This window comes from Mycobacterium sp. IS-836, assembly GCF_001954275.1.
Lineage (GTDB): Bacteria > Actinomycetota > Actinomycetes > Mycobacteriales > Mycobacteriaceae > Mycobacterium.
On sequence record NZ_MBEU01000036.1, the window covers coordinates 1 to 49,341 of the forward strand.

Genomic DNA, 49,341 nt, shown 5'->3' on the forward strand with positions numbered 1-49,341 from the left:
CGGGCGCGTCGGCGGCATCCACGCCCGCGCCCACCATCGCGGCCTGGTGGCAGACCAGGTCGACACCGCGCAGGAGCATTACGCGCTGGCGTGGTCGGAGTCGACGGGCGGCTCGGTCGTCGCATTGCGCTACCACAACGTCTACGGCCCCGGCATGCCGCGCGACACCCCCTACTCCGGAGTGGCGGCGATCTTTCGTTCATCGCTGGAAAAGGGTGAGCCCCCAAGGGTTTTCGAGGACGGTGGCCAGATGCGCGACTTCGTCCACGTCGACGACGTGGCCGCCGCCAACGTGGCGGCGGCGTCGGTTTCGGCCGGCGGCTCCGGCTTCACCGCGGTGAATGTCTGCTCGGGACAGCCGATTTCGATCCTGGAGGTCGCCACGGCACTGTGCGATGCGCGCAGGGATTCTGGTGGTTCGGTCAACCCGGTGATCACCGGGCAGTACCGCAGCGGCGACGTGCGCCACATCGTCGCGGATCCCAGCCGGGCCGCCGAGGTGCTGGGATTCCGTGCGGCCGTCCACCCGCGCGACGGGCTGCGCGAATTCGCGTTCGCTCCACTGCGCTAGCGACCGGCCGGCGGCCGGAAGATCTTGGGTTTCGGGACGGGGATCTGGCGGGTGCCGGAGTCGTCGCCGCGGAAGATCCGGGGCGCGTCGGACCCGCCGCCCACCCGCACGCGCGTCGTCGGTGCGGCCGATGGCGGCGGCGCGCCGGCCGGGATGCGGGTGGTCGCCGCGGCCGGAATGCGGGTGGTCCCCGCCTCCTCCTGCGGACCCGGCTGAGCCCCGGCGGCACGCGTGTGCGCCGCGCGGGGCTTCTTGCGTCGCAGTCGCCGGCCGGTGAGCTGACCCGTGACGATCGCGGCGGCCAGGATGCACAGGGCCAGCCCGCACAGCGCCACGTCGAAGGTGCTGGTGATCTGCTGGGCGAGATTATTTCCGTAGACCGGGTTTTGCGCGGCGGAGTTCGGAATCTCCTCGAACCGCGGGGCCAGCACGACGCCGACCACCACCCGCGAAATGCTCAGCGCGGCAACGAGTCCGCACAGCGACGAGATCAGCCGCGCGGACACTGCGTCATTGGCCAGGTTGACGCGCAGCCAGATCGCGAGGGCGGCGGTGGCCAGATCGAACCCCGCCAGCACGATGCTGTCGTATCGCGAGTACGGGTAGTTCAGCGCCACCCCGACGAACAGGTCGGTGAACCGCATCGCCATGGATCCCACGCACCACACGACGATCAGCAGCAAGCCATTTCGGGCCGCCGCGCGCCAGGCGTTTTCCTGGGTCGTCGACAGCGTGCGGTCGCCGAACAGCGCCCGAGGCGCAAAGATCGCGGCGGCCGCCGCCCACGCAAGGTAGCCCTCGAACCCAACCCCGGCCGTCGACGTGTTCTGCGCGATGCCGTGGAACGCGTCGATGTCGCGACCGACGGGGAGGCTCCACACAACGAGCCCGGCGACGAGTGTCGACGCGCCGAGCGCGACGGTGGCCAGCCGGGAAGCCTTGGTGCTGCGAAGAAGCCACCGCGACGCGACGAGCACGGCGACCAGCGCCACCACGCCGTACACCACCGCCGTCGCGATGACCGAGATGTTCTGCTTGCCGAAGCCGCCCGATCCACCGGTCACGGCGTACTTGATCCGCCAGTACAGGTTGAACGCAAAACTCAGCACCGCCAGTACCAGGGACGCATAACCGATGATCCGCGCGGAGCGCTGCCACCCGGCGAACTTCTCGTCGTCGGCGGCGGCACCGGTGATCGCCGGTTGCGCGCACAGCAACGAGCCGGCGATGCCGAACCATGCGCCCGGTCCGACGCCGCCGGGCACGGTGACGGTGCCGCCGAATCGGACGGTCTCGACCGCGTCGAAGGCGACGAAGGCGAGCACCAGCAGCACGTAGGGGACGTTGAGCCAGAGACGGATTCGGTTGGCCGCCGCGGCTTTGAATTGCGGGCTGGCCGACCGCCAGGCGCCGGCCGCGACGAGCGAGATCAGGGACAGCAACGTCACCGCGAACAGCACCGCGAACGGGATCCGGCTGCTGCCGGGGATCGCCAGGCCGGAGTACAGATTCCACGGCAGCACCAGCGCGATGACCAACAAGGCGGCGGTGATCAGGTCGGCGACGACGTTTCGGCGCCGCCTCGGCCGCTGCGCCGCGCGTGGAGCCTGACCGGGTGGGTCGACGGCGGCCAGTCGCTGCGTTTGGTCGCTGATCGGGCCGGTGGGCGCGTCGTCGCTGCTCTGGCTCACGGTTCCCCCCGGGTATCGAGGACGGTTGCTGGCGGCGCCGCTTCGGTTGGGTGGCGAGGGAACCACCTGCCCGGCCGACTGCGTTGCTTACTTGGAAACATAATCCCCGTTCGGACGACGCGGCAGTGGCTGCGATGAGAACGTGCGATTCCGCGGATGTTGTTCCGCGGAGACGTTCCCGCGGTTTGGGAACGGTTACGCTGCGCTCATAGGCGGACGCTGTCGCCCGAATGACTGTTACTGCCGACGGTATCGCAGTGTAGTGATGCAGGGACATGCTGGTTGCGGGGTGGCCAGCCGAAGGAGAGTCGGGATGGACGTCGTTTTGGGGGTCGCGGTCACCGGCCCTGTTGCCCACTTGGCGCTTGTCGGGCAGGGCGCCCAGGGTGCCGACGTGATCGACCAATCCGAGGTCGAGCTGGCTGGCAACCCGGTCGGGACGCTGACCGAGACCGTGGTCGGTACGAATCGGCTGTTGGCCGAACAGAACCACCGGCTGACCGCCACGCGGCTTTGCTGGACGGACCACCCCCAGGCTGACCGGTTGCGGCAGGCGCTCGAAGATTCCGGGGTCCACGACGTCGCGGTGCTGTCCGAATCGCAGGCGGTCACCGCGCTGATGCGCGCGGCGGGACGGTTCGGTCCCGCGCTGGTGGTCGGCGACGAGGCGGCGACCCTATTGGGCCCCGCGGTGGGAGACGAGAGTGCGCCGCCCACCCTGCTGGCCAGCGCACCGCTGGCCGGCGACTCGGGCGATCAAGCCACGGGCACACTCGACACGTTGATGGCCAGGCTCGCCGACCAGCCGGGCGCCGCGGGCGACCTCTACCTCGTGGGCGCGTCGTCCGACCTCAACACCGTCGCAAACCAGATTCGCGAGACGTCGACGATGCGGGTGCAGATCCCAGACGACCCCACCTTCGCGCTTGCCCGCGGCGCGGCATTGGCCGCCGTGCCGGGGGCGCTGTTGGCGGCCGGAGACGCAACCGCGATGGCGCCGGCGGCGGGGCTGACGGGAGACGAGACGGCCTATTCGCCCGTGACCGGGCGCACCGGAGACGAGACCGCCTTCGCGCCCGCGGCCGAGCCGGCCGCCGAGGATCAACAGCTGGCGTATTCGATGGCCGACGAGGGCGAGCCGCTCGCGGCCGACGACTTCGGCGACGAGTACGGCGAGTTCGACGGTGACGAGGCCGAGACGGGGCCATTGCCGTTGAGCAGGCGGTCGGTGGTGCTCGGCAATGCGGTCATCGCGTTCGCCGTCGTCGGATTCGCGTCGTTGGCGGTCGCGGTGGCGGTCGCCGTCCGGCCGACCGCGAGCGCGCAGCCGGTGGTCGGGCACCAGAACGCCGCCCCGGGCAAGTTCATGCCGCTGCTGCCGACGCAACAGCAGGCGCCGGTTCCGCCGCCCCCGCCCGATCAGCCCAATGCCGGATTCCAGGGCGGCGTCGTTCCGGACTCCAACGGCTACATTCCCCCGCAGTTGATGTCCGGCGGGGCGCCGGCCGCCCCGGTCAATCCCGCGCCGGGCGTTCCGGGTTTCGTGCCGAACCCGAACCCGTATGTGCCGATCCCGATCCCGATCATCGTTCCGTACCCGCCGTTGGGGCCGACTACGACGACGACCACGACGACGCTGACGACGACCACCACGACAACCACGTCGCTGGGTCCCTCGACCACGACCACGACGCCGACGACGACTACGACGCAGCCGACGACGACCACCACGCAGCCGACGACAACTACGACGCAGCCGACCACGACCACCACGCCGCCGACGACGACGAAGCAGCAGCAGGTTGTGACGACGACACCGCCGACCTCGACGGTGCAGCAGACAGTTCCGACTCAGACAATTCCGACGCAGACCATTCCGACTCAGACAATTCCGACGCAGACCATTCCGAAGCAGCCGCTCACCCCGCAGCAGCCGGTCACCCCACAGCAACCGGTGACCCCGAAGGCGCCCATTTTCACGCCCCACCACTGACACGTGGTCCTGGCGGTTTGCTGCGGTTGGTGGCGTCTCGAGCGGTTCGCTGACCCGGCTGCGCAGCCCGGCAAATATTCTTTGCCCAAATGACTGTTCTTGCCGGCAATAACGCAGTGTAATGATCCCAGGACATGCTGGTTGAAGGTTAGCCAGCCGAAGGAGCGTCGGGATGGACGTCGTCTTGGGGGTCGCGGTCGCAGGTCCCGTCGCCCGCATGGCCCTTGTCGGGTCGGGCGCACCGGGATCTGCCGTGCTCGACCAATCCGTCTTCGACATCGCCGACCACCCGATCGACACCCTGACCCGGAGCGTGGTCGGAACGGATCGGCTGCTGGCCGACGAGGACCACCGCCTGGTCGCGACCCGGGTGTGCTGGCCGGACGCCCCGAAGGCCGACGATCTGCGCCGGGCACTCGAAGACTCGGGTCTCCACAACGTTGCCGTGCTGTCGGAGTCGGAGGCGGTGACGGCGTTGATGCGGGCGGCCGGGCGGGCCGGCGGTGTGCTCGTCGTTGACGACGACACGGCGACGCTGTCGCTGGTGGGTGCGGACGGCGACGGTGCAGAGCCGACCATGCTGGCCAGGCAGCCCCTCGGCGGTGCTGATGCCACCGCCGCGTTGAACACGATGATGGACACCCTCGGCGGCCAGCCCGGGACGCCGCAGGACGTCTACCTCGTCGGCGCGTCGTCGAACCTCATCGGGGTTGCCGACCAGCTTCGCGACGCCTCAACCGTGCGAGTGGAGATTCCCGAAGACCCCACATTCGCACTCGCCCGCGGCGCGGCGCTGGCAGCCGGGTTGGCGCCCACGACGCCGGTCACACCGGGAGCGGCGACCTCGATAGCTCCCGTGACCGGGCTCGGTGGAGACGAGACCGCCTTCGCGCCCGCGGCCGAGCCGGCGGCCGCGGACCAGCAGCTGGCTTACTCGATGTCCGACGAGGGCGACGCCCTCGGGGCCGACGAGTTCGACGACGAGTACGACGACGAGTACGACGACTTTGACGACGACCCCGCCGCGACCGTCCGGATACCGCTGAGCGGACGGTCGGTGCTGCTCGGCAATGCGGTCATCGCGTTCGCCGTCATCGGATTCGCGTCGCTGGCCGTCGCGGTTGCGGTCGCCGTTCGGCCGACCGCGAGTGCGGCGCCGCTGGTGGGGATCCAGAATGCTGCCCCCGGGAAGTTCATGCCACTGTTACCGACGCAGCAGCAGGCGCCGGTTCCGCCACCCCCGCCCGATCAGCCCAACGCGGGTTTCCAGGGTGGCGTCGTTCCGGACTCCAAGGGCTACATTCCGCCGCAGTTGGTGTCGCGCGGCGGCGACAGTCCCGCTCGGGTAGTCCAGGTCAACCCGGCACCGATTGCTCCGGTCAACCCGGCGCCGGTAGCGCCCGTCAACCCGGCGCCGGCAGCACCGGGCCTTCCAGGCTTTGTGCCCAACCCGAACCCGCTTATTCCCATTCCGATCATCATTCCGTTGCCGGTGCAACAGGCACCGCCAAACTTGCCGCCGGGGGTGCCGCCGCCGGTGGTGGTGCCACTGCCGCCGGTAGCTCCGCAGCCGCCCGTGGTGCCGCAGCAGCCCGTGGTGCCGAAACCGGTTGTGCCACAGCAGCCCGTGGTGCCGCAACAGCCGGTGGTCCCGCAGCAACCGGTGGTGCCACAGCAGCCGGTGGTCCCGAAGCCGGTGGTGCCGCAGCAGCCGGTGGTCCCGAAACCGGTTGTGCCGCAGCAACCTGTGGTCCCGCAGCAGCCGGTGGTCCCGCAGCAGCCGGTCGTCCCGAAACCGGTTGTGCCACAGCAGCCCGTGGTCCCACAGCAGCCGGTAGTCCCACAGCAGCCGGTGGTCCCGAAGCCGGTGCTGCCGCAGCAGCCACTGGTGCCGCAGCAGCCATTGGTGCCGCAGCAGCCGCTGGTGCCGCAGCAGCCACGCCGCTACTAAGGGCCCGCCGCGGCATACCGAATCCCGCCGTCGGGCTATTGTCGGCAGCCATGCCCGAGGCTGTGACGGTGGTGCTGCCCTGCCTGAACGAGGAGGAGTCGCTGCCGGCGGTGCTGGCGGCGATCCCCGCCGGCTATCGGGCGCTGGTGGTCGACAACAACAGCACCGATGACACCGCCGCGGTCGCGGGCCGGCACGGCGCCGAGGTGGTCGTCGAGCCGCGGCCCGGGTACGGCTCGGCGGTGCACGCGGGCGTCGTCGCCGCGACCACGCCGATCGTGGCGGTCATCGACGCCGACGGCTCCATGGATCCCGGTGACTTGCCGCGGCTCGTCGCCGCGCTCGAAGACGGTGCCGACCTGGTGATAGGCCGGCGCCGACCCGTGCCGGGGTTGCATTGGCCGTGGGTCGCCCGGGTGGGCACCGTGGTGATGAGCTGGCGGCTGCGCACCCGGCACGGCCTGCCGGTGCACGACATCGCGCCGATGCGGGTCGCGCGGCGGGAGGCGCTGCTGAACCTGGGCGTCGCCGACCGGCGCTCGGGGTATCCGCTCGAACTGCTGGTGCGAGCGGCGGCCGCCGGCTGGCGGGTGGTGGAACTCGACGTCAGCTATGGCCCCCGGACGGGCGGCAAGTCGAAGGTCAGTGGTTCGCTGCGGGGCAGCATCACCGCGATCGTGGACTTCTGGAAGGTGATTTCGTGAGCGGCTTGCCGGTGACCTTGCTGGTGGTCGCCAAGGCTCCGGAACCCGGCCGGGCCAAGACCCGGCTGGCCGCGACCGTCGGCGACGAGGTCGCCGCCGACATAGCCGCCGCCGCGCTGCTGGACACACTGGACGCAGTGGCCGCCGCGCCCGTGGCGGCGCGGGTGGTGGCGCTCACCGGCGATCTGGGCGACGCCGTCGGCGCCGCCGACATCCGGCAACGGCTCGCGTCGTTCACGGTGATCGGGCAGCGCGGCGACGGCTTCGCCGACCGGCTTGCCAACGCACACGCCGACGCGGGCCTCGAGGGATATCCGGTGCTGCAGATCGGGATGGACACCCCGCAAGTAACCGCCGACCTGTTGACCGGCTGCGCGCAGCAGCTGGTCGAGTCGCCGGCCGTGCTCGGGCCGGCGCGCGACGGGGGATGGTGGGTGCTGGGTGTGCGCGCGCCGGCGATGGCCGAATGCCTGCGCGACGTCCCGATGTCTCAACCCGACACCGGAGAGCTCACGGCGAAAGCTTTGCGGGACAACGGTATTGACGTCACATTGCTGCAACGGCTGGCCGACTTCGACGTCGTCGCCGACATCGCCGCGGTCCGGGATGGGTGCGGGCCGGCCAGTCGGTTCGCCCGCGTCACCCGCGCAGCCGGACTCTAGGACCGGTCGGGTGTGCGCCCTGGGCGGCCAGTGTGCGTCCAGGACGCCATCGACGTACACGCGGCAAGCGAGTTCAGGCCCGCAACCGCAACACCACGAACCGCCCGACGATCCCGACGGCGAATACGGCCAGCCCCGAAATCACCGCCTGCCACGGCAGGGTGGCGACCAGCAGCAGGCAACCCGCCACGCCGCACACGTTCAGGATCCGACGGCCGCGCCCTACATCCGGCAGCGTGTAGGCCGAGGCGTTGGCGATCGCGTAGTAGATCAACACCCCGAACGACGAGAAGCCGATCACCCCGCGCAGGTCGACGGTGGCGACCAGGACGCAGACGACCACCCCGAGTGCGACCTCGGCGTGGTGCGGTACCCGGTAGCGCGGGTGAACGGCCGCCAGCCACGCGGGCAGATCACGATGACGGCCCATCGCCAGCACAGTGCGGCCGAGCCCGGCGATCAACGCGAGCAGCGCGCCCAGGCTGGCCAGCGCGGCGCCGACGGTGATCACCGGCACCAGCGCCGGGACCCCGGCGGCCCGGACGGCGTCCGCCAGCGGAGCGGCGGCATGTGCGAGGCGGTCGGGTCCCGCGGCGAGCAGGGCCGCCACGCCGACCACGAAATAGATCGCGACCGCGATCGCCAGGGCGAGGGTTATCGCGCGGGGGATGGTGCGGGCCGGGTCGCGAACCTCCTCGCCCATCGTCGCGATCCGCGCGTAACCGGCGAACGCGAAAAACAGCAACCCCGCCGACTGCAGGACGCCGTAGACCGTTCCGGCCGGCCAGTGCATCAACTGCGACGGTGCCGGCCTGGTCACCGCGATCCCGACGACCACCGCGGCAAGCGCAATCACCGTGCAGGCCAACAGTATTCGGGCCAGCAGCGCGGTCTTGGTGACGCCCCGGTAGTTCAGCGCGATCAGCAGGACTACGGCTCCCACCCCGATGATTCGCTGCGCCCAGGCGGGCCCCGGAATCGCATAGCTGGCGACCGTCAGCGCCATGGCCGCGCACGACGCGCTCTTGCCGATCACGAATCCCCAGCCGGCGACGAAGCCCCACCACGGGCCTAGGCGTTCACGCCCGTAGATGTATGTCCCGCCGGACGTCGGATAGACCGCGGCCAGTTGCGCCGACGCGGTGGCGTTGCAGTACGCGATGGCGGCGGCCACCGCCAGCCCGATCAGCAGGCCCGCGCCGGCCGCCCGCGCGGCCGGGCCGAACGCCGAGAACACACCGGCGCCGATCATCGAACCCAGCCCGATCACCACCGCGTCGGTCGTGCCGAGCCGTCGGGCCAGTCGTTGCTGTTCTTCCATGGCCGCCTACCAGTTCGTGAAGATCACGGAGTTGATCACCAGGGCGCCGGTAGCATTGAGCGCCAACCACATTCGGTGTGAGCGTACCGGCAGCAGCGCGGCGGCCGCGGTGAGCCAGACGGTGAACGGCAGCCAGATCCGCTCAACCTCGGCCTTGCTCAGCATGCTCAGGTCGGCGACGACGATGGCCGCCAGCATCGCCAGTAGCACCAGGTGAAAACCGGAGCGGCCACGGATCGCGGCCCGGTCGAACAGCCGGGCGATCCCCGCGACGCTGCCCAGCCCGATCGCGCACACCACGCTCGCCAGGTTGGCCCAGCTCCAGTACGCAAACGGCCGGTCCTTGGCCACTCCCTGCCAATAGCGTTGCTGCACAAGGTTATAGCCGTCGAACCAGTAGAACCCGGCCACGGCGAAGGTCACCGCCACCGCCAGCGCGGCCAAAAACGCCGGGCCGAGCGCCCGCAGGACCGCTCGCCATCCGGGCGCCGACACCAACACCGCCAACGCCGGAATGCCCATCAGCGCCAGGCCGTAGTTGACGAACACCCCCCAGCCGAGCAGCAGACCCGCGGCGGCGGCAACCAGCGCGGGAAAACGGACCGGCCGGTGCACCGCCACCGCCAGTAGCGCGATGCCCCACGCCGCGACCCCCGCGAAGTAGGCATCCGCGGAGACCGCCACCCAGATCGCCGTCGGTGCCACCGCGACGAACGGCGCGGCCCGCCGCGCGGTCGGCTCGTCGGCCAACGCGCGAACGCCGATCAGTACCGCCGCCGCCGCGCTGGACCCGGCCAGCAGGCAGAGCAGGGCGGCCCAAGCACCGCCGTGCAGGCCGATCCGGTCCAGCCACACGAACGTCAACAGCGCGCCCGGCGGATGCCCCGAGACGTGGGTGATCCACGAGTTCGGCTGGAAGTCGAGGATCCGGCTGGAGAACGTGCGCACCGCCGCTGGAATATCGGTGATGCTTCCCACCTGCGACAGGTACTCGTCGCGGGTCGTCAGCCGGCCGGCGAAGCCGCGTTGCCAGCCGTCGATCATCGAAAGCGCAAACGCCCACCCGCACGCGGTGGCCCAGCTGACCAGCAATAGGGCCCGCCACGAAAGACGTTGCGTCACAGCCGGTCCCCACAACACGGCGGCGACCGCGATGAGAATCGCCGGGCCGGTTCCCCAGCCGACATGGGCGTCCCAATAGCCGAAGATCGGCGCGGCGCCCGACCGCATGGCGAAATGTTCCAGCCCGGTATCCGAACGGGGTTTGACGCCCCAGTTCAGGCGCGGCAGCACGAACGCCGCCGCCAGCAGGACGACAGCGAAGGCGACGGCCAACCACTCCCGGCGAGCAATCCTCACGGTCGCCCAGCCTATTGATCGGCTTGATCGCCCGCGCCGGCGAACCGGCGCACCAACGCCGCCCGGTCCACCTTGCCGATCCCGCGACGCGGCAGCGCCGTGACGATGTGCAGCTCGCGCGGTGCGGCGGTCGCGTCGAGCGTGCGCGACACGTGCGCCCGCACCGCCTCCAGCGTCGGGGGCACGCAACCGTCGCTCACCACGACCGCAGCGACCACGCGCTGGCCCAACGTCGGGTCGGCGAGCCCGAAGACCGCGCAGTCGCTGACGGCGGGATGGGTGCACAGCGCCGCCTCCACGGGTTGCGGCAGCACGGTCAACCCGCCGGTGCTGATCGCGTCGTCGGCGCGGCCGAGCACGGTCAGCACGCCCGCGTCGTCGATGGCACCGAGGTCGTCGGTGCGAAACCAGCCCGGCTCGGCGAAGGGATCGGGATCGACCGGGTTGCGATAGCCCTTGGCCAGCGTCGCCCCGCCGATCACGATGCGCCCGTCGGTCACCCGCAGCCGGACCCCGTCCAGCGGGACGCCGTCGTAGACGCAGCCCCCGGCGGTCTCGCTCATCCCGTACGTGCGCACCACCGCGATGCCGGCCGCGGCGGCGGCGTCGAGAACCGGCCGCGGAGCCGGCCCGCCGCCGATCAGCACGGCGTCCAGGCCGGCCAGCGCCGCCGTCGCCGCCGGATCGGTCAGGGCCTTGGCCAGCTGCGCGGCCACCAGCGACGTGTACCGCCGGCCCGAGCCCAATCGCCTTACGGCGCCGGGCAATTGGGTGACATCGAAGCCGGCGGAAACATCGAGCTCGACGGGCGGGCAACCTGCGAGCACGCTGCGTACCAAGACTTGTACGCCGGCGATGTGATGGGGCGGCAACGCCAGCAGCCAGTTCCCCGGGCCGCCGAGACGGTCGTGGGTCGCCGACGCGCTGGCGACCAAGGCGGCCGCGGTCAGCAAGGCGCCTTTGGGCGCGCCGGTGGTTCCCGACGTCGTCGCCACGAGGGCGACGTCGTCGTCTATGGCTTCGCCGACGCGCAACGCCCGCAGCTCGGAATCGCTCCCACCCGCGGGGGCGACGACCAGAGCGGGATCACCGTCATCCAGGACTCCGGCCAGCGCGGGCAACAGCGCCTCGGTGGCGGAGCCCGGCGCGACGCGCAGCGCCCGCAGAACGGCTATGCGTGGGCCCCGCCGTCATGCTCTTCGTCGAGCGGCCAGCCCTTGGCGGCCAACCGGGCGCGCACCCGGTCGATGTCGTCCTCGGACGGCAGTTCGTCGGTGAGCTTGCTGATCGCCACGCCGATGTCGATCTTGTCGAATTCGCCGTGCGCCATCAGGTCACCGGCCACGGCTTTGACTTCGTCGTTGGTCAGCCGCCGGGACAGCAGCGCGAGCACCGCAAAGGTGTCGGTCGCGGGAACGCCTTCCGGATATCCCGCGCGCAACCACGAGACAACGGAACTCAGGAATCGGTTCACTTGCTATCTCTCCGCGCGGGGGATCGGCAGGTCGGTGGACAACGATTCAATGCTACTTGTGCGGCGGCTTTGCTCCCAGGAAGGACTGGCCTATCTGGTGCGCGATGAAGTCGCGGGAGATGTACAGGAGAGCGAAGGCGATCACCGCAATCACCACCGCGTAGATCACCCAAGCGATCGCCAGCAGCATCGGATTCCTGTGTGGCGAGGTGCCGTCCGTGGTCACCTGCCCGGCCCCGACGGCGTGGAACCGCAGCCCGAGGGCGAACAGCCCCGGCAGCGCGGCGCCGGCCAGCATCGCGAAGACCAGGATCTTCAGGGACGCCTGGTAGTTGAACCAATCGCTGAAGTGGCTCATGAAGGCTTCCCCGCGCTCACGGTGTCCTGCGAGCCGGTACCGGCCGCGCGCGACCTGGCGCCGGTATCGGACGGCGGTTTTTCGTCCGACCCCTCGAGGCCGGCGGTGAGGCTGCCCTCCCATTCGGCGTTGACGTTCTTGTGGTCGACCTTGACCCTGCGCGACCGCAGGTAGATCGCCGTAGAGGTGGCGATCAGCAGGCCGAAGCCGATGATCGCGCCGGGGAATCCCCCGATGAGGTGCACGATCCAATAGGTGATCGCCCCGACCAAACCGGCCAGCGGAAGCGTCACCAGCCACGCGACCGCCATCCGCCCGGCCACGCCCCAGCGCACCTCGCCGCCCGGCTTGCCCAGCCCGCTGCCCAACACCGAACCGGTGCAGACCTGCGTCGTCGACAGCGCGTAGCCGAAGTGGGTGGACAGCAGAATGACTGCGGCCGAGGAAGATTCGGCGGCCATGCCCTGCGGTGACTTGATCTCGACCAGTCCCTTGCCCAGGGTGCGGATGATCCGCCAGCCGCCCAGGTAGGTACCCGCTGCCATCGCCAGGGCGCAACAGACGATGACCCACAGCGGCGGTGCCGCGTCGGTCTTGCTGACCGCGCCGTAGGACATCAGCGCCAGGAAGATGATGCCCATCGTCTTCTGCGCGTCGCCGGTGCCGTGCGCCAGGGAGACCAGCGACGCCGAGCCCCACTGGCCGTACCGGAAGCCCGCCTCGGTGCGGTTGGTCGCAATGCCCCGGGTGATCCGGTAGACCAGCCAGGTCGCTATCGCGCCGACAACGATGGCCAGGATCGCGGCGACGACGGCCGGGATCAGCACCTTGGACACCAGGCCCTTCCAGATCACCCCGTGCGCGCCGACGGCGGCGATCGTCGCGCCGACGATGCCGCCGATCAGCGCGTGCGAGGAGCTGGAGGGGATGCCGAGCAGCCAGGTCAGCAGGTTCCAGACGATGCCGCCGACCAGGCCGGCGAACACCAGTTGCAGCGTCACGATGTGCCCGTCGATCAGGCCCTTGGCGATGGTGGCCGCGACCGCGGTGGACATGAATGCGCCCACCAGGTTGAGCACAGCGGACAGCGCGACGGCGGCCTTGGGCGCCAGGGCGCCGCTGGCGATGGAGGTCGCCATCGCGTTGCCGGTGTCATGGAAGCCGTTGGTGAAATCGAAAGCGAGTGCCGTGATTACGACGATGATGAGGAGGAACAAATCGATGTTCACAGCGCCTGATTCTGGTAGTTGGAGGATTAAATTGTCGAACGCTGAGATGGCGGAAACGCAGGTGTACCTCGACTCGTCGTTGAATATTAGCGCTTAGTTAACCTTACGTTCCCCACGGTCGCCGCGCGTGTCGCGGCGCAGTGGGTGGTCGGGCGGGACCTCGACGAAAATCAGGGTGATTCCGTCTGGATCGGTGACGTGCATCTCGCGCAGGCCCCACGGTTCCTGTCGCGCCTCGCGGGCGATCGCCACCCCGCGGCCCTCCAGCTCGGCCTGGGTCGCCACGACGTCACGGACCTGTAGCCACAGCGCGCCGGGAAAGGGGCCCCGGGAGTGGTCGGGGCTGCCGTAGCCCGCCAGCTCCAGCAGGGATTGGCCGGCGAAAAACACTGTGCCCGCGCCGTAATCGCGCGCGATGGCCAGGCCGATCTTGTCGCGGTAGAAGCTCAACGATTGCTGATAGTCCGCCGGCCGGAGCAGCATCCGGCTGCCCAGGATCTCCATAGCGTCGTGTCTATCACGTGCACCTGCTGCGCAGGTTTTCGACGCCCGGACCGGCGAGATCGTCGCACCCGGCGGCACGGCCGGTCATCGCGAGGAGCAACGACAGCAGCGGACCCTCAACCGCCTCGCCCTCTCCGTGCTGCCAGTCGTCGTCGGTGGCCTTCAGGGCGAGCCCGGCGACGCGCTTCTTGGATCCAATCAGCATGTTGGAGCCCTTGAAGAAGTCGATCACCTCGCGAACCGCGTCGGGCGGGTAGGCGTGCGCGATGCCCAGCGGACGCCGCAGGTCCTCGCCATGCACCACCACCTCACCGAGCCAGGAAGTCTTGGGGCCCGGCGGTGCCGAGGTGGAGTTCTGCAAGTCACGGAATTCGCTCAGGGTGGCGGCCGGATCGGGGCCGCGGTGCTTGGCGATCTGAGCGTTGGCGAACTTGTCGAAGCTGAACCCGGCCTTGGCCATGTTGAGAAAGAAGGTGGCCGGGTTCAGTGAGGCGGTCGCCGACAGGTGCGCGACGATGTCGTGGACAGTCCAGCCCGGGCAGAGCGATGGCGTATCCCACTGCGCCGGCTCCAGGTCGGCGAGGTCGTTGGCGAGCGCCCCGCGCTCGGCGGCAATGGTGGCCCACAGATCGGACATGGCGACCTCCCGGAGTTAATGGGAATCGTTGAGGTGGTCGGCGCGGCGTGACATGAGTGCATTTACCCAGCGGGGGCCGACGGTGTTCAACGCGTTGAGGGCGACGGCCATCCGCGGCGCGATCCGCACCGGCCGGGTGCGGGCGGCGGTGACCATCCATTCGGCGGCTTCTTCCGGGCTCAAAGCGGGCATCCCGTCATACGCCTTCGTCGGTTTGATCATAGGAGTCGCGACCAGCGGATAGTAGAGCGTTGTCGAGTGCACGCCCTTGTGGCCCCACTCGGTTTCCACGACCCGGCCGATGGTTCCCAGCGCGGCCTTCGACGCGTTGTAGACACCGAACATGGGCGATGCCTCCGACATCACTCCCCAGGTCGAGACGTTGATGATGTGGCCGTCGCCGCGCTCGAGCATCCCGGGGGCCAGCCCGCGGATCAACCGCAGCGGGCCGTAGTAGTTCAGCGCCATGATTCGCTCGACGTCATGCCAGCGTTCCAGCGACTGGGCCAGGGGCCGCCGGATCGACCTGGCGGCGTTGTTGATCAGAATGTCGATGCCGCCGAGGTGCTCGTGGACGTCAGACACCAGCGCGTCGATGGCGTCCATGTCCGAGAGGTCGCACGGCATCGCCGTCGCCTCGCCGCCCGAGGCCGTGATCCGGTCGACCAGCGCGTCCAGCAGGTCCTGGCGGCGGGCGACCGCGACCACGGTGGCGCCGTGTTTGGCGAACAGTTCGGCGCCGGCCTCGCCGATGCCCGACGACGCGCCGGTGAGCAGAATCCGCTTGCCGTCGAGGCTGACCGGTTTGATCGGGGGCCGGTTGACCAGAATTTGCGGCGAAATCGGCGGCCGCATGGTGGCCAGCACCAGCTGGTCGGTCAGGCGGCGAAGGGGACTCTTGCTCACCGAGGGAGTTTAAGCGCGGCCCTCAGAAGTAGCGGGGGAACGGGGTCCAGTCCGGTGGCCGCTTCTCCAGGAACGCGTCGCGGCCCTCGACGGCCTCGTCGGTCATGTACGCCAGCCGGGTGGCCTCACCCGCGAATAACTGCTGACCCACCAGACCGTCGTCGAGCAGATTGAACGCGAACTTCAACATCCGTTGCGCCTGAGGCGATTTCGCGTTGATCTCGCGCGCCCACTGCACCCCGACCCGTTCGAGCTCGGCGTGATCGACGACCTCGTTGACCGCGCCCATGTGGTGCATCTGCTCGGCGGTGTACGCGCGGCCGAGGAAGAAGATCTCGCGGGCGAACTTCTGGCCGACCTGACGGGCCAGATACGCGCTGCCGTAGCCGCCGTCGAAGCTGCCGACGTCGGCGTCGGTCTGCTTGAAGCGGGCGTGCTCGCGGCTGGCCAGGGTGAGATCGCAGACCACGTGCAGGCTGTGCCCGCCGCCGGCCGCCCACCCGTTGACCAGGCAGATGACCACCTTGGGCATGAACCGGATCAGCCGCTGCACCTCGAGGATGTGCAGCCGCCCCGCGCGGGCGGCGTCGACGGTGTCGGCGGTCTCTCCGGAAGCGTATTGATAGCCCGACCGGCCGCGGATGCGCTGATCGCCGCCCGAACAGAATGCCCAGCCGCCGTCCTTGGGCGACGGCCCGTTACCGGTCAGCAGCACCACGCCGACGTCGGGCGACATGCGGGCGTGGTCGAGCACCCGGTACAGCTCGTCGACGGTGTGCGGCCGGAACGCGTTGCGCACCTCGGGCCGGTCGAACGCCACCCGTACCGTGGCGTCGTCGACATGGCGGTGGTAGGTGATGTCGGTCAGATCGCCGAAGCCGTCGACGGGCCGCCACACCGCCGCGTCAAAAGGGTTGTCACTCAAGGCAGCCATGACCGCAACCCTAACGGTGCCCGCCGAACGTGACGGCACAGTCACACTCGGCCTCGAACGTGACTGCAGCGTCACGTTCGATGGGACAACTCACTGACGGCGTCCAGCCGCGCGATCGCTTCGGCGCTCAGCGTGACGCTCCCCGCGTCGATGTTCTCTTCGAGGTGCGCGATCGAGCGAGTGCCCGGAATCAGCAATGTGTTCGGCGCATGAGCCAAGATCCAGGCCAACCCGACTTGCGCGGGTGTGACGCCGAGTTCGCCGGCGATGTCGATCACCACAGCGTTGTCGGTGGCCTTGGGGGAGCCCGGGAATGCCGACCCCAGCGGAAAGTACGGAACCCATGCGATGCCCTCGTCCACGCAGACATCGACCATCTCTTCCTGGGAGCGGTCCAGCAGGCTGTAGGCATTCTGCACGCACACGATTCCGGCGGGCAGTGCTCGCCGCAGTACGTCGAGCGGCACACTGCTGATCCCGATCGCGCCGATCTTTCCCTCGTCGCGCAGTGCGATCATCTCGGCGAGCTGGTCGTCGAGGTCGACGAGCTGATCACCCGCGGTGCCCACGCCGGGCCCGAGATCCATCCGGCGGAGATTGACCACCGGGACGCGGTCCAGGCCGAGCTGGCGCAGGTCGTCTTCGACGGCGGCACGCAGCTCGGCGGGCCGTTGCGCCGCGGTCAGCGGAATCGGTTGTTCGCCGGTGTAGCGCGCGCCGACCTTGCTGACGATGACGAGGTCGTCCGGATAGGGCGCCAACGCCGCGCGGATCCGCCGGTTCACCTCGCCGGGACCGTAGAACGACGCGGTGTCGATGTGGTTAACGCCGAGTTCGACCGCGCGGCGCAGCACCGCGGCCGCATCGTCGGGCGACGCCTCGAACAGTTGCATGGCGCCGTACCCGACGCGGGCGACCGCCGCCGTGCCGAGGCTGCCGACACCGCCGGGGTGTGGTTGGTCCGTCATGATGCTCCCAATCTCGTGAGACACTGGAGAAATGCGGAGGCCCCTCCGCTTAGTCGATGGTAGCAGAAACGGAGGACCCTCCGCTTTGTCTGGCAGTGCCCGTGCCGACGCGCGCCGAAATCGCGAAAGGTTGCTCGAGGCGGCGACCGCGGCGTTCACCGCCGCGAACGGTGGGCCGGTCGCGCTCGAGTCGATCGCCCGCGACGCCGGTGTCGGTATCGGAACGCTCTACCGCCACTTCCCGAATCGGGAAGCCCTCGTCGAGGCGATCTACCGTGCGGAGCTCGCTGAGGTGGCGGCCGCGGCCGAGCGGCTGCTCAAGAGGCATCCGCCGAAGACCGCCCTGCGCCGCTGGATGGACCGCTACGCCAGCTTCGTGGCCGCCAAGCGCGGGATGGCCGAGTCGCTGCAGGTGATCTTCGACTCCGGCGCCATGGAGCCGAGCCAGACTCGGGACAGCATCGTCGGCGCGGTCGACACGCTGTTGCGGGCCGGCGCCGACGACGGGACCCTGCGGCCCGATGTGCAAGCCGAAGATGTGGTGTCCAGCCTGATCGGCATTTTCTTGGTCAGCGGGTCACCCGAGCAGACGGGCCGCATGCTCGACCTGCTGCTGGCCGGGATTTCTTGTTAGCCCCACCCGCCGAACGTGACGGCACAGTCACACTCGACCGCGAACGTGACTGCAGTGTCACGTTCGAGGCCAGCACCTAGCCGACGGCGCGTCCCGCGCCTTCCCAGAACTGCGCCCGGACGGCCTTTTTGTCCGGCTTGCCCAGCCCGGTCAACGGCAGCGACTCGACGATGACGACGCGCTTGGGCGACTGCACCGAGCCCTTGCGGTCTTTGACCGCGGCCTGGATCTCGGCGGTCATCGCCTCGATCGCGGCGTCGTCGCGGGCCGCATCCGAGCGCAGCACCACCACGGCGGTGACGGCCTCGCCCCACTTGTCATCCGGCGCCCCGACGACACAGACCTGCGCGACGGCCGGATGCTCGGCGACGACGTCCTCGACCTCGCGGGGGAACACGTTGAAGCCGCCGGTGACGATCATGTCCTTGACCCGGTCGACGATGAAGTAGAACCCGTCCTCGTCCTCGCGGGCCATGTCGCCCGTGTGCAGCCAGCCGTCCTTGAACGTCTCGGCCGTCGCGTCGGGCAGATTCCAGTAGCCGCCGGCCAATAGCGGTCCGCTGACACAGATTTCGCCCGGCTCGCCCTGCGGCACCGGCTTGCCGTCCTCACCCAGCAGCGCGACCCGCGCGAAAAGCGTTGGGCGCCCACAAGATGTCAGCCGCTTCTCGTCGTGATCGGCCTTGGGAAGGTAGGTGATCACCATCGGCGCCTCGGACTGCCCGTAGTACTGGGCGAAGATCGGGCCGAACCGCCGGATCGCCTCGGCAAGCCGCACCGGGTTGATCGCCGAGGCGCCGTAGTACACGGTCTCCAGCGACGACAGGTCGCGGGTGTGCGAATCCGGGTGATCCATCAGCGCGTACAGCATCGACGGCACCAGCATGGTCGCCGTAATGCGTTGCTCTTCAATGACTCTCAGCACCTCGGCCGGATCGAACTTGGCCAGCACGATCATCTGGCCACCCTTGACCAGGGTGGGCGTGAAAAACGCCGCCCCGGCGTGCGACAGCGGCGTGCACATCAGGAACCGCGGGTTCTCCGGCCATTCCCATTCGGCGAGCTGGATCGACGTCATGGTGGCGATGTTGCCGGTGGTGCCGATCACGCCCTTGGGCTTGCCGGTGGTGCCGCCGGTGTAGGTCAGGCCGCCGATATGGTTCGGCGGCAGGTCGGCAACCACTAGCGGCTTCGGCTCGTACTTGGCGGCCTCGGCGGACAGGTCGACGGCCACGCCGCTCAAAGCCTCGGGGACCGGACCGATGGTGAGAATCCGCTTCAGCGAGTCCACCTTTTCCAGCAGTCCCAGCGCGCGCTCGACGAAATTCGGGTTGGGATCGATGATCAGCGCGCTCGCCCCGGCGTCGTTGAGCACGTAGGCGTGGTCGTCCAGCGAGCCGAGCGGGTGCAGCGCGGTGCGCCGGTAACCCTGGGTCTGGCTGGCGCCGAGGATCATCAGGACCTCGGGACGGTTGAGCGACAGCAGGCCGACGGTGACGCCGGTGCCGGCGCCCAGCGCCTCGAACGCCTGCGTGTACTGGCTGATCCGCTCGGCCAGCTGGCCGCCGGTCAGCGTGGTGTCGCCGAGGAAGAGCACCGGCTTGTTCTTGTGGCGCTTGAGCGAGCCCACCAGCAGGTGGCCGTTGTGGGTCGGGTTGCGCAGCAGCTCGTCACCCATGGCGCCGCTCCTCCTCATCACTTCGTTCTGCATCGTCGCCGGCGCGACTCATGGCCCAAGACTAGAACGTGTTGCAATTCGGGTCGGCCGGACCCTGGGATCACTAGGATTCCTGCACATGGCTGGGGCCGATCTCAAGGCAGACGTCGTCATCACCGGAACCGTGCTGACCGTCGACGACGCACGCCCCACCGCCGAGGCCGTTGCCGTCACCGATGGCCGGATCGTCGCCGTGGGCACCCGGTCCGACGTCGAGGGCCTGATAGGTCCGGACACCGAGACCATCGATGTCGGCGACGGCTGCGTCATGCCGGGATTCGTTGAGGCGCATGGTCATCCGCTGATGGAGGCCGTCGCGTTGTCGGACCGCATCGTCGACATCCGCCCGGTCACCCTCCGCGGCGCCGACGACGTGGTCGCGGCGGTCCGGCGCGAAGTGGGAAAGCGCGGCGCGGACGGCGCCTACCTCAACGGGTGGGATCCGCTGCTGCAGCCCGGTCTTCCGGAGCCGACGCTGGCCTGGCTCGACGAGATCGCGCCCGACGGGCCACTGGTGATCATCCACAACTCCGGGCACAAGGCGTTCTTCAACTCGCAAGCCGCCCGCCTCAACGGGCTGACCCGCGACACGCCGGACCCCAAGGGCGCCCGGTTCGGCCGCGATGCCGGCGGGGAACTCGACGGCACCGCCGAGGAGATCGGCGCGGTGTTTCCCCTGTTGGGCGGGGCCGTCCAGCCCGGCGACTATCCGGCGATGCTGCACGCCGAGTGCGCCCGGCTCAACCGCGCCGGGCTGACCACCTGCTCGGAGATGGCGTTCGACCCCGCCTTCCGGCCGCTGGTCGAGCAGCTGCGCGGCGAGCTCTCGGTGCGCCTGCGCACCTACGAGATCTCCAACCCGCAGATGTCGACCACCGCGACGCCGGGCGAGGGCGACGACATGCTGCGCCAGGTCGGCATCAAGATCTGGGTCGACGGCTCTCCGTGGGTCGGCAACATCGCCCTGTCCTTCCCTTACCTGGACACCGAGGCGACGCGCACCATCGGCGTGACGCCCGGCTCCTGCGGATGCGCCAACTACACCGCCGAGCAGCTGACCGAAATCGTCGGCGCCTACTTTCCGTTGGGCTGGCAGATGGCCTGCCATGTGCACGGCGACAACGGCGTCGACACCATCCTCGATGTCTACGAAAAAGCACTGCAGCGCTGGCCCCGTCCAGACCACCGGCTGCGGCTCGAACACGTCGGCGCCATTCGGCCCGAACAACTCAAACGCGCCGCCGCGCTCGGCGTCACCTGCAGCATCTTCGTCGACCAGATCCACTACTGGGGCGACGTCATCGTCGACGGCCTGTTCGGACCCGAACGCGGATCCCGTTGGATGCCAGCGGGATCCGCGGTCGCCACCGGCATGCGCATCTCGCTGCACAACGACCCACCTGTCACGCCCGAGGAGCCGCTGCGCAACATCAGCGTCGCCGCGACCCGGACGGCGCCCAGCGGCCGGGTGCTGGCGCCCGAGGAGCGCCTGACGGTCGAGCAGGCGATCCGCGCGCAGACCATCGATGCCGCCTGGCAGCTGTTCGCGGACGACGTGATCGGCTCACTGGAGGTCGGCAAGTACGCGGACATGGTGGTGTTGTCGGCCGATCCCCGCGCCGTGCCGCCCGAGCGGATCGCCGAGCTCGACGTGCGCGCCACGTTTCTGGCGGGCCGCCAGGTCTACCGCCGGTGAAGCCCGCCCTGGACGACCTGCTGGACCGCCTGCACGTGGTCGCGCTGCCGATGCGGGTGCGTTTCCGCGGCATCACCACCCGCGAGGTCGCGCTGATCGAGGGCCCGACGGGCTGGGGCGAGTTCGGCGCGTTCGTGGAGTACGGGCCCGCCGAGGCCGCCGCGTGGCTGGCGTCGGGCATCGAGGCCGCCTACCGCCGCCCGCCGCCGGCGCGACGCGACCGGATCCCGATCAATGCCACGGTGCCGGCTGTCGCCGCCGATGAGGTCGGCGAGGTGCTGGCGCGTTTTCCGGGCGCGCGAACGGCCAAGGTGAAGGTCGCCGAACCGGGACAGACCCTGGCCGACGACGTCGCGCGCGTCAACGCCGTGCGGGAGCTGTGCCCCACCGTGCGGGTGGACGCCAACGGCGGCTGGACCGTCGAGCAGGCGGCTGCGGCCGCGGCCGCCCTGACCACCGACGGCCCGCTCGAGTACCTCGAGCAGCCCTGCGCCACCGTCGACGAACTCGCCGAACTGCGCCGGCGGATCGACGTGCCGATCGCCGCCGACGAAAGCATCCGCAAAGCCGACGATCCGCTGGCCGTCGTCCGCGCCCGCGCCGCCGACGTCGCGGTGCTGAAAGTCGCTCCGCTGGGCGGGGTTTCGGCGCTGCTCGACATCGCCTCGCGCATCGACATTCCGGTCGTCGTTTCCAGCGCGCTGGACTCGGCGGTCGGCATAAGCCATGGCTTGACCGCCGCGGCGGCCCTGCCGCAACTCCGGCATGCCTGCGGGCTGGGCACCGGCGGCCTGTTCGCCGAGGACGTCGCCGAGCGCGCCGCACCCGTCGACGGGAGCCTGGCCGTCGCGCCGGTGACGCCGGATCCCGCGCGGCTGCGGGCCCTGGGCGCGCCGCCGGAACGGCGGCAGTGGTGGATCGACCGGGTCAAGGCCTGCCACCCGCTGCTTGTAACGTGCTCCGAGTGACCAACCTGGCTTACGACGACCGCGGGACGGGCGAACCCGTCGTCTTCATCGCAGGCCACGGCGGTGCCGGGCGCACTTGGCTGCCGCATCAGGTGCCGGCGTTTCTGGCGGCGGGGTATCGCTGCATCACCTTCGACAATCGCGGGATCGGCGCCACCGAAAACGCCGAAGGGTTCACGACGCAGACCATGGTCGCCGACACGGCGGCCCTGATCGAAAAGCTGGGCGCCGCCCCGGCCCGCGTCGTCGGAGTCTCGATGGGCTCCTACATCGCCCAGGAACTCATGGTGGCCCGGCCCGATCTGGTGAGCGCCGCGGTGCTGATGGCGACGCGCGGCCGCCTGGACCGCGCCCGGGAGTTCTTCCACCAAGCCGAGAACGAGTTCTTCCAGTCCGGTGTCAAGCTGCCCGCCGGCTATGAAGCGAAAATGCGCTTGATGGAAAGCTTTTCGCGCAAGACCCTCAACGACGACGTGGCGGTCGCGGATTGGATCGCGATGTTCAGCACGTGGCCGGCCAAGCAAACCCCGGGAACGCGCTGCCAGCTGAACATCTCCCCGCAGACCAATCGGCTGCCCGCCTACCGCAACATCTCGGCGCCGGTGCTGGTGATCGGGTTCGGCGACGACCTGGTGACACCGCCGCACCTGGGGCGCGAGGTGGCCGACGCCATACCCAACGGCCGCTACGTGCAGATCCCCGACACCGGTCACCTCGGGTTCTTCGAGCGGCCGGAGGTCGTCAACGCCGAGATGTTGAAGTTCTTCGCCGACGACAAGGCCTGAGGCCAGTTCAGCGGCCCTGTGACACCCTGTAGGAGTGAACCCCTCGACGACACAGGCCCGCGTCGTCGTTGACGAGCTGATCCGCGGCGGCGTCCGCGACGTGGTGCTGTGCCCCGGCTCGCGCAATGCCCCGCTGGCGTTCGCGTTGCAGGACGCCGACCGCTCCGGCCGGCTCCGGCTGCATGTCCGGATCGACGAGCGCACCGCCGGCTACCTGGCCATCGGTCTGGCGATCGCCGCCGAGGCGCCGGTGTGCGTCGCGATGACGTCGGGCACGGCCGTGGCCAACCTCGGCCCGGCGGTGGTGGAGGCCAACTACGCGCGGGTGCCGCTGATCGTGCTCTCGGCCAACCGGCCCTACGAATTGCTCGGCACCGGGGCCAACCAGACGATGGAGCAGCTGGGCTACTTCGGCACCCAGGTTCGCGCCACGATCAGCCTGGGCCTGGCCGAGGACGCACCCGAGCGGCTGCCCGAATTCAACGCCACCTGGCGATCGGCCACCTGCCGAGTGTTGGTGGCCGCCACCGGTTCTCGCACCGCCAACGCCGGCCCCGTGCACTTCGACATCCCGCTGCGCGAACCGTTGGTGCCGGATCCGGAACCGCAAGCGGTGACGCCGCCGGGCCGGCCCGGTGGCAAACCATGGACCTACACGCCCGCGGTCAGTTTCGATCAGCCACTCGACATCGACCTGGCACCCGACACGGTCGTCATCGCGGGGCACGGCGCGGGCGTGCAGCCCGAGCTGGCGCAGTTGCCCACAGTCGCCGAGCCGACGGCCCCACCGCCGGCCAACCCGCTGCATCCGCTGGCGCTACCGCTGCTGCGCCCCAAGCAGGTGATCATGCTCGGCCGTCCGACCCTGCACCGGCCGGTGTCGGCGCTGCTGGCCGACCCGCAGGTGCCGGTGTACGCGCTGACCACCGGGCCGCGCTGGCCCGACGTCTCGGGTAACTCGCAGGCCACCGGCACCCGGGCGGTCACCACCGGGACGCCGAATCCGGCGTGGCTGCACCGCTGCGCGGAGATGCACCGCCACGCCGTCACCGCGGTCCGGGGCCAGCTCGCGGCCCACCCGCTGACCACCGGCCTGCATGTCGCGGCCGCGGTCTCCGACGCGCTGCGCCCGGGCGACCAGTTGGTGCTCGGGGCGTCGAACCCGGTGCGCGACGCGGCCCTGGTCGGCCTGAACACGCACGGCATCAAGGTCCGGTCCAACCGCGGCGTCGCCGGCATCGACGGCACGGTGTCGACCGCGATCGGGGCGGCGCTGGCCCATGAGGGGCGCCATGACGGGCGCACCGTCGCGCTCATCGGCGACCTCACGTTCGTCCACGACAGCTCCGGGCTGTTGATCGGCCCCACCGAGCCGACACCGCGGCGCCTGACCATCGTGGTGTCCAACGACAACGGCGGCGGCATCTTCGAACTCCTCGAGCAGGGCGACCCGCGGTTCTCCGACGTCTCGTCGCGGATCTTCGGGACGCCGCACGATGTCGACGTGGGCGCGCTGTGTCGCGCCTACCACGTGGAGAGCCGGCAGATCGAGGTCGAAGAGCTCAACGGGGCCCTCGACGAGCCCGGGGCCGGTATGCGGGTGCTGGAAGTCAAGGCGGACCGGTCCTCCCTGCGACAGCTGCACGCCGCCATCAAGGCGGCCCTATGAGGATCGGTGTGATATCGCCGAAGACGTTGTTGCGCATCCTCATTCACGGCCGCAGTGATGAACCGCCGAAGACCCGCCCGAGAATCGTGTTGCGGTGGGTGCGCATTGCGGTGCTGATTGTGGCTTGCCTGGTCACGCTGCAGTCGGTGCTGCTGGTCGCCGGTGCCTGGCGCGACGACATTGCCATCCAGCGCAACATGGGCGTCGCGCAGGCCGAAGTGCTCAGTGCCGGGCCACGGCGATCCACCATCGAATTCGTCACGCCCGAACGCGTTACGTATCGGCCCGAGCTGGGTGTGTTGTATCCGTCGGAATTGTCCACCGGCATGCGGATTTACGTCGAATACAACAAGCGGGATCCGAACCTGGTCCGCGTGCAGCACCGCAACGCCGGGCTGGCGATCATCCCGGCGGGGTCCATCGCGGTGGTGGCCTGGCTGGCCGCCGGTGCCGTGTTGGTCGCTCTGGCGCTGTTGGACAGGCGGTTGGACGGCCGCGTGAAGGGCGGCGAGAAGCCGGGCGAATCGCCGTCTTAGGGCCTTAAGCAGCAGATTTCGCGCCCCGTATGCCCGTCGGCAACCTTGACGACAGGCAATGCTGGCATTGTGATGGCGTGCGCGTTGCAATCGTCGCCGAATCATTCCTCCCCAATGTCAACGGTGTCAGCAACTCGGTGCTGCGCGTGCTGGAGCATCTGCGCCGTACCGGTCACGAAGCGCTCGTAATCGCGCCGGACAATCCGCCGGGCCAGCCCCGGGCGGATCGGATTCACGACGGCGTGCGGATACATCGGGTGCCGTCGCGGATGTTCCCAAAGGTCACCACGTTGCCGCTCGGTGTGCCGATGCCCCGGATGCTCAGCGTGCTGCGCGGTTTCAATCCCGACGTCATCCACCTGGCGTCGCCGGCGCTGCTCGGCTACGGCGGCGTGAAGGCGGCCCGGCGGCTGGGGGTGCCGACGGTCGCGGTGTACCAAACCGACGTCCCCGGTTTTGCGGCCAGCTACGGCATTCCGATGACGGCACGCGCGGCGTGGGCGTGGTTCCGCCACCTGCACAGCCTCGCAGACCGGACCCTGGCTCCTTCCAGCGTGACGATGGAATCTCTTGTCGCCCATCGATTTCCGCGGGTACACCGATGGGCGCGCGGGGTCGACGTGCTGCGGTTCGCGCCGTCGGCGCGCAGCGAGGCCCTGCGGCGCCGGTGGTCGCCAGAGGGCAAGCCGATCGTCGGGTTCGTCGGCCGGCTCGCGCCGGAAAAGCACGCCGAGCGGTTGGCCGCGCTGAGGACCGACGAGTCGGTGCAGCTCGTCATCATCGGCGACGGCGTCGACCAACGCAAACTGCAATTGGCCATGCCCACAGCGGTTTTCACCGGTGCACTGTATGGCGAGGAGCTCGCCGAAGCGTATGCCAGCATGGACGTCTTCGTGCACACCGGCGAGCATGAGACGTTCTGCCAAGTCGTGCAGGAAGCGCTGGCGTCGGGGCTGCCGGTGATCGCGCCGGACGCCGGCGGACCCCGTGACCTGGTCGCGCCCTGGCGGACCGGACTTTTGTTGGGAGTCAACGAGTTCGAGGCGCGGTTGCCCGGCGCTGTGGCGCACCTGCTCCAAGAACGCCACCGCTATTCGCCTGCCGCTCGGCGCAGCGTGCTCGGCCGCAGCTGGCCGGTCATCTGCGATGAGCTGCTCGGCCACTACGAGGCGGTCCTTTCGCCCTACGCGCCGGCGCGGGTGTCGTTCCGGCGACATGCGCAGGGTGAGTGAGTGTCCGAGCCGCTAGATTTTGATCGGCGTCTTCGTCGTGTCCTCGAGGAACCTCGCCAGCAGCCGGTCGAACTGCGCAAGCTCGGCCGCCGACCAGCCCGAAAGCGCCCGCGCCAGGTGATCCCTGCGCACCTCGTGCAGGGATCCCGCGGCGCGCACGCCGTCCGCCGTGGCTTCAATGACCGAAACTCGGCCGTCGCCCGGATCACCGCGTCGCGTAACGAGTCCCGCATCGGCCAGGGCCCGCACCCGGCGAGTGGCCATCCCGACGTCCATGTGCGCCACCGTTGCCAGGCGCCCGATCGGTAGAGGTCCCTCGTCGATCAAGACGCGAAGCAGGATGTAAGAGGGTTGCGATAGCTCGGTATCGGCAGCCGACGCCTGTCGGGCGAACGCCGAGCGACTCACGCTGAGCCGCACGATTCGCGAAAGCGTGGCGCTGATGGAATCCACTGAATCCCGCTTTGGCGCGTACGTCACCCCCTCACCGTATCAAAAATATACTTGACATAGTCAAATATATGGCGATAGCCTGCCGAAATCAGCTTGCGCTGAGGAGGTTTCATGCTGGGGTCGCGCTTCTACTTTGACTGGCCCAACTACTGGAGGATGCTGGGGCTGTTGCGCCGGGACCCGCCGGCATCGAGGCGCTGGTCGCGCTACTTGGCATTCCTGGTCGGCGTTCCGCTCGTCGCGGCGATCCACGCCGTGTGTTTCACACTCGACCCGATCGTGTTCGGATCGCTGCGCCGCACCCGGGTGACCGGGCCGACGTTTTGCATCGGCCACGCCCGCAGCGGCACAACGTACCTGCATCGGCTGATGGCCGCCGACCCACAGTTCAGCTATGCCTTGATGTACGAGCTGTTCTTCCCGTCGCTGTTGGAGAAGCGGTTATTGCACCTTCTGTTTGTCGTTGACGCCGCGGTGTTCGGCAACCGCCTGCGGCACCGCCTTGACGCGATCGAGGAGCGACGGTTCGCGCCGACCGACGACATGCACAAGACGGGCTTTTTCGTCCCCGAGGAGGACGACTTCTTTCTCACCTGGTCGCTGTGTTCGGGCTTCTGGATCATCATGTTCCCGTTCATGGGCGAGCTCGACTTCTACCACGTCGACGAATGGCCCGAACGCAAACGGCGGCGGGCGATGGACTTCTACAAAGAATGCGTCCGGCGACAGATCGCCCTCAACGGCGGCGGCACCCACCTGAGCAAGAACCCCACCTTCTGCGGTCGCGTCGAGTCGTTGATCGAGACGTTTCCCGACGCGAGATTCATTGTGCCCATGCGCAATCCCGACGAGACGATTCCGAGCCTGCTCAAGTTGCTGAAGACCGAGTGGGGCCTGCGCGGCCGCGACGAGCGCCTGATCGCGAAATCGCTGCGCGTGCTGGCCGACCAGTCCTTCGACACCTACCAGCGTCCGCTTGATGTCCTGGCCCGGCACCCCGACGTTCGCTCGGTCGTCGTCGACTATCGCGAGCTGGTCGCGCAACCCGAGGCCACGATGCGCCGGATCTACCGGGAGTTGGACCTCGATCTAGGTCCGGTGGCCGCCAAGGCGTTCGCGTCCGCCGGGGCCGGTCACGAATCGACCCACCGCTACAGCCTCGAGGAATTCGGCCTCGACCCCCACGAAATCCACACCCGCCTGGCCGCCCTGTTCGATCAATACCAGTGGGACACCGAAGGAAAGGAAGCAGATGTCCACTGAATCAACCCGGGTCGAACTCCGCGCGGCCTGGACGGACATGATCGACGCCCTGACGCGGGCACGCGACGCCGTCGACTCCGCCGAGCTGCACGCGCCACCGCTGACCGAACAGGGCCTGGCGGAGGGGCACCGCTACCTGCTGGGCTTCGTGTTCAGCGCGATCGAGCGCGCGTTCTTCGAAGACCCCGAATTCCCGTACTTCCGGCGCGCCATCCAACCGCTCGACAAGGCAACCATCGACAACGCCGACGCCCTGTACCTCTCGGCCTCGATCGACGGCGCCAAGGGCTACCGGGTCCGCGGCCGGCTCGTGCCGAAAGCGCCGCAGTACATCATCTTTGAGGCCCACACCGCGTACGCCGGGGACACCGGCAGCCTCGCCGAACTCGCCCCGGGAGGGCGCGCCGTCACCGGATCGTTGGATACCGCCGACCTCGCGGTCGACGAAGACGGCCGGTTCGAGATCCTGCTTGCTCCCAAGCGGCCGACAGGTCACGCCGGGAATTTCATCGCCACCGCCACGGCGGAGGGCAGCCAAACGGCGCGATTCCTCATCGCCCGCATGCTCTTTCACGACTGGGAAAACGAGACATCGCCCGAGCTGCACATCGCGCAGATCGGCAATGAGGGCGCCCGTCCGGCGCCGATCGATCCGGCCGCCGCGGCCCGGCACCTTCGTCGCGTCGGCACGATCGCCGAAAACCAGATGAGGTTCTGGAACGAGTTCTACGACGTGGTGCTGGAGGCGCACGGCGACAAGAACGGCGACGGGTTCACCCTCATGCCCCGCAACGCCCTGAACGAGCCGGCGCTCGCCAACCTCGCCATGGGCGGCGGGCAGAGCACCAACGTCTACTCCGGTGGCGTCTTCGACCTTGAGCCCGACGAGGCGCTGCTCGTCGAAGTCGCCGTCCCCGTGGCGCCGGCGTACATGGGCTTCCATCTATCCAATCTGTGGGGCGAGTCGCTCGATTACGCCAACCACACGAGCAGCCTGAACGGATTTCAGTCCGAACCGGGGCCGGACGGGACCTTCCGCTATGTGGTCGCGGGGACCGACCCCGGCGTGCCGAACTGGCTCGACACCGCCGGCCACCGCGGCGGGTTTCTGGCCCTGCGGTGGACGTACTCCAAGGCCCCGCCCGACTTGCCGACGGCGACGGCGACCAAGGTACCGCTGGCCGGCGTGCGTCAACACCTTCCCGCGACCACCCGCGCCGTCTCTCCCGAGGAGCGCAGGGAGCAGATCAGGGTGCGCCAAGAACACGTGCAGCGAAGGTACCGACAATATTGACCCGGTAGCGTCGTCGGCGTGAGCCGCGCGGCGCTGGATAAGGACCCCCGCGACGTCGCGTCGATGTTCGACGGCGTCGCCCGCCGGTATGACCTCACCAATACCGTGCTGTCGCTGGGCCAGGACCGGTACTGGCGTCGGGCGACGCGTTCGGCGCTGAAGATCGCGCCCGGCCACAAGGTGCTCGACCTGGCCGCCGGCACCGCGGTGTCGACCATGGAGCTGGGCAAGTCCGGGGCGTGGTGTGTGGCGGCCGATTTTTCCGTCGGGATGCTTGCCGCCGGAGCCGCGCGCAAGGTGCCGAAGGTCGCCGGCGACGCCACCCGGCTGCCGTTCGGTGACAACGTATTCGATGCGGTCACAATCAGTTTCGGCTTGCGCAATGTGGCCGACCCGCAGGCGGCGCTGCGCGAGATGGCGCGGGTCACCCGGCCCGGCGGTCGATTGGTGGTGTGCGAATTTTCCACGCCCACCAATGCGCTGTTCGCCACCGCCTACAAGGAATATCTGATGCGGGCGTTGCCCCGGGTGGCGCGGGCGGTGTCCAGCAACCCCGACGCCTACGTGTATCTCGCGGAGTCGATCAGGGCCTGGCCCGACCAGGCGACGCTGGCGGGTCGGATTTCGGCCGCGGGTTGGTCAGCGGTGCGGTGGCGCAACCTGACCGGCGGCATTGTGGCCTTGCACGCCGCGTACAAGGCCCTGCGGTGACCGGGGCCTAGCGACCGGCGCTTTGTACGAAGCCGACCTGGTCGGGGCAGTAGTGGTCGACCGCGGCGCCGAGGAACTGGAACGCCTGTCCCTCGGTGGTGCCGCGTGGCAGGTTGCGCTGGATGAAGTTGGCCGACTTGTACGGGTCGGTGTCCACGCCCCTGCCGATTCGGTCGCAGGTGATCTTGCCCAGCCACGCCAGTTGGTCCTGCGGCTGGTAGATGCCGAACCCGTTCACGGTGTTCTTGAACGGAGCGTCGTAGTCGCTGGGCGGCGACGGCGTCCGCGGCGTCGGATACGGCGCGGTTGGCGGTGGATCGGCGTACACCGGCGCGGCCAGCGCGATGGCTGCGGCCGCCATAGTGACGCTTGCAAGCAGCTTGGTACCCCTCATTAGCAGGACTATACACCTCGGCGATGGCTCGAAATTGGCAAATCAGTCCCGGTGCGCGGACAACAGCCAGGCACCGACGGACCGCAGGCCGCTGGGTTCTTCGCGGAATCCAGCGAACGGCAGATCGGGAACGCCGTCGGGCAGGTTCGCGTGGATGCGGGCCGGCCTGATCTCTTCGACGACCCAGTACTTGGACACCGCGTCGCGCAACTCGTCGGCGGTGACGGCATTGATTGGGCCCTCGGGCACGGCCGCTTTGTCGAAGACCAGGGCGAAGTACGAGGCGCCGGGCGCGGCGGCGCGCCGGATCGACCGCTGGTAGCCCTCGCGCGCCTCCACTGGGATGGAGTGGAACAGGGTGCTGTCGACGATGGTGCCGAACCGGCCGTCGTATCCACTGAATTCGCTGATGTCGGCGACCTCGAAGGTGACGTTGGTCAGGCCGCGCTTCTCGGCCTCGCGACGAGCCAGATCGACGGCGGTGGGCGACAGGTCCAGTCCCACCGTGTTGTAGCCGCGCTCGGCGAGCGCCAGCGAGATGGCCGCCTCCCCGCAGCCCACGTCGAGCACGTCGCCGTGGAACCTGCCCTGCTCGATCAGCGCGGCCAGCTCCGGTTGCGGGGCGTCGATGCTCCATGGCGGCCGCACGCCTGCACCGAACGGGGATTCACCGCGGTATGCCGCCTCGAACTGAAAATCTGTTGGCTGAGTCATGCCCCCTGTATATCAAGGGCCCTGATACATGTCAACGAACTTGATATAAACCACGCTTCAGCTGAACGGCGTTCGCCGGTCGACGAGCCGCGACAGCCGCCCCCCGCCGCGCCATACCCGCGCCACCCAGTCGGCATCGTCGTCGGTGACCAGGTTGGCCATCACCCGCACGGCGATGGTCATGAGCGCGCTGGAGCGCATCGCGATCGGCCCGGTGGCAGGCAGGAAGCGTTGGAAGGTGAGCAGCAACGCCAGCCTGCGCGCCACCGAGAACCCGCGGCCGTAGTGGTGTTGCAGCAGCGAGGGCCACACCCGCGACAGGTCGCGGGTGTCCAGCAGCTCGGCGGCCAGGCGGCCGGTCTCCAGGCCGTAGTCGATGCCTTCGCCGTTGAGCGGGTTGACGCAGGCCGCGGAGTCGCCGATCAGCATCCAATTCGGCCCGGCCACCCCCGACACCGCACCGCCCATCGGCAGCAGCGCCGAAGCCACCGCGCGGGGCTGGCCGGTGAAGCCCCACTCGTCGCGGCGCAGGTCGGTGTAGTACGAAATCAGCGGCCGCAGCGCCAGATCCGCCGGGCGCTTCGACGTCGACAACGCTCCCACACCGATGTTCACCTCGCCGTTGCCGAGCGGAAAAATCCAGCCGTAGCCGGGCAGCACGGCGCCGTCGGGGGAGCGCAGTTCCAGATGCGACGTCAGCCAGGGGTCGTCGCTGCGCGGGGTGGTCAGGTAGCCGCGGGCGGCCACGCCGTACACCGTCTCTTGATGCCAGCGCCTGCCCAGTTTGCGCCCCAACGACGACCGGGCCCCGTCGGCGACGATCAGCCGGCGACAGCCCACCTCGGTGCCGTCGGCCAATGTCAGTGACGTCACCCGTCTCGATGAGTCATGGTGGGTGGCAACGGCTTTGGTTCCGAGCAGCATCCGCGCGCCGGCGTCTTCGGCGACCTTGCGGATTCGGTCGTCCAGCTCGAAGCGGGCCACCGCGCTGCCGGTCGACGGGAACGACGGTCCGGGCCAATCCACTTCCAGCTCGCCGCCGAATCCGCTCATCCGTAGACCCCGATGCCTGATGCGGGTATCCAGCCAGTCGGCCAGGCCCAGCCGTTCCAGCTCGGCGACGGCGCGCGGGGTCAGCCCGTCACCGCAGGCCTTGTCGCGGGGGAAGCTGGCCGAGTCGACGACCAGGACGTCGCGGCCGGCGCGCGCGGCCCAGGCCGCGGCGGCCGAACCGGCGGGTCCGGCGCCCACGACTACCACGTCGGCCTTGGTCTCCACGCTCACCAGTATGTTGGTCGAGTGAGTACTCCGGCGAACAGCGGGTGGGTCGGGTGAGGACTCCCGCAACGGTGGTGGCGGGCGTGGACTTCGGCGACGCCGCGTTCGCCGCGACGGTCCGCGACGGTGTCGCGAAAATCGAGCAGCTCATGGACACCGAACTCCGCAGCGCCGACGCGATCATGACGGACTCACTGACGCACCTGTTCAAGGCCGGCGGCAAGCGGTTCCGGCCGCTTTTCACCGTGCTGTCCGCCCAGATCGGACCCCACCCGGACGCCGCGGAGGTGACGATCGCCGGCGCGGTCATCGAACTGGTGCACCTGGCCACGCTCTACCACGACGACGTGATGGACGAGGCGGAGGTGCGCCGCGGCGCCCCGACGGCGAACGTGCGCTGGAGCAACAACGTCGCGATCCTGGCCGGCGACTATCTGTTCGCGACGGCGTCGCGGCTGGTCTCGCGGTTGGGGCCGGTGGCGGTGCGGCTCATCGCCGAAACGTTCGCTCAGCTGGTCACCGGCCAGATGCGCGAGACCCGCGGTGTCGCCGAGGCATCGGATTCGATCGAGCACTACCTGAAGGTGGTCTACGAGAAGACGGCCTGTCTGATTTCGGCCGCCGGCGAGTTCGGCGCCATGTTCTCCGGGGCGGACGAGGATCAGGTCGCGCGCCTGAGCCGGCTCGGCGGCCTGGTGGGCACCGCGTTTCAGATCTCCGACGACATCATCGACATCGACAGCGACTCCCACGAATCGGGGAAGCTGCCGGGCACCGATGTGCGCGAAGGGGTGCACACCCTGCCGATGCTCTACGCGCTGGCCGAAACCGGACCCGAGGCGGCGCGGCTGCGCGAGCTACTGGCCGGGCCCGTCGATGATGACGACGCCGTGACCGAGGCCCTGACGCTGTTGCGGGCGTCGCCGGGCATGGCCAAGGCGAAGGATTTCCTGGCGCAATATGCCGCGAAAGCCCACCATGAGCTGGCCCTTTTGCCCGATGTGCCGGGGCGGCACGCGATGCAGGCGCTGGTCGACTACACCATCAGCCGGCACGGCTAGCGCGGGTTACGGAACTCCGCCCGCCGTTTCGGGCGTTCAATAGGGTGAAGTCCGAGACAGAGTGGTCCGAGGAGGACACCGATGACCTGGCATCCCCATGCCAACAGGCTGAAGACCTTCGCCCTGTTGGTCGGTATGTCCGTGTTGATCGTGCTGGTGGGCTCGCTGTTCGGCAGGACGGCGATGTGGCTGGCGGTCCTGTTCGCGATCGGCATGAACGCCTACACCTACTTCAACAGCGACAAGCTGGCGCTGCGGGCGATGCACGCGCAGCCGGTCTCCGAGCTGCAGGAGCCGGCGATGTACCGGATCGTGCGCGAGCTCGCCACCTCCGCGCACCAGCCGATGCCGAGGCTGTACATCAGCGACACGAACGCCCCCAACGCTTTCGCCACCGGACGCAACCCGCGCAACGCCGCGGTGTGCTGTACCACCGGCATTTTGAGCATCCTCAGCGAGCGTGAGCTGCGCGCCGTGCTCGGGCATGAACTTTCCCACGTCTACAACCGCGACATCCTGATCTCGTGTATCGCCGGCGCCCTGGCGTCGGTGATCACCGCGCTGTCCTACATAGCGATGTTTTTCGGCGGCGATGACCGGGATGGCGAGAATCCCTTTGCGCTGCTGCTGGTTTCGCTGCTGGGCCCGATCGCCGCGACGGTCGTGCGGCTCGCGGTGTCGCGTTCCCGCGAATACCAGGCCGACGAGTCGGGTGCCGTGCTGACCGGTGATCCCTTGGCGCTGGCGTCTGCGCTGCGCAAGATCTCCGGCGGTGTGCAGGCGGCGCCGCTGCCGCCGGAGCCGCAGCTGGCCAGCCAGGCGCATCTGATGATCGCCAACCCGTTCCGAGCGGGCGAGCGAATCGGGTCGCTGTTCTCCACGCACCCGCCGATCGAGGACCGCATCCGCCGGCTGGAAGCGATGGCGCGGGGCTGATAGCGCGTGAGTTTATCTGGTGTTGAGTCGCGGAAACCAGGGCGCTCCACGAAGAGGGCGGTAGTCGGCGACGGCAAAGGCGATCGCGGCTGCCGAGATCAGCGCGATAAAGACGCCGGGCTGCCGCGTCGCGTGTTCAGGGAAGTCAAAGGGAATCAGCCAGGCGAGCAGCAACATTGAGGTGGTGTTCAGCAGGTCGGTTGCGGCGATAAGCGATAGATCAGGGCGGCCCGCCCCATATTGTCCGCCGGTGATCGCCGTGGCGATCCCGAGCACGCCGGCGGCTACGAACAACGCGGCGGCTACTGCGTTGAGCTCCCAACCGGTGCGGTAGACGCCCTGAAGGCCGGCCCAGGGTAAAAACACCGCGACGATTAACGAGGCGCCGCCGATGCCGGCGATCAGCCGTCGATATATGGATGTTTTCGTGGCCATGTGCGTCCTCCGGGTGAGTGCGGTGATCAGTCCGCCGCGTCGCCATAACAATTGTTATTCCCTGTCACGAACATAACGGCCGTTATGGCATCATGTCAATGATGCGTTCGGTCGACGCCGCGTTGAGCACCCAGGACCGTCTGGTCGCCGCCGCTTTGGTCGTCCTCGAGAGAGACGGACCGGCGGCGATTCAAGCACGCACGCTAGCTGGCGAGATCGGCACGTCCACAATGGCGGTGTACACGCACTTTGGGGGAATGCCCAAGCTGATCGAAGCGATGATGCGTGAAGGCCTTGCGCGCTTCGCCGAGCACACTCGCGGGGTGTCCCCCACCGACGACCCGATGGCTGATCTCCTCGCCGGCGGACTTGCCTACGGCGAGTTCGCACTCCAAAACCCGCAGATGTACCGGTTGTTGTTCGGTCTCACCGACCTTGGAGTCGACAAACTCCCTGAGGGTGTCGCCACACCCTGGGATCTCGCCGAAGGAGTCGACGCATTGTCGGTGCTGGTCAGCGCCGTCGAGCGGGTCATTGAAACCGGCCGAATCCGACCGCAAGAGGCTACCCCCGTGGCGACCCAGATCTTGAGTGCCACACACGGATTCGTGCTTCTAGCGATGACCGGATTTATCGACCCCCCAGGATTACAAGACGTGATGGTCCCGATGGCGATCAACTTGATGGTGGGTCTCGGTGATACCCGCCGGCGCGCCGAACGTTCCCTGGCCGCCGCGATCAAAGCGCGCGCGTCGTAGAAACAAAACGAATCACGCCGAAACAATACGTACCATGGAATTACTGATCGATTGGCTCGATGGAAGCAGTGATTCCGATGCCGGAAGCTAACTCAATGGATATCCACGAAGCCGGATTGTCACTGGACCTGCCCGATTTGATATTCGAGACGCGCGTCGGTGCAGGCATGAACCAGGCGCAGCTGGCCGACGCACTCGGTATCGACAAGGACGTGGTCGCCGCCTGGGAGAAGGGCAGTGACGTGCCGCGTATCGATGTGCTGGAGCGCCTGGCGCGAGTGTGCGGCAAGCGCCTGCACATCCGGATCGACGTGGACTAGGCGGCCGCTTCGGGTCTTTCGGTTTCGGCCAGCTCGCGAACGGGTCGGCGGACATGGCCCGTCTCGAACTCACCCTGGATCCGGATGGTGCCGCCCGTGGCCTCATACTGCTGTCGCCAATCGGTAATCGCTTGGTGCGCAGCATGATCCATGTAGTTGACTGAAATGCTGACCGACACCGTGTGACCAGTCGGGACCGACGCCAGCACGCGGGTCAGCCGGGGCAGGGCGAGGAACGTGCACGCGGTGCCCTCGATGCCCACCTGCCATTCGTCGCGGACGGGCTTCGCCTCGATCTTGACCCGGATCACCCGCCATCCGGTCAACGCGATAGCCAACGCGAGTCCGATCATCACGCCGTGCAGTAGATTGAGGAAGATGACGCTGACCGCCGTCACGACGTACACCGCGAGATCCCGGTGCTTCATTGCGGTTTCGATGTGGGCGGGCTTGAGCAACTGAATGCCGATGACGATGAGCAGGCCGGCAAGGGCAGCGGACGGGATTTTCTCGACCAATTCCGCGAAGGGAACCGTGAACAGCAGGATCCAGACGCCGTGCATTATCGAGGAGGCGCGGGATTTCGCGCCCGCGTAGACGTTCGTTGAGCTGCGCACGATTACACCGGTGACCGGCAGCCCGCCGATGGTCCCCGACACGATGTTGGCGGCACCCTGGCCGATCAGTTCGCGGTCGAAATCGGTGCGCGGCCCGTGATGCATCCGGTCTACCGAAACCGCCGACAGCAGGCTTTCGACGCTGGCGATGAGCGCGATGGTGATCACTCCGATTGCCACCGCGCCCCAGTTGCCGTGCGGAATGTCGGGCAGCCGCAACGCGTTCAGCGGCGACTCGTCGATCTCGATCCGCCTCACGTGGAACGGGAAGGCCAGGGAGATGACCGTCGCCGCCACGATGGCGACCAGTGGGCCAGGGATGAAGCGCAGGCGACCCGGAACCCAGCGCCAGGCGACCATGATGACGATCACCAGGACGCCCAGCAGCACTCCCGGCCGATGCGCGCCCATGATTTGGCCCGGCAGGCCGATGAGGTTGTGCCAGGCCGTGCTTTTGGATTTGCCGCCCAGCAATACGTGCGCCTGCTGCAGCGCGATCGTGATCCCGATGCCGGCCAGCATGGCGTGCACGACGACCGGCGAGATCGCCAGCGCCGCTCGTGCGACGCGGCTGAGCCCCAACAGAACCTGCAGCACGCCCGCGGCGGCGGTGATCAAACACGTTACGCCCCAACCGAAATCGGAGATGAGGCCGGCGACCACCACCGTCAGGCCGGCGGCGGGCCCGCTGACCTGCAGCGGCGATCCGCCGATGGCTCCGACGATGATGCCACCGACGATGGCGGCGATCAGACCGGCCAGGACCGGAGCGTTCGACGCTATGGCAATGCCCAGCGACAACGGAAGCGCGACCAGGAAAACCACGAGCGAAGAGGGCAAGTCGTGCCGCAGAATCGATCGCAATCGGTCGGGGGACAGCGCCTCGATGTGGTGCATCGGTGGCTCCCTCGTTAGGACTAGCGGGGGATGTTCCGATATCCCGCCCTTGCGTTCAGTAACGTCTGCGTAACTGATTGGCGCACAAACGATTACACCCAGCGCAGCACGATGGGAACGCTTGGCTACCTCGTTCGACGGTATGGGCCAGCAAAACCTCGGTCAAGCTGACGGGGCGGGCGCATATGGAATGCAAATGTTTTCGTAATGCCCCGTTAAGCAGGCCAGTCAGAAGCCCGAGCCGTGCACCTCGTGCCCCGGGACCTCGGCGATCAGCCCGTGGTAGGCCTGCTCGACGGACGAACCGTGGTTGATGACCGCGTCGACTTCTCGGGCGATCGGCATGTTCAGTCCGAACTCGTTGGCGAACTCCATGATCACGCTGGCGGCCTTGACCCCCTCGGCCACCTGGTTCATCGACGCGATGATCTCGTCGATCGGCTTGCCGGCTCCCAGCTGCTCGCCGACGTGGCGGTTCCGGCTGCGCTGGCTGGTGCAGGTGACGATCAGATCGCCCAGGCCGGCCAGCCCGGGGAAGGTGTCGGGGTGGCCGCCGATGGCCACGCCGAGCTTCGTCATCTCGCGCAAGGCGCGGGCGATGACCAGCGCGCGGGTGTTCTCTCCGATGCCCAGCGAGTAACCCATCCCCACCGCGATCGCGAAGACGTTCTTCAGGGCCCCCGCCATCTCCGCGCCGACGACGTCGTCGGTCGTGTAGACGCGGAAGCGCCGGGTGCGGAACAACGCCGCCAGTCGGGTGGCCAAATGCTGGTCGGGCATCGCCAGCACCGCCGCCGCGGCATACCCCTCGGCCACCTCGCGGGCGATGTTCGGGCCGGCCAGGATCCCCGCCGGGTGCCCGGGCAGCACCTCCTCGACGATCTGCGACATTCGCATGTTGGTGCCCTGCTCGAGCCCCTTGACCAGCGACACCACCGGCACCCACGGCCGCAGCTCTTTCGTCAGCTCGGTCAGCACGCCCCGGAAACCGTGCGAGGGCACGCCCATGACGACCACGTCGGCGGCATTGGCGGCCTCGGCGAAGTCGGTGGTCGCGCGCAGGGTGTCGCTCAGGACGACGTCGTTGCCGAGGTAGCGGTGGTTGCGGTGATTGTCGTTGATGTCCTTGGCCGTCGCCTCGGAGCGCACCCACTGCAGCGTCGGTCCGCGGCGCGCACAGATCGACGCCACCGTGGTTCCCCAGGACCCGCCACCGAGGACAACGACTTTGGGTTCGCGCTTCGTAGCTGCCATGGCGATCAGCGTATTGCCGACACTCGCGATTTAGAAGCAGTTCATCCGGCCAGGGGCGCCCGGTCGCCCGCGCGGCCGAACACCATCGCCTCCTCGATGCGGTCGAACCGGTAATCGATCGCATCGGCGAGGTAGTTCTGGCGCACATTCCAGGGCCGCTTGGTGCCCGACTTGGGCAGCGCGTGCAGCGAGCGCTTCACATAGTTGGCCTGGATGTCCCAGGCCGGCTTCTCGGCCATCGGCTGGTCGCCCAGGTGCGGGGCGGCGTGCGTGTAGCCGTGAGACGCCATGTGTGCCATCAGCTTTGCCGTTGCCCGAGCGGTGATGTCGGCCCTCAGCGTCCACGACGCGTTGGTATAGCCCACGCACCAGAACAGGTTGGGCACGTCTTCGAGCATGTGCGCCTTGTAGACGAAGCGGTCCCGCGGGTTGATCTCGACGCCGTCCAGGCTGATCGTGGCCCCGCCCAGCGCCTGCAGCTGCAAGCCGGTTGCGGTGACGATGACGTCGGCGTCGAGGTGGCCGCCGGATTTCAGCGCGATGCCGGTGGCGTCGAAGTGGTCAATGTGGTCGGTGACCACCTCGGCGCGGCCCGCAGCGATCGCGGTGTACAGGTCGGCGTCGGGAATCAGGCACATCCGCTGGTCCCACGGGTTGTAGCGCGGCTTGAAGTGGGTGTCGATGTCGTAGCCGTCGGGCAGATACCGGGTCGCCACGTATCGCAGCAGCCGCTTGATCAGCCCGGGCATCTTGCGGGAGAAAAACCAGAACACCGCCTCGGTCAGGGCGGAGTATGTCCGGGTGACCAAGTGGGCGGCCCTGCGCGGCAACACTTTACGAGCCGCAGCGGCCACCCTGCTGTATTTGGATGCCGCCATCATGTAGGTCGGCGAGCGCTGCAGCATGATCACTTTCGCCGCGCGCTCCGCCAGCGCCGGGATGAGCGTGATCGCGGTGGCGCCGCTGCCGATGACCACGATCTTCTTGCCGCTGTAGTCCAGGTCTTCCGGCCAGTGTTGCGGATGCACGACGGTGCCGCGGAACTTCTCGATGCCGGGGAAGTCGGGGGTGTAGCCCTCGTCGTAGTTGTAGTAGCCGCTGCCGAAGAACACGAACCGGCTGCGATAGTGCCTCGTCCCACCGTCTTGCTCGACCGTGACCGTCCAGGTGTCGGTCGACGAATCCCAGTCCGCGGAACGGACGTAGCTGCCGAACCGGATGTGGCGGTCGATGCCGTGCTTGCGCGCGGTCGCGATCAGGTACTCGCGGATGTGGGTGCCGTCGGCGACGCCCTCCCTGCGGGTCCACGGCTCGAACGGATAGCTCAGCGTGAAGATGCTGCTGTCGGAGCGCACTCCGGGGTAGCGGAACAGATCCCAGGTGCCGCCGATCCGCTCGCGCCGCTCCAGGATGGCGTAGGTCGTGTGCGGGTTGCGCTCGGTGATCCGGTACGCCGCGCCGATGCCGGAGATACCGGCGCCGACGATAACGACGTCGAAGTAAGCGGCGTCGGCCTCGCCGTCGCCGGCGGCCTCCTGGGGAGTCACGGTCATCGTGAACCTCACTTGCGCATCCTGGGTCTTGGTCGCGAGCGTAACGCCACGGCGAAAAACGGCGCGAATTTTGTGCGTGGCGTTACGTCCGCGCCGAGAGGGGCCCGGTCCGCTAGCGATAGTTGACGAACTGCAGCGCCACGTCCAGGTCGGCCTTCTTCAGCATCGCGATGACGGCCTGTAGGTCGTCGCGCTTCTTGCTGGTGACGCGGACCTCGTCGCCCTGGATCTGGGTCTTGACGTTCTTGGGCCCCTCGTCGCGGATCAGCTTGGTGATCTTCTTGGCGTTCTCGCTGTTGATGCCCTGCTTGAGGGTGCCCGTGACCTTGTAGGTCTTGCCAGAGGCCTGCGGCTCGCCGGCCTCGAAGGCCTTCATGGAGATGTCGCGGCGGACCAGCTTTTCCTTGAAGACGTCGACGGCGGCCTTGACCCGCTCCTCGGTGGACGACGTCAGCTCGACCGCCTCGTCGCCCTTCCAGGCGATCTTGGTGTCGGTGCCCCGGAAGTCGAACCGGGTGGCCAGCTCCTTGGCCGCCTGGTTGAGCGCATTGTCGACCTCCTGCCGGTCGATCTTGCTGACGATGTCGAACGATAAGTCCGCCATTCGATCCGTCCCTTCATCAGGTGATAGCCGTTTGTGCCCTGTCTACCCGTTCGTTGTAACCTGTCTGGCGGCAGGTTGCCCGAGCGGCCAATGGGAGCGGACTGTAAATCCGTCGGCTTACGCCTACACAGGTTCGAATCCTGTACCTGCCACCAAGGCTCGTGCAGTTCAGAGCATGCTTTCGGGCGCCGTCGACTGAAACCATTGGGAGATTTTGGGTTTGCGCTTCGTTGGCGGAGGCGGCAACGTATACCAGCAGGCTGTCATCTACAGGGAGTCATGACAATGGTGCGGACGCCCGCCGTCGGCTTGGCGGCTACCGCAATACTGGTCGGCGGCACGGTGGTGGGCTGCGGCGGCGAAAGAGGCCCTTCCGCAACGTCGACAGCGTCGTCGAGTTCAGCCGCATCATCAAGCTCAGCGGCATCATCAAGCACCGCAGCGGGCGCGAGCACAGCGGGAGCCCAACCGGACTACAGCTCATTGCTCATCAAGCCCAATGACATCGGCCCCGACGCCTTTGCTGACGGGCCGCCAGTTTTGAATGGCAGCGGGCTGACCGGTGCGGGCCAGACCTTCAGGAACCCCGACGGCAAGCGCACCATCACCGACTCGATCGCGGTCTATACCGATCCGACCAAGGCCGCACAGGTGCTCACAGCGATGAAAGACCAAGTCAGCAAAAAAGTCACTGGTGCGCTGCAGCCAATCGACATCGGTTCCGACGGGTTCATGGTGGCGGGCGTGGCATCTGATCCATCTACGCAAACGGAAGTATCGGAGGCCGTCTTCAGCGAGGGTAGGGCACTCGTTGCCCTGGAGTTCGACTCCTCACTGGGCAATCCCACGCCAACCGACGTCCTGCTCAACCTTGCCCGCAAACAGGATGCCGCCGTCAAGAACGGTCTGTCCAGCTAACCACCGTTCACTTGAGTCAGAACCACGGACCGGGGTAGTGACCGTCCTGGTCCTGCACCATCACGATCTCCTTGCACTCGCCGGCGGAGTCCGCGGCGGTCTCACCGCGGCATACCAGCGTCCAGCCATTGATCCGCGCGAACGGGCGCACCGACCAGTTCGAGGCGACCGGGTCGGGAGCGGGCAAGGCGATGACCGAGAACGTGTTGCCCACGTTGGTGATGTAGAGGTGATCACCGAAGAAAGCCACCTTGGCGATCGGTTGCTTCAAGGCGTCGTCGCGGTTTTTGAGAAAGTCCCAGTGCTGTGTTCGCAGGTTCCACACCCCGAAGCCGAACTGCGAATTCTCCGAGACCCGGCCGTCGACGAACAATTTCCCGTCCGACAGCGTCGTCGCCAGGCCACCGCCGGAGATCCGGTCGGAATCGCCGACCTTGATCACGGTCTTGGAGTTCAGGTCGAAGAACAGGGTCGACACGGCGGTGGGGGAGTCCTGGCGCGTCATCTTCACGAGTTTGTCTGGGCCATCGGATAATTCGGCATCGACGGACACGACATCGTTGTCCTGGTATATCGCTTCTCCGTTCGGCCGGCGCAGCTCGGCTCCCGTCGTCTTACCCTCGATCGTGTTCCGCTGGAACGCCAGAACGTCCTGCCAGGCCCGGGCGGCCTGCGGGTCGTTCCACGTCGCGGAAAGGTCTGCGCCGGAGAGGATGACGGTCCGCGGTGGTGACGTCGCGGCGCGGCCGTCGGTGAACGCGTTCACCCACGCCACCCCGGATGCCGTTGCGCCGAGCCCCCATCCGTTCGGTGCGGTCAATCTCAGGTCAGGGGTGGGCGGCTGCAGCTCCTTGGTGGCCAGCGGCTGGCCGGACTTGAAATCGAAGGCATACGCGGTCGTCTTGGTGACTTCGGGGGCGGGCGCTTGGGCCGGCTTGACGGTGGTTACCAGGTAGACGACCTTCATGTCGTCGGCGACGCCCGTCAGCGCGCAGATCGCGCCGGTGAGATTCTCACCCGCGGGCACCGTGGGGACAGCAGGTGCTACATACTGTCCGGTTTTGGTGTCGAAGACCTTGGGGCGGATGTCCTCGAGTGCCGATTTGGCGACCGAGAACCTTTCGGGACACCCGAAGTAGGCGGTACCGCCGTAGCTTTTCCAATCCTTTTCCAACGGACCAGTTATCGGGGCTGGCGGGGGCGCCGCGCTGGCGGTCGTCGTGTGAGACGTCGTCGACGAGGTGGTCGGCGTGAACGGGGGCGGCGACACCGTCGCCGAACACGCGGCGACGGCAAGACAGATGCCGGGCACGGCGAGGGCGACCTTGCCTCCGGGCATAACCAACGAGCGTAAAGCCGGGCGGGTGCAACCGCGACTCCTGCACAGCGGTATTGATCACACGTGATAGACCAAGAGCCATGAGCAAACTTGCCGACGAGACACGGTGGATGGATGCCACGGACCAGGCCGCGCTGGTGTCGAAAGGCGAGGTCACGGCCGGTGAGTTGGTGGACGCGGCGATCGAGCGGATCGAGCAAGCCAACCCGTCGTTGAACGCGGTGGTCATCGAGTGGTTCGAGCACGCGCGGTCGGTGGCCGCCGATCCGGATCTGCCACAGGGGCCGTTCCGCGGCGTCCCGTTTCTGCTCAAGGACCTCTACACGAGTTTCGCCGGTCAGACCCTGTCGAACGGCAACGTTGCGCTCAAACAAGCGGGGAAGATCGACACCGCGGACACGACGCTGGTGGCCCGGTTCAAGGCGGCCGGGCTGGTCATCGCGGGGCGGACGAATAGCCCAGAGATGGGCAGCCTGCCGACCACGCAGCCGTTGGCCTGGGGGCCGACGCGCAATCCGTGGGCGCTGGATCGCACGCCGGGCGGGTCGAGCGGGGGCGCCGCCGCGGCCGTGGCCGCCGGGATGGTGCCGTTCGCCAACGCCTCGGACGGCGGTGGCAGCATCCGGATCCCGGCGTCGTGCTGCGGGCTGGTGGGACTCAAGCCGAGCCAGGGACGGACCACGGCCGGGCCGCTGCGCACCGAGGCGGGGCTGGGGGTCGAACTGTGCGTCAGCCGCACGGTCCGCGATACGGCGAGCCTGCTCGACGCGGTGCACGGTCCCGGTGTCGGCGACAGCGTGATCGCGCCGGCGCCCGAGCGGCCGTACGCCACGGAGGTCGGCGCCGATCCGGGCCGGTTGCGCATCGGGCTGCTCGACGTCCATCCGCGCGGTGACTTCCTGCATCCGGATTGCGTCGCGGCGGTGCGGGCGGCGGCGTCGATGCTGGAGGGGCTCGACCACATCGTCGAGCCCGCCTGGCCGGCGTGCCTCGCCGATACGTCATTGGTCGAGAAGTTCATGGCGCTGTGGGCGACGCAGATGGCCATGGCGGCCCGCGGATTCGGCGAAACGCTCGGGCGTGAAATGACGGCCGACGACATCGAGCCGGTGAACTGGGTACTGGTCCAGCAGGCGCAGCGGTTGACCGCCGTCGACTACGCCGACGCCCAAGCGGCGGGATGGGCGTTCCGCAGGGCGGTGCAGGGGTGGTGGGCCCACGGCTGGGACCTGCTGCTCAGCCCGACACTGGCGGAGCCGCCGCTGCCGCTGACTGAATTCGAGAACAATCCCGAGCAGCCGACCGCGCCGATGCGCCGCGCGGGCCAATTCGCCGCGTTCACACCGCCGTTCAACATGAGCGGGCAGCCGGCGATCAGCCTTCCGCTGCACCGTAACGGCGATGGCCTACCCATCGGCATCCAGCTCGCCGCCGCCTACGGACGCGAAGATGTTCTCATTCGCGTTGCGGCCCAACTGGAATCGGCCCATCCCTGGGCATCCCACCACCCGCCGATCCCGTGACGTTGGAGCAGAGATCAACTTCGCCGGCACCGGGGCCCGGCGATCCCATTTGAGGCGGATGCCTCATGTGTCGAAATTGCGTCGGGGTGGACTATTTCACCATGATTGACGGCAAGATCGCCCGCCAGACCGCGCAGGTGGCCCCGGAGAAGCGGTGGGACAAGGTATTAACCGAAGGTCACGCGCCTTTGGTGAGCGCGCGGCGGGTGTTTCGCTACCTGCCCTCGGCCCCACGTTGCAAGCTATGCAACAACCCGTTCGGCGGCCTGATCGGCCATGCTTTCGCCGCGGCCGGGTTCCGCCCGTCGCGCAAGAACCCCAACTTGTGCAGTCGTTGTTGTGATGTGCTCCCCCCGGGTGGCGCCGAGGTGGATATCGCGGTGTTGTTCGCCGACGTTCGCGGCTCCACCGCGCTGGGCCAGCACGCGGTTGCCGCAGATTTCGCCGCGTTGCTCAACCGGTTCTACGTCGTTGCGACACAGACCCTTCTGCGGCATGACGCGGTGATTGACAAACTCATCGGCGACGAGATCATGGCGTTCTTTGTTCGGGGCATCAGCGGTCCGCAGTACCGCCGGCGTGCGGTTCTGGCCGCGATGGAGCTGATCAAAGCGGTCGGCTACGGCAGCGACGAGGGGCCTTGGCTGAAGCTAGGCGTAGCGGTCAATGCGGGGGTCGCGTACGTCGGCAACGTCGGGGGCGCGGTGGTCGATTTCACCGCCCTCGGTAATCCGGTCAACGTGTCGGCCCGGATGCAACAACACGCCGCCGGCGGGGAGTTGCTCGTCGCATCCGGAGTGGCCGACGAGCTGGTGGGAATGGCGCCGCGGCGGCGACTCAACCTGCGCGGGCACGACCGGCCGATCGATGCCTTCGTTCTGGATTCGGCCTCGCGCGGCGGCCAAGCTAGTCTTCAACGTCGTGACAGCGCCGACGCGGGCCAAGCTGGCCGACGGCCGTGACCTGCTTTTCTTTTCGCTGCCCGGGCACCGACCGGCCCCGGTCGATGACCGCAGGCCGCTGCCGCCGCGCGACCCCGACCAGTCGCAGTTGCGGTTCGACCGCTCGACCGGACAGTGGGTGATCATCGCGGCGCTACGCCAAGACCGCACCTACAAGCCGCCGCCGGACCAGTGCCCGCTGTGTCCGGGCCCGACCGGGCTCACCAGCGAGGTGCCCGCCCCCGACTACGACGTCGTCGTCTTCGAGAACCGCTTCCCGAGCCTGTCGGGCGCCTCAGCCGGTGAGCCGGCGCCGGTGCCCCCCGCTGGTGATGGCTTCGTCTCCGCTCCCGCGTACGGGCGCTGCGAGGTGATCTGCTTTTCCAGCGACCACACCGGGTCGTTCGCGGAGCTGCAACCGCCGCATGCCCGGCTCGTCGTGGACGCGTGGCGGCACCGCACGGCCGATTTGATCGCACAGCCGGGTATCGAGCAGGTGTTCTGTTTCGAGAACCGCGGCGAGGAGATCGGGGTGACGCTGACCCATCCCCACGGTCAGATCTACGGCTACCCCTACCTGACGCCGCGCACCGCTGTCATGCTCGGCCAGGCCGGCGAACATCGAATGCGCCACGGCGGCAACCTCTTTGCCGACCTACTGGCGCGCGAGGTCGCCGACGGCAGCCGCGTCATCGCGCACACCGAGCTGTTCACGGCGTTCGTGCCGTTCGCGGCGCGCTGGCCGGTCGAGGTGCACATCTACCCGAACAGGTTCGTGCGCAACCTCGTCGACCTCGATGAGGACGAACTGAACGGATTCGCCCAGATCTACCTCGACGTGCTGGGCCGGTTCGACCGCATGTATTCGGCTCCGCTGCCGTATATTTCGGCGCTGCACCAGTTCGCCGACACGGACGAACAGGCCGACGGCTACTTTCATGTCGAGCTGATGTCGATCCGGCGTAGCGCCACCAAGCTGAAGTACCTGGCGGCCTCCGAATCGGCGATGGACGCGTTCATCGGCGACGTCACGCCCGAAGCCGTGGCCCAGCGGCTACGGGAGCTCGGCCGATGAGCTACTCGAGCGTGCGGTACGCCGCTCCCGGGCGGATCAACCTGATCGGGGAACACACCGACTACAACCTCGGGTTCGCATTGCCGATCGCGCTCCCGCAACGCACCCTGGTGACCTTCCTGCCCGACGGCGGCGACGCGATCACCGTGGGGAGCGATCGCGCGGACGGCTCGGTGCGCATTCCAGTCGACACCGCTCCCGGCGGCGTGACCGGCTGGGCCGGTTACGTGGCCGGGGTGATGTGGGCGCTGCGGGAGGCCGGTCACCCGGTGCCGGGCGGCGCGATATCGATCACCAGCGACGTCGAGATGGGCTCGGGCCTCTCGTCCTCGGCAGCATTGGAATGCGCAACCCTCGGCGCGATCGCGGCGGCCGCCGGTGTGCGCATCGACGCAACGGAGCAGGCGCGGCTGGCCCAGCGCGCTGAAAACGAATATGTCGGCGCCCCAACGGGTTTGCTTGACCAGCTGGCCTCGCTATTCGGACGGCCGGCCACGGCGCTGCTGATCGACTTCCGCGACGTCACCGTCGAACCGGTGGCCTTCGACCCCGACAGCCGTGGCGTCGCGCTGCTGCTGATCGACTCCCGGGCACGCCACCGTCACGCCGGCGGCGACTACGCGGACCGGCGCGCCTCCTGCGAGCGTGCGGCGGCCGATGTGGGCGTGTCGTCACTGCGCGATCTGCAGGATCGGGGACCGTCGGTTCTGGCGAGAGTGACCGACCCGACGGATGCCCGCCGTGCCCGTCACGTGCTCACCGAGAACCGCCGGGTGACCGATTTTGTTGGCGCCCTGGGTGATTCGGACTTCGCCGAAGCCGGTCGGATCTTCACCGCCTCGCACGCCTCCATGCGCGACGACTTCGAAATCACCACCGAGCACATCGACCTGATCGCCGATGCCGCGGTCGGCGCGGGCGCCCTGGGCGCCCGGATGACCGGCGGCGGGTTCGGGGGCTGCGTGATCGCCCTGGTGCCTACCGAGCGCGTGGAGTCCGTCGGCGAGGCAGTGCGACGGGCCGTGTGCGACGCCGGGTTTGAGCGGCCGGTGATCACCAGAACCCATGCCGCCGCGGGCGCGGGGCCCGAGTAGGTGACCGAACCACCGGAAGTCGGCTACGTCGAGGTCCGGGCGTACGCCGAACTGAACGACTTCCTGGCGCCCGAGCTTCGCGGCGCCACCGTGCGCCGCCCGTTCCGTTCCCACCAGACCGTCAAGGACGTGCTGGAGGCAATGGGCATTCCGCACACCGAGATTGACCTCATCCTGCTCAACGGCGATCCGGTCGACTTCGACCACCGGCCCACGGCCGGCGACCGGATCGCCGCATACCCGATGTTCGAGGCACTCGACGTCGCGTCGACCGCCAGGCTTCGGCCGGTGCCGTTGCGCGATCCGCGATTCGTCGTCGATGTGAACCTCGGCCGGCTCGCGCGGCTGCTTCGCGTCCTCGGCTTCGACGCGTGGTGGTCGAGCGACGCCGACGACGCGGCCCTGGCCCGAATCAGCCTGGACGAGCAGCGAATCCTGCTGACCCGCGATCGCGGCCTGCTGAAGCGCCGGGCGATCACGCATGGCCTGTTCGTCCACTCGCAGGATCCCGAGCAACAGGCCCTCGAGGTGATGCGGCGACTGGACCTACGCGAACGGCTGGCGCCGCTCACCCGCTGCCTGCACTGCAACGGCGCATTGCAAGCGGTCGACAAGCGCGACGTGATCGACCAGCTCGAGCCGTTGACCGCCCAGTACTACGAGGAATTCAGCCGCTGCGCGGGATGTGGTCGCATCTACTGGGCCGGGTCGCATCACGCAAAGTTGCTCGGCCTCGTCGAACGGCTGCGCGGGCAACTTTGATCGGCGCCTATGCGGGAGTCAGCCGGACCGCTCCCAGGTGCATCCGGTCGACGGCCTCGGCGAATTCATCGAGGGTCGGGATGCGCTGGTCGCGAAATTTCAATCCGATCATGCGCTGCGCGCGCTGGACGCCGTAGGCCTGGGCGCAGCGCAGGTACAGGTCGGAGACGACGGCGCGGTCCCGGATGAGCTCACCGCGCATCGCGGTCGTCTTGCCGTCGTAGACGACCTCGGCGGTGGCGCCGCCGCGGAAGTTCTGCTTCCAGGGCGCGCCGGTCAGCGCGTAGAGGTCGTTGTCAATCAGGTGGGCGCTCACCGGAAGTGAGTACGGTTTCCCGGTCTTTCGTCCGGTGAAGGTCAACACCATCAGCTGCTTGCGCGCGGACCCGGCCAGCGGGGTGCGCAGCAGCGAGCGCAGCATCGGGTTGACGATGCGAAGTAGAGCCGACGGTGGGTGCCCGACGTCTATCGCGGGCGACTGTTCTGCCATGCCAACACCGTAGGACCAATCGGGGTCCGGGGGAACACGCCGGCGGGGGGGGGGGGGGGCGCGGTCCCCCCCGCCGCCGCCCGGGGCGGGGGCGCGAGCGGGCGAGGTGGTGGGGGGGGGGGGGGGGGTGCTGGGGCGGGGGCAGGTCGGGGAGAGTC

Annotated in this window: 48 protein-coding genes, 1 tRNA gene and 1 pseudogene; 26 read left to right on the forward strand and 24 right to left on the reverse strand. The window is 68.3% G+C overall.

The window, feature by feature from the left end; all coding sequences use genetic code 11:
* A partial coding sequence (locus A5747_RS10835; RefSeq protein WP_233148013.1) for an NAD-dependent epimerase/dehydratase family protein occupies positions 1-571 on the forward strand: 571 nt, incomplete at its 5' end.
* On the opposite strand, the gene A5747_RS10840 is transcribed toward A5747_RS10835, so the two are convergent.
* Positions 568-2,205 carry a hypothetical protein gene (locus tag A5747_RS10840; RefSeq protein ID WP_233148014.1) on the reverse strand — a complete coding sequence of 546 codons (1,638 nt, stop codon included), beginning with the start codon at positions 2,203-2,205 and terminating at the stop codon, positions 568-570. The genes A5747_RS10835 and A5747_RS10840 overlap by 4 nt on opposite strands.
* Before the next feature lie 370 nt (positions 2,206-2,575).
* Here A5747_RS10840 and A5747_RS25240 point away from each other — a divergent pair, with 370 nt between their 5' ends.
* The 4 genes from A5747_RS25240 to A5747_RS10860 all read left to right on the forward strand — a co-directional run bounded on the left by A5747_RS25240 (position 2,576) and on the right by A5747_RS10860 (position 7,572).
* Entirely contained in the window at positions 2,576-4,255 is a 1,680-nt protein-coding gene (locus tag A5747_RS25240) for a hypothetical protein (protein WP_076123897.1), read from the forward strand.
* 172 nt (positions 4,256-4,427) lie between these two features.
* Positions 4,428-6,206, forward strand: coding sequence for a hypothetical protein (locus A5747_RS10850; RefSeq protein WP_076123899.1), 1,779 nt, complete (start codon positions 4,428-4,430; stop codon positions 6,204-6,206).
* Between the two features lie 50 nt (positions 6,207-6,256).
* Positions 6,257-6,910, forward strand: coding sequence for a glycosyltransferase family 2 protein (locus tag A5747_RS10855; protein WP_076123901.1), 654 nt, complete (start codon positions 6,257-6,259; stop codon positions 6,908-6,910).
* On the forward strand, positions 6,907-7,572 hold the full coding sequence (locus A5747_RS10860) for a DUF2064 domain-containing protein (RefSeq protein WP_076123903.1): 666 nt from the start codon (positions 6,907-6,909) through the stop codon (positions 7,570-7,572). The genes A5747_RS10855 and A5747_RS10860 overlap by 4 nt, the downstream gene beginning before the upstream one ends.
* A 73-nt stretch (positions 7,573-7,645) precedes the next feature.
* Here the strand turns inward: A5747_RS10860 and A5747_RS10865 are convergent, their stop codons facing one another.
* The 11 genes and pseudogenes from A5747_RS10865 to A5747_RS10915 form a co-directional block, all read right to left on the reverse strand.
* Positions 7,646-8,893 (reverse strand): APC family permease, encoded by a 1,248-nt coding sequence (locus tag A5747_RS10865; protein WP_076123905.1) that lies wholly within the window; start codon positions 8,891-8,893, stop codon positions 7,646-7,648.
* A gap of 6 nt (positions 8,894-8,899) precedes the next feature.
* Entirely contained in the window at positions 8,900-10,252 is a 1,353-nt protein-coding gene (locus A5747_RS10870; RefSeq protein WP_076123907.1) for a hypothetical protein, read from the reverse strand.
* An 11-nt stretch (positions 10,253-10,263) separates the two neighbouring features.
* A complete protein-coding gene (gene menE / locus A5747_RS10875; RefSeq protein ID WP_233148015.1) occupies positions 10,264-11,364 on the reverse strand; it encodes an o-succinylbenzoate--CoA ligase in 1,101 nt (366 codons plus the stop codon).
* A gap of 59 nt (positions 11,365-11,423) precedes the next feature.
* Entirely contained in the window at positions 11,424-11,726 is a 303-nt protein-coding gene (locus A5747_RS10880) for a DUF3349 domain-containing protein (protein WP_076123911.1), read from the reverse strand.
* A 52-nt stretch (positions 11,727-11,778) separates the two neighbouring features.
* Complete coding sequence (locus A5747_RS10885) at positions 11,779-12,084, reverse strand: hypothetical protein (RefSeq protein WP_076123913.1); 306 nt, start codon at positions 12,082-12,084, stop codon at positions 11,779-11,781.
* A 16-nt stretch (positions 12,085-12,100) separates the two neighbouring features.
* Positions 12,101-13,313: pseudogene (locus tag A5747_RS10890) on the reverse strand (anion permease).
* Between the two features lie 93 nt (positions 13,314-13,406).
* Positions 13,407-13,817 (reverse strand): VOC family protein, encoded by a 411-nt coding sequence (locus A5747_RS10895; protein ID WP_076123917.1) that lies wholly within the window; start codon positions 13,815-13,817, stop codon positions 13,407-13,409.
* A 13-nt stretch (positions 13,818-13,830) separates the two neighbouring features.
* A complete protein-coding gene (locus A5747_RS10900; RefSeq protein ID WP_076123919.1) occupies positions 13,831-14,454 on the reverse strand; it encodes a maleylpyruvate isomerase family mycothiol-dependent enzyme in 624 nt (207 codons plus the stop codon).
* A gap of 15 nt (positions 14,455-14,469) precedes the next feature.
* Positions 14,470-15,360, reverse strand: coding sequence for an SDR family oxidoreductase (locus A5747_RS10905; RefSeq protein ID WP_076123921.1), 891 nt, complete (start codon positions 15,358-15,360; stop codon positions 14,470-14,472).
* Positions 15,361-15,382: 22 nt separating this feature from the next.
* Positions 15,383-16,285, reverse strand: coding sequence for a 1,4-dihydroxy-2-naphthoyl-CoA synthase (locus A5747_RS10910; protein WP_076123978.1), 903 nt, complete (start codon positions 16,283-16,285; stop codon positions 15,383-15,385).
* A gap of 80 nt (positions 16,286-16,365) precedes the next feature.
* Positions 16,366-17,262, reverse strand: a complete 897-nt coding sequence (locus A5747_RS10915) for an aldo/keto reductase (protein ID WP_076123980.1) — start codon at positions 17,260-17,262, stop codon at positions 16,366-16,368.
* 85 nt (positions 17,263-17,347) lie between these two features.
* Between A5747_RS10915 and A5747_RS10920 the strand changes: the two genes are divergently transcribed.
* The gene (locus A5747_RS10920) at positions 17,348-17,896 is read left to right on the forward strand and encodes a TetR/AcrR family transcriptional regulator (RefSeq protein WP_076123923.1); all 549 of its coding nucleotides are present in this window, start codon (positions 17,348-17,350) and stop codon (positions 17,894-17,896) included.
* Positions 17,897-17,972: 76 nt separating this feature from the next.
* On the opposite strand, the gene fadD8 is transcribed toward A5747_RS10920, so the two are convergent.
* Positions 17,973-19,607, reverse strand: a complete 1,635-nt coding sequence (gene fadD8, locus A5747_RS10925; protein WP_369805052.1) for a fatty-acid--CoA ligase FadD8 — start codon at positions 19,605-19,607, stop codon at positions 17,973-17,975.
* Positions 19,608-19,692: 85 nt separating this feature from the next.
* Between fadD8 and A5747_RS10930 the strand changes: the two genes are divergently transcribed.
* The 6 genes from A5747_RS10930 to A5747_RS10955 all read left to right on the forward strand — a co-directional run bounded on the left by A5747_RS10930 (position 19,693) and on the right by A5747_RS10955 (position 26,499).
* Positions 19,693-21,309, forward strand: coding sequence for an amidohydrolase (locus tag A5747_RS10930; RefSeq protein WP_076123927.1), 1,617 nt, complete (start codon positions 19,693-19,695; stop codon positions 21,307-21,309).
* The gene (locus A5747_RS10935) at positions 21,306-22,277 is read left to right on the forward strand and encodes an o-succinylbenzoate synthase (RefSeq protein WP_076123929.1); all 972 of its coding nucleotides are present in this window, start codon (positions 21,306-21,308) and stop codon (positions 22,275-22,277) included. Before A5747_RS10930 ends, A5747_RS10935 begins: the two co-directional genes overlap by 4 nt.
* A complete protein-coding gene (locus tag A5747_RS10940; protein WP_076123982.1) occupies positions 22,274-23,062 on the forward strand; it encodes an alpha/beta fold hydrolase in 789 nt (262 codons plus the stop codon). Before A5747_RS10935 ends, A5747_RS10940 begins: the two co-directional genes overlap by 4 nt.
* Positions 23,063-23,096: 34 nt before the next feature.
* Positions 23,097-24,731, forward strand: coding sequence for a 2-succinyl-5-enolpyruvyl-6-hydroxy-3-cyclohexene-1-carboxylic-acid synthase (menD, locus tag A5747_RS10945; protein WP_076123931.1), 1,635 nt, complete (start codon positions 23,097-23,099; stop codon positions 24,729-24,731).
* Between the two features lie 8 nt (positions 24,732-24,739).
* Positions 24,740-25,267, forward strand: coding sequence for a DUF3592 domain-containing protein (locus A5747_RS10950; protein ID WP_076123933.1), 528 nt, complete (start codon positions 24,740-24,742; stop codon positions 25,265-25,267).
* A 77-nt stretch (positions 25,268-25,344) separates the two neighbouring features.
* Entirely contained in the window at positions 25,345-26,499 is a 1,155-nt protein-coding gene (locus A5747_RS10955; protein WP_076123984.1) for a glycosyltransferase family 1 protein, read from the forward strand.
* Between the two features lie 12 nt (positions 26,500-26,511).
* On the opposite strand, the gene A5747_RS10960 is transcribed toward A5747_RS10955, so the two are convergent.
* Positions 26,512-26,979: a MarR family winged helix-turn-helix transcriptional regulator gene (locus tag A5747_RS10960; protein ID WP_076123935.1), complete on the reverse strand. Its 468-nt coding sequence runs from the start codon at positions 26,977-26,979 to the stop codon at positions 26,512-26,514.
* Between the two features lie 84 nt (positions 26,980-27,063).
* Here A5747_RS10960 and A5747_RS10965 point away from each other — a divergent pair, with 84 nt between their 5' ends.
* The 3 genes from A5747_RS10965 to A5747_RS10975 are packed head-to-tail and all read left to right on the forward strand — an operon-like array spanning position 27,064 to position 30,220.
* Positions 27,064-28,215, forward strand: a complete 1,152-nt coding sequence (locus tag A5747_RS10965; protein WP_076123937.1) for a sulfotransferase — start codon at positions 27,064-27,066, stop codon at positions 28,213-28,215.
* A complete protein-coding gene (locus A5747_RS10970) occupies positions 28,205-29,509 on the forward strand; it encodes a DUF1214 domain-containing protein (protein ID WP_076123939.1) in 1,305 nt (434 codons plus the stop codon). Before A5747_RS10965 ends, A5747_RS10970 begins: the two co-directional genes overlap by 11 nt.
* 18 nt (positions 29,510-29,527) lie before the next feature.
* A complete protein-coding gene (locus A5747_RS10975) occupies positions 29,528-30,220 on the forward strand; it encodes a demethylmenaquinone methyltransferase (protein WP_076123941.1) in 693 nt (230 codons plus the stop codon).
* A gap of 7 nt (positions 30,221-30,227) precedes the next feature.
* Here the strand turns inward: A5747_RS10975 and A5747_RS10980 are convergent, their stop codons facing one another.
* The 3 genes from A5747_RS10980 to menJ are packed head-to-tail and all read right to left on the reverse strand — an operon-like array spanning position 30,228 to position 32,612.
* Positions 30,228-30,614, reverse strand: a complete 387-nt coding sequence (locus tag A5747_RS10980; RefSeq protein WP_076060878.1) for a DUF732 domain-containing protein — start codon at positions 30,612-30,614, stop codon at positions 30,228-30,230.
* Positions 30,615-30,656: 42 nt separating this feature from the next.
* The gene (locus A5747_RS10985) at positions 30,657-31,328 is read right to left on the reverse strand and encodes a class I SAM-dependent methyltransferase (protein ID WP_076123943.1); all 672 of its coding nucleotides are present in this window, start codon (positions 31,326-31,328) and stop codon (positions 30,657-30,659) included.
* 57 nt (positions 31,329-31,385) lie between these two features.
* Positions 31,386-32,612, reverse strand: coding sequence for a menaquinone reductase (menJ, locus tag A5747_RS10990; RefSeq protein WP_076123945.1), 1,227 nt, complete (start codon positions 32,610-32,612; stop codon positions 31,386-31,388).
* 47 nt (positions 32,613-32,659) lie between these two features.
* On the opposite strand from menJ, the gene grcC1 reads away from it, so the two are divergent.
* Together grcC1 and htpX are read left to right on the forward strand one after the other, a co-directional pair.
* Positions 32,660-33,667 carry a nonaprenyl/(2E,6E)-farnesyl/geranylgeranyl diphosphat synthase gene (gene grcC1, locus A5747_RS10995; RefSeq protein ID WP_076123948.1) on the forward strand — a complete coding sequence of 336 codons (1,008 nt, stop codon included), beginning with the start codon at positions 32,660-32,662 and terminating at the stop codon, positions 33,665-33,667.
* A gap of 81 nt (positions 33,668-33,748) precedes the next feature.
* A complete protein-coding gene (gene htpX / locus A5747_RS11000) occupies positions 33,749-34,603 on the forward strand; it encodes a zinc metalloprotease HtpX (RefSeq protein WP_076123950.1) in 855 nt (284 codons plus the stop codon).
* A 12-nt stretch (positions 34,604-34,615) separates the two neighbouring features.
* On the opposite strand, the gene A5747_RS11005 is transcribed toward htpX, so the two are convergent.
* On the reverse strand, positions 34,616-35,038 hold the full coding sequence (locus A5747_RS11005) for a hypothetical protein (RefSeq protein WP_076123952.1): 423 nt from the start codon (positions 35,036-35,038) through the stop codon (positions 34,616-34,618).
* A gap of 101 nt (positions 35,039-35,139) precedes the next feature.
* Between A5747_RS11005 and A5747_RS11010 the strand changes: the two genes are divergently transcribed.
* Together A5747_RS11010 and A5747_RS11015 are read left to right on the forward strand one after the other, a co-directional pair.
* Positions 35,140-35,796: a TetR/AcrR family transcriptional regulator gene (locus tag A5747_RS11010; protein ID WP_076123987.1), complete on the forward strand. Its 657-nt coding sequence runs from the start codon at positions 35,140-35,142 to the stop codon at positions 35,794-35,796.
* Positions 35,797-35,855: 59 nt separating this feature from the next.
* On the forward strand, positions 35,856-36,116 hold the full coding sequence (locus tag A5747_RS11015) for a helix-turn-helix transcriptional regulator (protein WP_076123954.1): 261 nt from the start codon (positions 35,856-35,858) through the stop codon (positions 36,114-36,116).
* Here A5747_RS11015 and A5747_RS11020 read toward each other — a convergent pair.
* The 4 genes from A5747_RS11020 to A5747_RS11035 all read right to left on the reverse strand — a co-directional run bounded on the left by A5747_RS11020 (position 36,113) and on the right by A5747_RS11035 (position 41,041).
* The gene (locus A5747_RS11020) at positions 36,113-37,630 is read right to left on the reverse strand and encodes a SulP family inorganic anion transporter (protein WP_076123956.1); all 1,518 of its coding nucleotides are present in this window, start codon (positions 37,628-37,630) and stop codon (positions 36,113-36,115) included. The genes A5747_RS11015 and A5747_RS11020 overlap by 4 nt on opposite strands.
* A 228-nt stretch (positions 37,631-37,858) precedes the next feature.
* Positions 37,859-38,884, reverse strand: coding sequence for an NAD(P)H-dependent glycerol-3-phosphate dehydrogenase (locus A5747_RS11025; RefSeq protein WP_076060891.1), 1,026 nt, complete (start codon positions 38,882-38,884; stop codon positions 37,859-37,861).
* 41 nt (positions 38,885-38,925) lie between these two features.
* Complete coding sequence (locus tag A5747_RS11030; RefSeq protein WP_076123958.1) at positions 38,926-40,437, reverse strand: NAD(P)/FAD-dependent oxidoreductase; 1,512 nt, start codon at positions 40,435-40,437, stop codon at positions 38,926-38,928.
* A 112-nt stretch (positions 40,438-40,549) separates the two neighbouring features.
* Positions 40,550-41,041, reverse strand: a complete 492-nt coding sequence (locus A5747_RS11035) for a YajQ family cyclic di-GMP-binding protein (RefSeq protein WP_076123960.1) — start codon at positions 41,039-41,041, stop codon at positions 40,550-40,552.
* Positions 41,042-41,110: 69 nt separating this feature from the next.
* Between A5747_RS11035 and A5747_RS11040 the strand changes: the two genes are divergently transcribed.
* Positions 41,111-41,196: transfer RNA gene (locus A5747_RS11040), tRNA-Tyr, on the forward strand.
* Between the two features lie 124 nt (positions 41,197-41,320).
* Positions 41,321-41,959 carry a hypothetical protein gene (locus A5747_RS11045; protein ID WP_076123962.1) on the forward strand — a complete coding sequence of 213 codons (639 nt, stop codon included), beginning with the start codon at positions 41,321-41,323 and terminating at the stop codon, positions 41,957-41,959.
* 16 nt (positions 41,960-41,975) lie between these two features.
* Here A5747_RS11045 and A5747_RS11050 read toward each other — a convergent pair whose 3' ends face one another.
* On the reverse strand, positions 41,976-43,298 hold the full coding sequence (locus A5747_RS11050) for a hypothetical protein (RefSeq protein WP_076123964.1): 1,323 nt from the start codon (positions 43,296-43,298) through the stop codon (positions 41,976-41,978).
* Between the two features lie 80 nt (positions 43,299-43,378).
* Here A5747_RS11050 and A5747_RS11055 point away from each other — a divergent pair, with 80 nt between their 5' ends.
* From A5747_RS11055 to A5747_RS11075, 5 genes are all read left to right on the forward strand, one after another.
* Positions 43,379-44,821: an amidase gene (locus tag A5747_RS11055; protein ID WP_076123966.1), complete on the forward strand. Its 1,443-nt coding sequence runs from the start codon at positions 43,379-43,381 to the stop codon at positions 44,819-44,821.
* A 101-nt stretch (positions 44,822-44,922) separates the two neighbouring features.
* The gene (locus A5747_RS11060) at positions 44,923-45,783 is read left to right on the forward strand and encodes an adenylate/guanylate cyclase domain-containing protein (protein ID WP_083700339.1); all 861 of its coding nucleotides are present in this window, start codon (positions 44,923-44,925) and stop codon (positions 45,781-45,783) included.
* Positions 45,784-45,799: 16 nt separating this feature from the next.
* Positions 45,800-46,837 (forward strand): galactose-1-phosphate uridylyltransferase, encoded by a 1,038-nt coding sequence (galT, locus tag A5747_RS11065; RefSeq protein WP_233148016.1) that lies wholly within the window; start codon positions 45,800-45,802, stop codon positions 46,835-46,837.
* The gene (locus A5747_RS11070) at positions 46,834-47,931 is read left to right on the forward strand and encodes a galactokinase (RefSeq protein ID WP_076123971.1); all 1,098 of its coding nucleotides are present in this window, start codon (positions 46,834-46,836) and stop codon (positions 47,929-47,931) included. The genes galT and A5747_RS11070 overlap by 4 nt, the downstream gene beginning before the upstream one ends.
* A complete protein-coding gene (locus A5747_RS11075) occupies positions 47,932-48,693 on the forward strand; it encodes a Mut7-C RNAse domain-containing protein (RefSeq protein ID WP_076123973.1) in 762 nt (253 codons plus the stop codon).
* A gap of 7 nt (positions 48,694-48,700) precedes the next feature.
* On the opposite strand, the gene A5747_RS11080 is transcribed toward A5747_RS11075, so the two are convergent.
* A complete protein-coding gene (locus A5747_RS11080) occupies positions 48,701-49,183 on the reverse strand; it encodes a hypothetical protein (RefSeq protein ID WP_076123975.1) in 483 nt (160 codons plus the stop codon).
* Positions 49,184-49,341: the final 158 nt, after the last annotated feature.

What these genes read in the sequence shown, in the direction of transcription:
- A5747_RS25240 (WP_076123897.1), top strand. Translation starts at nt 2,576, where the DNA reads ATGGACGTCGTTTTGGGGGTCGCGGTCACCGGCCCTGTTGCCCACTTG.
- A5747_RS10850 (WP_076123899.1), top strand. Translation starts at nt 4,428, where the DNA reads ATGGACGTCGTCTTGGGGGTCGCGGTCGCAGGTCCCGTCGCCCGCATG.
- A5747_RS10855 (WP_076123901.1), top strand. Translation starts at nt 6,257, where the DNA reads ATGCCCGAGGCTGTGACGGTGGTGCTGCCCTGCCTGAACGAGGAGGAG.
- A5747_RS10865 (WP_076123905.1), bottom strand. Translation starts at nt 8,893, where the DNA reads ATGGAAGAACAGCAACGACTGGCCCGACGGCTCGGCACGACCGACGCG.
- A5747_RS10885 (WP_076123913.1), bottom strand. Translation starts at nt 12,084, where the DNA reads ATGAGCCACTTCAGCGATTGGTTCAACTACCAGGCGTCCCTGAAGATC.
- A5747_RS10895 (WP_076123917.1), bottom strand. Translation starts at nt 13,817, where the DNA reads ATGGAGATCCTGGGCAGCCGGATGCTGCTCCGGCCGGCGGACTATCAG.
- A5747_RS10900 (WP_076123919.1), bottom strand. Translation starts at nt 14,454, where the DNA reads ATGTCCGATCTGTGGGCCACCATTGCCGCCGAGCGCGGGGCGCTCGCC.
- A5747_RS10915 (WP_076123980.1), bottom strand. Translation starts at nt 17,262, where the DNA reads ATGACGGACCAACCACACCCCGGCGGTGTCGGCAGCCTCGGCACGGCG.
- fadD8 (WP_369805052.1), bottom strand. Translation starts at nt 19,607, where the DNA reads ATGCAGAACGAAGTGATGAGGAGGAGCGGCGCCATGGGTGACGAGCTG.
- A5747_RS10930 (WP_076123927.1), top strand. Translation starts at nt 19,693, where the DNA reads ATGGCTGGGGCCGATCTCAAGGCAGACGTCGTCATCACCGGAACCGTG.
- A5747_RS10965 (WP_076123937.1), top strand. Translation starts at nt 27,064, where the DNA reads ATGCTGGGGTCGCGCTTCTACTTTGACTGGCCCAACTACTGGAGGATG.
- A5747_RS10970 (WP_076123939.1), top strand. Translation starts at nt 28,205, where the DNA reads ATGTCCACTGAATCAACCCGGGTCGAACTCCGCGCGGCCTGGACGGAC.
- A5747_RS10980 (WP_076060878.1), bottom strand. Translation starts at nt 30,614, where the DNA reads ATGAGGGGTACCAAGCTGCTTGCAAGCGTCACTATGGCGGCCGCAGCC.
- A5747_RS10985 (WP_076123943.1), bottom strand. Translation starts at nt 31,328, where the DNA reads ATGACTCAGCCAACAGATTTTCAGTTCGAGGCGGCATACCGCGGTGAA.
- htpX (WP_076123950.1), top strand. Translation starts at nt 33,749, where the DNA reads ATGACCTGGCATCCCCATGCCAACAGGCTGAAGACCTTCGCCCTGTTG.
- A5747_RS11005 (WP_076123952.1), bottom strand. Translation starts at nt 35,038, where the DNA reads ATGGCCACGAAAACATCCATATATCGACGGCTGATCGCCGGCATCGGC.
- A5747_RS11010 (WP_076123987.1), top strand. Translation starts at nt 35,140, where the DNA reads ATGCGTTCGGTCGACGCCGCGTTGAGCACCCAGGACCGTCTGGTCGCC.
- A5747_RS11015 (WP_076123954.1), top strand. Translation starts at nt 35,856, where the DNA reads ATGGAAGCAGTGATTCCGATGCCGGAAGCTAACTCAATGGATATCCAC.
- A5747_RS11020 (WP_076123956.1), bottom strand. Translation starts at nt 37,630, where the DNA reads ATGCACCACATCGAGGCGCTGTCCCCCGACCGATTGCGATCGATTCTG.
- A5747_RS11025 (WP_076060891.1), bottom strand. Translation starts at nt 38,884, where the DNA reads ATGGCAGCTACGAAGCGCGAACCCAAAGTCGTTGTCCTCGGTGGCGGG.
- A5747_RS11030 (WP_076123958.1), bottom strand. Translation starts at nt 40,437, where the DNA reads ATGACCGTGACTCCCCAGGAGGCCGCCGGCGACGGCGAGGCCGACGCC.
- A5747_RS11035 (WP_076123960.1), bottom strand. Translation starts at nt 41,041, where the DNA reads ATGGCGGACTTATCGTTCGACATCGTCAGCAAGATCGACCGGCAGGAG.
- A5747_RS11045 (WP_076123962.1), top strand. Translation starts at nt 41,321, where the DNA reads ATGACAATGGTGCGGACGCCCGCCGTCGGCTTGGCGGCTACCGCAATA.
- A5747_RS11050 (WP_076123964.1), bottom strand. Translation starts at nt 43,298, where the DNA reads ATGCCCGGAGGCAAGGTCGCCCTCGCCGTGCCCGGCATCTGTCTTGCC.
- A5747_RS11055 (WP_076123966.1), top strand. Translation starts at nt 43,379, where the DNA reads ATGAGCAAACTTGCCGACGAGACACGGTGGATGGATGCCACGGACCAG.
- A5747_RS11060 (WP_083700339.1), top strand. Translation starts at nt 44,923, where the DNA reads ATGATTGACGGCAAGATCGCCCGCCAGACCGCGCAGGTGGCCCCGGAG.
- A5747_RS11070 (WP_076123971.1), top strand. Translation starts at nt 46,834, where the DNA reads ATGAGCTACTCGAGCGTGCGGTACGCCGCTCCCGGGCGGATCAACCTG.
- A5747_RS11080 (WP_076123975.1), bottom strand. Translation starts at nt 49,183, where the DNA reads ATGGCAGAACAGTCGCCCGCGATAGACGTCGGGCACCCACCGTCGGCT.